This is a genomic window from Streptomyces sp. NPDC101237, assembly GCF_044767465.1.
GTDB lineage: Bacteria > Actinomycetota > Actinomycetes > Streptomycetales > Streptomycetaceae > Streptomyces > Streptomyces gramineus.
This window is the reverse complement of sequence record NZ_JBIWNY010000011.1, coordinates 168,767-225,521: the sequence shown is the minus strand read 5'-3', so window position 1 is coordinate 225,521 and position 56,755 is coordinate 168,767. Positions and strand designations below refer to the sequence as shown.

The following is a 56,755-nucleotide window of genomic DNA, read 5'->3' as shown; positions in this document are numbered from 1 at the left end:
TGCGCACCTGCTCGGGCTCGGGGATGCCGTCGCTGCTGAGGATCGCGCCGTTCTGGTCGGCCACGGCGATGGACCGGAACTGGCCGAGGCTGATGCCGGGGAACGTCAGGTTGCTGGAGGCCACCAGCAGCAACTGTGGCTTGCCCGGCCAGGACAGCAGGGCCAGGGACAGCAGGCGCGTCTCGCCGTTCTTCAGCCGGACCATGCGGGGGGCGAGGCCGCCCTCGTCGCCGAGGGCGGCGCTGTTCACCGAGGTCAGCGGTACGGTCTCGCCCCGGGCCGCGACCAGCTTGCCGGAGCGGATCTCGACGACGGCGGTGCCGGTCCACTTCTGGTAGGTGCTGCCGAGCTTGTCGAGGGCGGCGTCACCGGAGACCGGCTCGCCGGCGCTGAACAGCGCGGCGGACCGGGTGAGGTCGGTGACGGACTCGTCGATGGAGGCGCGCAGCGCGATGGCGCCGTCCTCCGCGAAGTGCTGCTGAGAGGTCAGTACCGCCTTGGGTACCCCGGCGTTGTCGACCCGGCCCAGTACGAGCGCGGTGATACCGGCGAGGGACAGCAGGAGCACCGACAGCACCGCGATCGGCGGGCGGATGCCTCCGATCAGCGACATGTCGGCTCGACGGCGGGATCGGTGCTGCCGCGCCGGGGGCGGTGACGCCAAGGGAGGGTCCTCTCAGGCTGTACAGGTGATCAGTCCCCGCGGAGCAAGCGGGGACGGTGTTTCCGTTCGGTGTGCGCTGCGGGCACACCTGTTACGCGCGTGTGTCCGCAGCACTCCGACCACCGGGAAACACATGAAGTTGCCCCCGAATGGCTGTGATCTGCGCAACATCATCGTTTAGGCGGTCAGATTCGGGCAGCCGGAGGGGTTGCCTGCCCGCCGGCACCGCTGGGCGGGCGGCCCACGGCCCACCGCTGGGAGGGCCGCCCATGGGCCCGCGCGACGCGACCGCCACCCCCTGTCTTCCCCCGGGACCCCCTGAGCCCCGACGTCGGACGGCCGTCATGGCATCTCGGTCAGCGGCTTCAGGCCGTCCTCGGCCGCGCCCCGGTTGTAGAGGGTTCCCTCGGTGCGCTCGAAGGCGAGCCGCAGCCGGGCCCGCTGGCGGTCGGTGAGGTCCTTGTCGTCACGGAGCGCGGCGGGCACGTCCAGCAGGCGGTAGTCCCGCGCGTCGTCCTCCGTGTACGTGGCCTTGCCGCCGTCCGTGGCGTTCTCGGCGTCCGGCGGGATCTCCAGCAGGGTCGGCTCGAACCGCGGCTGGACGTCCCAGTGGCCCTTGCCGTGCTCGGTGAACGTGAACCAGGCGATCACGCCCTCCTCGGTCAGCCCGGTCGGCACCTCGTGCCGGGCGATCTGGTTGCCCATGCCGTACGCGACCCAGGTGCCGTCGACCTTCTCCATCGGCTGCACCACGTGCGCGTGACAGCCGATGACCAGGTTGATGCCTGTCTGGTGAGCGATCTCCCGGGCGAAGGAGAGCTGCTGGCCCGAGGGCTCCGGGTGGTGCTCCAGGCCCCAGTGGATGGAGAGGATCACCACTTCGGCGCCGGCCTCGCGGGCCCGCTGCTCGGCCGCCTTGATCGCCTTCAGGCTCATCTCGTTGGCGACCCACGGCTTGCCCTTGGGGTATGTGTGCGGCTCGTTGAAGCCGTAGGCGAACGAGATCTGCGCGACCTTGACGCCCTTCACGTCCATGATCAGCGGAGTGAGTGCCTCCTTCCGGGTCCGGAAGGAGCCGGTGTGCTTCAGGCCCGCGTCGTCCAGCGCGTCCAGGGTGCGCCGGACACCCTCGTAGCCGTGGTCGAGCGTGTGGTTCGAGGCGGTGGAGCAGGTGTCGTAGCCGAGGTCCTTGATCGTCTTGGCGGTCTGCGGGGGCACCTGGAAGTCCGGGAAGCCCTCGAAGGGGCCGTTCACCGGGCCCACCACCGGCTCGAAGTGGCAGATGCCCAGGTCCGCCTTGCTGATCACCGGCTTGATGCCGGCCATCATCGGCCCGAAGTCCAGTCCCGCGACGCCCTTGCCGGTGCGCTTGGCGTCCTTGCGGGCCTGGTCCACCAGCGCGGGGTGCATCAGGATGTCACCGGCCGCCGCCACGGTGAAGGTACGACCCGCGGGCCGGCCGTCTCCGTCGTCCGAGACGAGCCCGCAACCGGTGACGGCTGCGACGAGGGAGAGCGGGGCCAGCAGGCTGAGCGGGGTGCGGCTACGGCGTATGTTCACCGGGATATCTTGATACGACCATGAGTGCCAATCGCTCGCCCATCATAACGATCACGACAATTCTCCTGGTCATAGCCGGTCTCGCCGGTGGCCTGACCGCCGTGATCCACGCCACTCGGGGTGGCGGACCGGCTTCCGGTGACGGCCGTCCCGGCCAGGACGCCCAGCCGGTGAACCTGGCCCAGGAGGTCGCGGACTACACCGGCCGCTTCGGACCGGACGGCGGCTACCGGCGGCCCGGCCGGGCGGACCGTACCGCCGTCGCGCGGGCGGTCGGCCTGCTCGTCGACGGTCATCGCGCGGACGCGGCACGGCTGCTCTCCGAACGGGACTTCACCGTACGCACGATCCTCGACCGGGTCTCCGGACACCACTACGCCGAGGTCGCCGACCGCACCGACGAGGCCGTGACCCCGCGGGGCTGGGGGCGCGTCTACGTCGACCTGGACCGCACACCGCGATTCTCAATCCAGATACCCCACCCGGTCTCCGACGAGAGCACCGAGCAGCTGGGCGTACGGGTCCTGCGCGACTCTCCCGGCGGCGTCCTGGTGATCGCGGGAGCACACCGCAGAGCCGGAGTCGGCAACTCCGCGGACGTGGCACACCGCCGGGACACCGTCTTCTACGCCGTCTGCGCCGAGCTGGTCCGCCGCGGGATGCCCGGCCTCCAACTGCACGGCTTCGCGGCCTCCACCGCCCCCGGCTACGACGCGGTCGCCTCCAGCGGCGCCGGATCGGCCGGCCGCTCGGACGCCCGCCGGCTGGCCGACGCCCTCGGCGCCCACGGTTTCCATGTGTGCCGGGCCTGGGCGCGGAAGTGCCCGGTGGAGGGCAGCACGAACATGGAGGGCCGGGCCGCCGACACCGCCGACGTCCCCTTCCTGCACGTCGAGCTGGCCCCCGGCGTCCGCCTGGAGTCACCGGCCGCGGACCGCGCCGCCACCGCGCTGAGCGAGATCACCCACCGATGGGCGACCGCCCCTGCCGCGACTCCCTCCACCCGCACGAGCTGACACGGCTCGCCCGCTGAGTCCGCCGGACCGGCAACGGGGCTCTCCTCGCTACGGCGCACCATGTCCCGGAATGCCTTCGGGCCCAGGATGCGCCGATGTAGGGCGAACGACGCCCTTGACCTGCAGAAAGCAGGCAGGGAGCCGTCTCGTGGGAGTCAGACATGCTGCGCACCATGTTCAATTCCAAGGTCTAACGCTTGGTCATTTCCGCAGGACCATGCGGGAGCGCGAGATCGTCGGGATGACGCGCGGGAAGTCGCGGTCGCTGACGAAGCAGGACCGCACGGCGCCGCCTGCGCCGGATCTCGTCCGGAATCCGGGTGTCGTGGGCACTGGCCTCGTCGGGGCGTGGTGAGCAATTCGGTCACTGGTGGTCGGCGAGGGCGGTTACTTTCCGTTGTGCCGCCTGGTTTCGTCGGGGGAACTTCAACGGCTGGGGTTATGACGCCGGGGCGGTGGTGTGTCCCAGGAACTCTGCACTGGTCGCCACGAACTGGCTGGCGTCGTCGAGCCACGGGTAGTGTCCGGCGCCGGGCTGGACGACGAGTTCGGCGTTCGGGAAGAGGTCCGCGAACTCGGCCATGGTACGAGGAGGAGCTCCCAGGTCGGCTTCCCCGGCGAGGAGGAGGACCGGCGGGGTGAACCGGGCGAGTGCGGTCCGGGTGGCGTCCGGGTCGAAAGCGCCTTCGGAGCCGAAGGCGGCGGCGATCTCCGGGTTCATCCGTTCGTCCCCGGCGACCTGATGCGCCTGAGCCGCTTCGTCCCAGCGGCCGTAGGAAAACGGTGCGATGGCATTCCAGCTGTCGGCGGTGGCCTTGCCCGCCACGATAGCCTCCAGGGCCGTGAACGCCTCCGGGAACCACGGTTCGTTCCGGCGGAGCTGTGCAGTCTCCATCCGGAGGTCTCCTGCGATGTCGAGGCCGACGGCCCGGACGCTCGGCGTGATCAGCGCGAGCTTGTTGACGTTTTTCGGGTGACGGCTCACATAGAGCGCGGCCAGGTTGGCGCCGGCGCAGTGCGCGAGCAGGTCCATCCGGTCGAGGCCGAGGTGCTCGCGCAGGGCTTCGACGTCGTCGACGAGTCGGTCGCAGCGGTAGGAGGCGGTGTCCTCGGGAGTCGCGGACTCGCCGGTGCCGCGGAGATCCAGCCTGATCAACTGCCGGTGCGCGGAGAGGCCGCCGAGGTCGCCGAGGTATGCGGAGTCCGTCGGGCCTCCGGGCAGGCAGACCACTGGGGGGCCGTCTCCGCACACGTGGTAGGCGAGCTGGGTTCCGTCGTGCGCGGAGAAGGTAGCCATGGTCGAGACCCTGTCAGCGGTGTTCCGACGGGAGCAACTGGGTATTCCCGCGCGGTGGTTGTCGTGGTCGTCGAGGAGGGAGAGGAGACGAGTGGCTTACCCGACGGAGATCGCCACTGACCGTAGCCATTGCCAACCAGATCGCGGATTTCATAATCCACTGCTAACGAACCGCCTTCATTGCTAACGAAGTCGCGGATCCTGGAACCCGGTAAATCCCAGCTTGGTGCACCCGGCATGGCGTACGTTGGGCACACATCGACGCGCGGTGGAGCAGCTCGGTAGCTCGCTGGGCTCATAACCCAGAGGTCGCTGGTTCAAATCCGGCCCGCGCCACGAGGTCCGGCCCCTCAACAACATGTTGAGGGGCCGGAGTTGTGAGACAGCGAGCACCAACCCGACGTCCTGGCCCTGTTCGCCCCGGACGTCACGCTGTCCACCCCCGCCGATCTGCCCGCCGACCCCGCTCGCGCCAACAGCGTCGGCATCCCGCTCCTGCCGCCCTCCGAACTCGAGGTATTCATCACGAAGTGGACCGAGCATGTGAAGGACACCATCGCCCAGGGCATCAGTGGCGGATAGGCCAGCGCGGAGGTCTCCTCCATGGCAGCACCCCGGGCGCATCAGATCCTGGCGGTGAACAAGGCGATGCGGCGCCACAGCCGGTCGTCCCCAGGGCTACGCGTTCAACCCGAGTAGCTCCGCGGCGCTCCTTTCATTCGCCTCGAATCAGGCGAATCGCGACGGCTATCACGGTTCCCGAGACGGCTCCTGAGAGCGCCCAGGGAATGCTTGGGTGACCGCCGTTGCGCTGGTAGCCGATGGACGCGGCGAGAAGAGTGACAGCAAGTGCGACGATGAATCCGAACTGCCTGGTTCTCAATTTTCACCCGTTGATTGTCTGGATCTTGTGGTGGTGTCGGGCCGTTCGGGGCGCTGCCGTGACAGCAACACCCCGAACGGCCCCTGACGGGTCAAACTTCCCGCCCGCCCAGCGGAAGTGGAAGCGACAGTGGGAGTTGGTGCAGGACGCACGCCGGATGGGACTGTAGCGTGCGGGTACCGGGCCGTAAGTCGCGCCGTAGTAATCCATGGTCATCTGGTACCGCTCTTGGTAACCACAGACGGGCACGACCACCAGCAGCGTCACCAGCACGTTCGCCTACACCGAATTCGGCGCCCCGGAAGCAGGCGCAAACCCCGTCTACGGCTGGCTGGGCGGCCTGCAGCGATCCGCGTCAGCTCTCGGTGGTCAGATCCAGATGGGCGCACGTATGCACAACCCGTCGACGGGGCGCTTCAGTCAAACGGACCCGGTCGCAGGAGGCAGCGCAAACGCCTACGACTACGCGAACCGGGACCCGGTGAACGAGGTTGATCCGTCCGGTGCAGTGACGGCGGGATGCCATACGTACACGAAGTCCTGCAAGGTCTACCTCCTCGGCCTGCGCTGGGAAGACCTCGGCCTCGACGCCGGCACGGCCAGCATCCACCGCTCTCTCCAGCGCACCAGCACCAGCGGCCTGACCACCCTGCACACCAAGACCCGCGCTTCCGAACGCCGCATCGCCCTCCCCGCAGAGTGCATCCGCCCGCTCAAGGACCACCAGGAACACCAGCAGGAAGAGCGTCAGGCCGCAGGATCGGGCCGGACGGACAGCGGACTCGTCTTCATCGGATACGCCCTGGCCGGTGAACATCTCCGGCAAGAGCTCACAGACTCACTCGCCCTTCGAAGCGCCACCAAGCAACCTCGCCGCGACAAAACGCTCTTTTACACCGCTCGCTTTACAGGCCTGCGTGCGGTGGCTTCGGTGTCCGGTTGCGCTGAAGCTGCCATGCCTCGGGTGTGACTGGTGTGTAGAGGTTGACGAGGGATCCGTCGGGGTCGCGGACAAGAGCCGACAGATTACCCCACGGCATCATGGTCGGAGGCTGAACGACATCAAGATCGTCGCCGAATTCGGTCGCAAGTCTCTCGTATACGGCGTTGGTGTCGTCGACGAGGAACTCGACGATCGCACTGTTGTTTGCGCCCCCACGGGGCGTGTTGGTGGTGATGAAAGCGACGCGGGCGGAGCCGCTGACAGCGGCGGTGGCTGAGGGGGTCACCAGTTCGACGAAATCCTCGGTGAGGTACTGCGGGGTCGCACCGGTGAGAGTCCTGTAGAAGCGGACGAGCCGCGGAATGTCATCGGTGATGAGACGGACGGAGGCGAGCTGCACTGCTGCTGAGGCGGTCATGTGGTCACCTTAGAATTAATACAGGTCATATTCCGCCCGGAAATGCCGCATCATCGCAGGTATGACCCGACCAACCGCACGCGTTCTTGCCTTGCTGGAGTTGTTGCAGACGGGAGGAACCCGCACTGTCGGGGACCTCGCCGAGCGCCTCGAAGTCGATCAGCGCACCGTGCGTCGCTATGTCGAGCAGCTACGTGAGATGGACATTCCAGTGGACGGGGTTCGCGGTCGGTACGGCGGCTACCGTCTGGCCCGTCACTACCGCATGCCGCCGCTGATGCTCAACGACGAGGAAGGCCTTGCCGTGGTGTGGGCGTTGCTCGTCAACCAACATGCGCCCAGCGGTCCGGTAACCCCGCTGGTGATGGAGACGGCCACGGCGAAGGTGCGCCGAGTGCTGCCTGCCGCGCTCGCCCACCGCATCGACGCGGTATTCCGGGCAGTCGACTTCACCGGTGAGCGACACCCGGGCGCGGAAGACCACGACGACGCCGAAGCTCGTCCTGGTGCTGACGTAGGTGCTCAGACGCTGCTCGGTCTGGCTGAGGCAGCACGGGACCAGCGCCCGGTTGCGTTCGCCTACCGGCCGCGTCAGGGGCATGCGGCTACGCGGCACGTACAGCCGCACGGCATCGTGGCGTACCGAAACCTGCTCTACCTCACCGGCTTCGACACCGACCGCCAGGCGCAGCGTACCTACCGCCTGAACAGGATGGCCGATCTGCGGCTTCTGCCGGGCACCTTCGAAGCGCCCGCGAACATCGACCCAGTGGCCCAGGTGCTGGGACCACTGTCGGCGGCACCTTCGCGATACGACGTCTCCGTGCTCATCCGCGCTGATCCGGCCTATGTACGGCGTTGGATTCCGGAAACACTCGGGTCAGTTGCGCCGGCGTCTCCTCCCGATGCTGCGGACGGTCATGACTGGCTACAGGTGTTTCTGCGGGCTGAAAGGCTCGAGTGGGTCGCCGGCACACTCGCCATGCTGGACCGGCCCTTCATCATCCAACAGCCGGAAGCTCTCAAAACGGTGGTTCTCGCACTCGGACGGCGACTGGCTGAACGCTCCACCCAGTAACGCGAAGTCATCGACCGTGAGGTACGACTCGATGCCGCCCGCAGCCAGGACGACCTGATCGCGGGCGGCCTGCCCCAGACGCCGCCAGTGGTCGAGGCCTTTCGGCCCACGCCGTGACGGCGCCCGGCGTCCTGGCGGTCGTCGTCGACGGCGATGCGGTGCGCGGCCGCCAGCAGCCCGTTCGGCTCAAGACACACGACTTCCCTGGCCAGGCACAGAAGGCGAACCCGTACGGGATCTCTTACACGACAGCGCACTCCGGCTGGGTCTCGATCGGCACCGATCAGGACACCACGGCGTTCGCCGTCGCCTCGATCCGCCACTGGGTACGGACCGCCGTGAGCTGCAGGTCTGGCATCCGTCACCACAACGGCGCGCTCCAGAACCGGAACCGACGTGTTGTTCTTCTGCAGGCCCCAAGAAGGTCCGCCAGCTGATCGAGTGGGTCAATGACACCCTCAAAGGGCAGCTCGACCTGGAACGACACGGCGGACGGACCTTCGAGGGCGTGGCCGTCCGAGTGGCCCAGCGGGTCTTCGCGATGGCCGTCGGCATCTGGCACAACAACCGGATCGGCGCACCGGTCACCCGCTCACTGATCGCCTACGACCACTCATCGCATCGGACGTGCTCCTTTTAGAAGGCCGCAGTGCGGTCTTCGCTGCGCGGGTCGATCACCTGGTGCCCTGCGTACACGCCCGCGCGCGACTTGCGACGCCAGGGACGCGCGTAAGCCATTGCTTCGGCGGCGACCTCGGAGCCGTCGTCGAGATCCACGACCGCCACCGACGGCGAACCATCCGCGGGGCACCGCTCAAGCCAATCTCCGCCCGGGGCGACGACTCCGGACGGTGCGGTGGCGCTGTGTTGCGTCGGCACCGAGAAGCTGACCCAGTAGCTGTTGGCTGCGGCGTGGCCTTGGGCCTGGGCGGCGGCGTTGCCCGGGGAGACGCCGGTCGTCGAGAACAGAACACAGTCGACGTCCAGGCCCTCGTACTCGGCGAACAACTCCGGGTAGTGGATCTCCATGCCGAGCAGGCAGCCGAAACGCACCCCGTCGACGTCGAAGGTCACCGGCGAGATGCCTGGCGAGTACATGTACGAGACCTTCGTGTTCGACAGGAGCCGCTCGTCGTAACGCGTGACGACCTCGCCGCGATCGGAGATGACGTAGAGGCTGTTGTGCGGGCGGTTCGGCTCGGTCAAGCGGTGCACGGAGGCAACCACCGTCCACAGCCGCAACTCGCCTGCCAGCTGGGTGATCGCAGCCAGCTCTGCTCGCAGAACCGGCCACTGGCACCGATTCCAGTCCGCCGGGCCGACCGCGTCCGGGCCGTCGACGGACATGACGAGCTTGTGGGGAAGGCAGATCGCACCTTCGGGGAAGTGCGCGATCCTCGCGCCTTGAGCACCCGCCTCGCGCATCAGAGCACGGACCTGACGGCCGCTTTCACGCAACGCGTCCACATCTCGGGGGTCCTCGCGGACGGGGGTCTGCGCGACGGCAAGCCGCATGCTCTTGGGGTTCCTTGCTTCCGACATGACGTCTCCTGATGGAGTCGGACGGAAGTGCCGGAGGGCAGACGTGTAGGACTCGCCGGTCTTGGCGGCGCGGGCGCGTACCTGGCGCTTGAAGTTTTTGTGGGCTGTCACGGCGGCCTTCCACGCCTTGAGCGACCGTTCCCCAGCAACCTCGCCCTAGGCGATCGGGCTGCGACAGCGACCTGAGACGCTAGTCCCTTTGCCTCCGATGGGAGACCGTGCTGGGGACGGTCGCGGGAGGTTCGGCGTAGGCCACGCAGTTCGGCATCATGCCGTCACCCACAGACTCCGTCAACCACTGCCACCCGCTCACTGATCATCTACAACCACTGGCCGACATCGGAACTCCTCGTCTAGTGCTCTGACCGGAAAGGTTCACCGGGGTCGAGAGCGGATGAGCCTCAGGAGGGAGCGGACGGCCCATGGGCCGGGCGTGAGAGGATCGCGGCCGTGACCATCAAGCTTCATGACTTCGACGGCGAACACTCGCTGACGTTGGATGTCGGTGGCCTGGCTGCTGATGCCGCAGTGGTCGATGCAGAACACGAGCCGAACGGATATTTCTGGGAAGGTCTCGTGCGCTTTGCCTGGCCGGACATCGCCGAGCGCCTCGACTTCGACAGCGAGGCCGGCATGTTCTGCGCGGTCGGGAGTCCGAGCGACCGCGCGCTTCTCAAGACGGCCGTTGAATCAGTCATCACGAACCCCGAGGCAGTCCGCGACATCATCACCCGGGCGGAAACTTCGGGCTTCGAGTTCGACGATTAGAGATCCAACCCGATAGCAACACCAGGTGGGTCAGGATGCTGTGCTGAGCGGGCGTCCGCCTCAGCGGATGCCCTTCTCGCTGCGGATCCGGGCACGCTCCTTGCGCTGGGCGGCCAGCACGTCGGGGTGTCGGGCGTTCTTGTTGCGCCAGCGCAGGTAGGCGTGCAAAGCCCGGGTCTGGGTGGGGTGGCTGCGGTGATTGGAGTTGGCGACGGTGAACTGCCGCAGAGGTCCGAAGTGGGCCTCGATCGGGTTGGCCCAGGACGCGTAGGTGGGCGTGAAGCACAGCTCGACCCGGTTCCTCCTGGCCCAGCGCCGGATCGTCTCGCCCTTGTGGGCGGACAGGTTGTCCAAGATGACGTAGATCGGCGCGCCGTCCGGGCGGGCCGCGCGGATCGACCTCAGCGCGGCCAGGGCGTTCGCGGCGCCCTTCTTGCAGCGGTTGACGCCCCACAGGGTGTCGTCGCCTATCGAGTAGCAGCCGTGGAAGTAGCGGACGCCGTGGGTGCGGTGGTAGGTCGCGGGGTGCCGCTCGGGATGACCGGCAGGGCCCCAGCCGGAACCGCCGGTGGGGCGGATGCCGAGCGGGCCGAACTCGTCGAACGCGAACACCCGGTCCGGGAAACGCTCCAGGACGTGCTCGATCCGGTCGAGCTTGGTGTCACGCTCGGGGTCGGGTGATTCCTTCCATGTCTTGGTGCGCTGGAAGGTGATGCCACGGCGGGCGAGCAGGCACCGTAGGGCCTCGCGGCCGATCCTGATCACGCGACCGTGCACGCGCCGCAGGTGGGCGGCAAGTTTGCGGACGGACCAGCGGGTGAAGGGCTGGCCGAGCTTGGTCGGGCGAGTGGTGGCCGTCGCGACGACGAAGTCCTCGTCGTCAGGACTGAGCAGGCGGGGACGGCCTCCCGCCCACTGAGGGTCCAGGCAGGCCAGGCCGATCTCGTTGAACCGGTGGATCACGTCACGGACGGTGTCCTCGTCGGCCTGCACCAGCTGGGCAATCACCGGGACCCGGTTCCCGCCGGCCGAGGCCAGCAGCATCATCGCGCGCCGGTAGCGCACGGAACTGGTGCTGCCACGGCGCACGATCTGCTGCAGCTTCTGCCCTTCCTGGTCGGTCAACCTGCGCACACGGACAGGCTCAGCCACCACACCCCCAGCGATCGGACGAACGGACGTCACCGGACATCCAACCGCTGCGACCACCAACCCGGCGAACTTTCCCGGTCAGAGCACTAGGGCAATCGCCTGAGCCACAACACTGCAAGGCCGTAGGCGACAGCCGACACAGCAAGCCCCGCGAGGGACGTAGAGGTGTACGCCCATCGGGGCAGCGTCTGTCTGAAGAACTCAAACGTGAGGTCGCGAGTGATGAGGAATGCGGCGACGGCGGCGAACGTCGCACCCGCTGACTGCCGAGTCCACCGTCCCGGCTTCGACGCGACGCGGACATCCGGGCGAGGAGCAAGAGGTTCTGTCACTCGTCACTTGTACCGGTCCCGATACGACTCATCAACGGCAGCCGGCCCAAGCCCACACGCGGCAGGGCTTCGACGTCGTCGCACGATCACGAACCAGGCACCCTGTGACTACGCCGAAGTCCTGGGGCCAGACCCGCGCCGAGTGCGCTGACGCCAGGCAGGACTCCCGTCTGCAGGGAGAAAATGAGAATCGGCAGAAAATTGGAGAGTGCGGACAGGGTGCGGCTCCTGCGTGAAAGTCTCACGGACCACGCGAAAAGCATCGCTACAAAGGAAGTCAGCTGCACGGCAATTACGACACCGCTGAAATCGCTCGCACTGCCGTATCCGAGCTCCGCTCGTGAAGTGAAGACGCCGGCCAGGACGAGCGCTGAGGCCGCGAGGGAGGACGCGTCACCGTGGCCGAGTCTGCTGACGCATACTGAGGCCTTTCCAACCTGTCCCTGATGTCGGGCAGTTGGGTTGGCAACGTGGTGGAGCCCTCTGGTAGACGGGTTCACGACCGAGATTCCCTCGCCCTGCCAGAGGCCTCGCGTGCTTGTCCTCCCGTCCGGGCTGGACGTGTCCGGCTCTGCCCTGGGCCTGCTCTCCGCCGAGCTGCGCCGACGCCGTGAAGACGAGACCGTCATCGGCGCCGGCAGCACTCTGCAGCAGAGCGTTGAGCGCATCATGCCCAACACTGGCCTGGCCCCACCTGCCCGCCGTGGACCGCTGACCGGGACCCTGTCGCGGCAGTTGCTGCGGCTCCATGCCGCCTGCTCGGACGCGCGGCAGCTCGTTTTCACCGGACACGCGCCCGCCTGCCGCACGGCGCCCCGTTATCGGCAGCCACCCCGACACCACCACGTATTCCCCGGCTGTGCGTACCGGCAGCCGTCCTGTGAGCCGGGTGCCTGGATGCCCGGGGATTCGGAGGCCGGGAGACTGCGAGCCCGGCAATCGGCGATGCAAACGGTGCCCTACTACGACGAGGCGGCTTCGCACTACGCTGTGCAGCGCCGGGAATGGGGCAGGTCGGGGGCGGTCTCGTTGCCGGGGTGCCATGATCGAAGGAGCTTTGCGTGGGAGCCGTGACGGAGAGCATCACGAAGAACCGGCAGTCGGCGCGCACGCTGCGCGCAATGATCGAGCGCGCCTACGGCAGCGGGCAGGTGCCCCAGGGCGACGGCTTTGCGGAGGAGATCACCCACGGCTGGTTCAACGTCGCCTACCGGATCCGGCTGCGCGATGGGCGGCAGGTGGTGCTGAAGATCGCTCCCCCCTCGGATGTCGCGGTGCTGACCCGCGAGCGGGGGATGATGCGTACGGAGCTGGCCGCGATGGCGCTGGTGCGCGAGCGCACGACGGTCCCGGTGCCGCGGGTCGACCACGCCGACCTGACCGGGGAACTGGTCGCGGCCGACTACTTCTTCATGGAGTACGTGGACGCGGACAACTTCGGCATCGCCGTCGAGGAAGGGCGGCTGCCAGCCGAGGTGGTCGTCGCGGGCGGGCGGCAGCTGGGCGCGCTCAACCGGGAACTGAACTCGATCACCGGCCCGCACTTCGGACCGCTGGTGGGCACGGGCTCGGCGACATGGCGCGAGGCGTTCACCCTGCTGATGGAGGACACCCTCGCCGACGGGCGGCGGGCGGGCGTCGACATCGGCCGGGACTACGACGAGATCCGCGCGGTCCTCGCGGAGAACGCGAGTGCTCTGGACGAGGTGGGCGAGCCGCGGTTCGTCGAGGTCGACCTGTGGACGAAGAACTCGATGATCAGGAATGGGCGGATCGTCTCCATCCTCGACCACGAACGCGCGATGTGGGGCGACCCGCTGATGGAGGCGGGTTTCACCGGCATCGACCTCCCCGCGTTCGGCGACCCAGCCGACTTCGTCAGCGGATACGGCCTGGGCGAACTGTCCCCCTCGCAGCGCAAGCGCCGGTTTCTGTACTCGCTGCATCTGGCCGTCGTCATGATCGTCGAGACGGTGTTCCGGGGCCACACGGACCCGACCACCTACGACTTCGCCCGCACCCAGCTCGATCTGCTGATGGCCCGCTGAACCCGCTCCCAGGCAGGTACGCCGAACATCCGGGCATCACCGGCGGACACCCCGCTCGGCCGTCCCCGGCATCGGCACTGCCGGTGCCCTGCTCATCAGCATCCGGCAGGTGCCGCTTCCCGTACGGCCGCCGGGGAACGCCCGCACTCCTGCGAGGCGTCGGGCGTGATGATGTGCACGCACCCGATCCACGAGGCGCACGCGGGCGATCGGGGCCTGTTCGGCGTTGAGGAGTACCGGAGTCCACGACGTATCCCGGCACCACCGAGGAACTGCTGCTGCCGATCCTGGAGCAGGCCGCGGGACTCAAGGCCGGGGACTTCCAGGCCGCGTTTCGCACGGACACGACGAAGGGCGGCATGGCCGAGGTCATGTCGCGTCTTGCAGAGTGTGAGGCCGATGTGCAGGGTTTCGTCGAGGCGCACATGGAGACGCTGCTGGGGGTGCGGTTCCTGGCGAGTGAGTACGGCACCGGGCCGGTGCACGGGGGCCGAATCGATTCGCTTGGACTGGACGAGAACGGCTCGCCGGTGATCGTCGAGTACAAGCGTGGCACGGACGCCGACATCATCAACCAGGGCCTGTTCTACCTGGCCTGGCTGATGGACCACCGTGCCGAGGTCGAGCACCCGGTCCGCGTGGTGACGTAGGAGCCTCCACTGCGGCGGGCGGCCGGCTCGGCCTGGCCGTACCCGTCCCATCCGTGCCCCGGCCCGTCCGGCCGGACGGACCCGTACGTCCGTCCGCTGCGGCTGCCGCTCGAATTTCGTCATGCCTGTGCGAGGCGTCTCCGCTTGACTCGGTCCCGCGGCTGACGCACATTGGAATCCGTATAGCGGAAATGAATTACCGCTATACGGCAAGAAACCGTCAAGTAAAGAGTAAGGGCAGGGACGATCTCCGCCGCGCGGCGCGGGCCCCACATGACCGGGCGCAGAACGCTGACGCCTCTCCCCTGTCCCCAGCAGGTCGCGTCTCGAGCAGCCTGAGCCGGTGACCGGCGAATCACCCGCGTACGGGACGGCGGCACGCCGAATCGTAGGCGCTCACGAGATCGACCGCAGGATCACCCATGACAATCTTTGCTCGCGAGGTCTCAGTGCCCGGCCCTGACAGCCTTCTGCCCACAGGGGGCACACGAGCGAAGTTGCTCTACACCGACGGCCTCGTCGAGGCCCGCGACGCCACCGGGACCTTCTACCCGTCCTCGAGCGTGCCGGCACGTGGACCTGGTGCTGCCCGCACAGCCTGCTGCAACACATCAGCCGTGATCTCGACAGCTACGCGGGTCAACGCCTGGACGACGACCTCGCCGTGGTGGCCGTCCACTGCCCTGCCCACCTGCCCCGTTCCCCGCAGGCCGCCACATGAGCCGGGTCAGAGGCATCCACGTCGATGGGTTGTCCGGCGCCGACCACAGGGCCCTGCGCCTTGCACCAGAGGCCGACCATGAAGGGACAATGACAAAAATGGCTGCTGTACGACGTCTGCTGTGCCAGCCGAGCTCGCTGCTCGTCATCTATCTGAGCGCCATGTGTGCGGTCCAACTGGCCGTCTCCACCAGTGGCTCGGTCCGCTGGTCCGATTACTCGGTACTGGTCCCCGTCGTGGCCGCCGCCCTGCTCCCCGTTCGCCGGGCCCTCTTCATCGGAGGCGCAACCCTGGTGGCCAGTGTGGCCGTCTACGGCTTGACGATCCACGGTGTCTCCGAAGGAGGCCGTGCAGTCGTGATTTCCGCCGCGGCGCTGTCCTTCGGCCTGAGCCTTGTGATCTGCCGGACCCGCCTGCGGCGGCAACGCCTCTGCGCCCTGGCGGAACATTCCCTGGTGAGCGACAGTCCGGCAATCGCCGCGGGGGCGAGGGACACGGCAGACGGCGCACCCGGCGACGCACCTTCGTTCTCGGTGCCGCAGAACCAACCGTCCCCGCTGCCGCGGCCCGCGGCGGTGGAGCTTGCCGTTTCCGGGACGGTGGACACCAGCGCAGCCGTGCCCAAAGACCATTGGCTCGACGCCATACCACTGCCAGGCGCCCGGGTCGCGCTGGTCGCAGGGTCCGTCACGGACCACGGGAGTCACACGTCCGGAATGGCCGCCGAACTCCGCGTGGCGACACGCACCCTGGCCGACATCGACCTGCAACCGGATGAACTCCTCACCCGCCTGGAGGGCGTACTGACCCGGCTGTGGCCCCAGCACGACGTGGGCGGGCACGACGAGAGCGCAGCCGGGACCACCGCCCATTGCCTGTATGCCGTCTACGACCCCGTCTCCGCACGCTGCACCGTCGCCAGCGCCGGCTATCCCGCGCCGACCGTGATCGGGCCCGACGGCCTGGCCACCACCGTGGAGATTCCTGTCGGCCTGCCGCTCGGGCTTGCCCGATCGCCCGCGGAGGCCACCGAGATCGAACTCCCCGAAGGCAGTGTGCTCCTGCTGTACGCGCACACCCCCGCGACACCCGTACTGGCAGCCTGGACCAGTGGGACTGCGCTGCCCGAGGCCGTTGCCGGATCTCGGTGCGGCCTGGACGCCCTGTGCCGCCGGGCCCTCGACGCCCTCGTATCCGGTAGGCGGCATGTCCGCGCCGACGTCCTGGCGGCCCGCACCCATACCTTCGACGGCAGCCACGTCGGTGCCTGGGATCTCTCAGCCGATCTCGCGGCCGTCTCACAGGCTCGTAGGCACATCTCAGGGAAGCTCGCCACATGGGGACTTGAGGAGGCCGCACCCGCCATGGAACTCGTCGCGAGCGAGCTCGTCACCAACGCGATCCGCCATGCTCGCCCTCCTGTCCGACTGCGCCTGATCCGCCACGGCACCGGATTGACCTGCGAGGTCTCCGACGGCAGCAGTACGTCCCCGCATCTGCGGCGAGCCCGCACCTTCGACGAGAGCGGCCGGGGGCTGTTCATCGTCGCTCAGCTCGCCGGGCGCTGGGGCACACGCCACCATTCCCACGGCAAGACCATCTGGGCGGAAGAAGAACTTCCGGCACCGGGAACCTCGACGCGTTCGGAGACCGAGGATGGAGCTTCTGCAGGAGCTGCGCACGCTGATCCTTGAACATGTGGGGGACGGCGGCCGCAGAGCCACGGTTGTCGACGGCGTGGCCGTTGCGGTCGTGAACGAGCCAGCCTCCCCGGTCGCCGCTCCCGTGTCCGGGCCCACCCTGGCACTCGTGGCTCAAGGCACCATGCGCACGGTGTTCAACGGCCAACCGTACGAGTACGGTGCCGGCAAGTACGTGATCGCCTCGCTCGACCTGTCGTCGACCAGCCAGGTGATCCAGGCAGACCGTGACAAACCGCTCGCGATCTTCATCATGGACCTACGGCCGCAGGCCATCGCGTCCTTGCTGCTCGAGACGGACGAGGCGGGGCCGCCCCACGCCGAGAGGGAATTCTTCGTCGCGGACGCCACGCCAAAGCTGGTCGAGCCCGTCGCACGACTGCTGCGAGCCGCCCGCTGCCCCGACGACCTGCGAGTTCTCGGCCCGGCATACCAACGCGAGATCCTCTGGCGGCTGATCACCGGAAGCCAAGGCGGCGTCATACGGCAGATCGGCCTGGCCGACAGCAGCATCGCACACATCGCCCGGGCCATCGGCTGGATCCGCCAGCATTATCACGAACCCCTGAGCGTCAGTGACCTTGCACGCGTATCCGGTATGAGTACGTCCTCGTTCCACCGGCACTTCCGCGCGGCGACGGCGGCCACACCGATCCAGTTTCAGAAGACGATACGTCTACAAACCGCTCGTACACTTCTGCGGGCCCGCACGGGCAGCGTCATAGCGATCGCTCACCGCGTCGGCTACGAAAGTCCGTCCCAGTTCCACCGGGACTACCGCAGAATGTTCGGGAGTTCCCCAGGGCGCGATACACAATGATCTGGCTTTTATTTTCCTTCCGCCGGGCCGCTGCCGCGGCCCGGCAGTGACGGGAGACTCGGTCAGCGTTCCTCCGCCAACGACCGGCAGCGGTGGTCGCAAAGACGCGGCGCCGGGGGGTACGCGGGTGGATGGTGAGCCGGGCCCGCGCCGCCGGTCGGAGACGCGCCATGAGGAAACAGTTGGTGGAAGCGCAGCACTTTGACGACCATCGGGTGATCGGCTAGCAGCGTCAGCCGGCCCCCCGCCTCACGGATGAGGCGGGCGGCGGCGGTCAGGGGACGTGCTCCTGCGCAGTCCAGGAAAGTGACCTGCCTCAGGTCGATGACAACCTCGGGGCGGGAGCCGCCGCTCACGGCGGTGAAGATCGCTTCCGTGTGGGCAGCGGTGGCGACGTCCAATTCACCGGCGGCAGTCACCACAAGGGGCCGATTTCCGACGAACACGGTACAGACGGCTGGCACGTACTTTCTCCTCTGCGAGTGGGAATTGACGAACACGTCAAAGCTATGGAAAAAGCCAAGCCGCGTCATGACGGTCAGCATCCATCCACTCCTTCCTGTCAGCATTACCAGACAGGAAGCCGCGACTATCGTGCACGCACGTAGCAGGATCGTGCTTCCCTCTCCCGTGTCCCATGTGATGGAATTGAGGGACGGATAGCCGGAAGCGCGGCTGCTCACCCGAGAGTTCACTTCCAGGCATCTCCCGGCGGATGGATGTTGCCCGTGGCTCATTCGCCGACTGCTCGAAGAGCGGACACCTAGGGGAGTTTGGATACCTGATGCGTTGCCTAATCGTCGACGACTGTCCCCACTTCCTCCGAGCCGCTCACTGTCTGCTCACGAGCCAGGGCATAGAAGTCGTGGGTATGGCGTCCGACAGCGCTCAGGCATTGCGACAGGCCAAGCAACTCAAGCCGGACGTGGCGTTGGTCGACATCGATCTGGGTGGCGAATGCGGACTGGAGCTGGTCGGCCGACTGCGGCTCGACACAGGCCCGTCTCCGCCGCTGGTCATTTTGGTTTCCGTCCACGCCGAGGAAGAATACACAGGCATGATCGAGGAGAGTGCCGCAGTCGGTTTCCTGGCGAAAACTGCCCTGTCGGGAAATGCAATTCGCGCCCTGCTCGCCGAAGCGAACGAGGATCACCGTGAGAGTTCGATCATCTGGCCTCCAGAAAGGTGATGACCGCCCGCACGCGACGGTGGTCGTCCTCGGTCGCCGGAAGGTTCAGCTTTGCCAGGATATTGCGTACATGCTTCTCCACCGTTCCTTCGGTGACCCACAACCGGCGGGCGATGCCGGTATTGGAGCGGCCCTCGGCCATCAACGCGAGCACCTCGCGTTCCCTCGTGCTGAGTGCGGCCAGCGGATCCTCCCTACGGCGGGCGGACACCAGTTCCTGCACCAGGGCGGGATCCAGCGCCGACCCGCCCCTCGCGATCCGCTGCATCGCTTCCAGGAAATCCTGGACGTCACTTACACGGCTCTTGAGCAGGTAACCGATGCTGTGCCCGCGGTCCAGGAGTTCCAACGCGCTCTCCACCTCGACATACGCCGAGAGGACCAAAATGCCCATGCCAGGGAATTCCTGCCGGATGGTGCGCGCCGCGTCCAGACCCTCGGTCGCCTGTCCGGGCGGCATCCGGATGTCGAGTATCACCAGATCCGGCGTGACTCTCCGTACCAGGTCGAGCAACTGGACGGCGTCGGCGGCCTTCCCCAGCACCGTGCAGCCCGCACGCTGCAGCAGGCTGGCCAGACCCTCGCGAAGGAGGACGTCGTCCTCGGCGAGGACGACGCGCAGGTGCGTCATGGCCGGTCCGCCCTCGCTCGGCCGGCCGCCGACGCCGGACGCCGAGCTTCCTGACCTCATGTCCAACATTGTCCTTGAGCCTCGTCCAGCGAGCACGCTGTAGAAGGTTCGTGCAGAACTGTCTCACCGACAGGGAGGTACCCGTGCATCTGCTCGCCTCTCGAACCCGGAGAACTGGCGGGGTCAGAGGCGTCGTACGCCGTTTGATCGTCGCGAGCAGCCTCCTCGTGCTCCCCATCGGCATAGCCTTCGCCATCCTGTTGCACTCGGCTGTCGACCTGCGCGCCGTCCACCAGCTTGCACAGAACTCAGAAGAGGTGCGCATAGCGGCGAACCAGGAAGAGCAACGGGTGCTCGCCTTCGATACGGACTTGCACGGCTATGCCCTCACCGGACAGCCGCAGTACGTCAAGCGCTGGCAGAATTCCGTGGCCGCCTTCCCCAAGGAGGCCGACAAGCTGAAGCGTCTCACCGCACACATCCCTGGAGAGCTGGCCCGAGCGGAGTGGATCCAGAACATGTGCACCGCATATATCAAGGATTCCTCCACGTCTTTGGCGAACGCCACGGGGCACGGGCTTTCCGTGAGAGAGCGGTCCGTCCTGAACGGAGAGGACAACAGCCGTTTCCAGGTGATTCTGGACGGGTTTCATGACCTCGTGGCCAGCGAGCAGGCCATGGCCAAGGAAAGGGAGGTACATGCCGCGACGCCCACCGACCAGGCTGTCGCCGCCGCCATCGCCGGTCTGACGGGATTTGTGGTGACCACCATCGGAGTCGCAGGCTACGTCATCAGGGCAATCGTGCGTCCAGTACGCCGGACTGCCGCCATGGCCGACCATCTCGCCAACGGGGACCTGACCGCCCGCACTCCGGAGACTGCGATCGGCGAGATCGGGCTCCTGGAGCGCAGCTTCAATCGCATGGCCGACTCGCTGGAACAGGGTCATGCAGAACTGTCCACCTCTCGGGCCAGGATCCTCGCGGCCACCGACCGGGCGCGGCGCAGCATCGAACGTGATCTGCACGACGGCACCCAGCAGCGACTGGTGGCCCTTCTGCTGGAAATGCAGGTGGCCCAGAGCACGGTCCCTGCGGACCAACAGGAACTGCGGGCCAGGATCTCCCGGGCCGCCGAATCCCTGAAAGGGGTACTGGACGACCTGCACGAGCTCTCCCGCGGCATTCATCCGGCAGTTCTCACCCGGGGAGGTCTGCCTGCCGCACTCAGGGCTCTGGCCCGTCGCTCACCGGTTCCGGTGGAACTCGACGTGGACGTTCCACGGCGGCTGCCCGAGCCCGTCGAGGTGGCGGCGTACTACGTCGTCTCCGAAGCGCTGACCAACACCTCGAAGCATGCCCACGCCTCCTGCGTCCACGTCTGTGCGAGGACCGGCCAAGGCGTCCTGCGCCTGTCCGTTCGCGACGACGGTGTCGGAGGCGCCGACGCGGGGACCGGCTCGGGGCTGGTCGGCCTTACCGACCGGGTAAGGGCCCTCGGCGGGATATTCGACCTGCACAGCCCCAAGGGGAGAGGTACCACTCTGCGAGCGCATCTTCCCCTGGTGGCGCCGGCCACCGATGCGAGGGAACGCAACCGGGCCCCGCTGTCATAGACCGGAACCCACCGCGCCGCCACCTCGGCGGGCGCCGGATGCACCGCGGCGAGCATCTTGATCGCGAGGTCGCCGCCACCGCGGCGGCGACCCGGGACCGTCGACGATGTCCTTGCGGAGGGGCGGGGGAAAGCCGCACCGTGGGCTGTCACGGCTTCACCCCTTCGTTGATGGCAGGCCCCCCTCAGGTACGGGTCCAGCGTTGGTTGTTGCCGTTCGAGCAGGAGCAGAGCTGGATCATGGTGCGGTTGGCCGTGACGCCTGCGACGGCGTCGAGGCAGAGCCCGGACTGCACGCCGACGCTGGATCCGTCGGAGTACCGGCCGGGTGTGTTGAAGTTGACGAGGACGTCGTCGGAGGCGAGCGGCCGCCAGTTCCAGACGATGTCCTCGACGAACATGCCGGTCGGCACCAGGCTCAGACGCGGGGAACCGGTCGTACCTCCGCTTCCGTACACGTACGCGCCGTGCGGCCGGCGAGATCGTATGCGTACGGATGGAGGGCGGCCTTGGCCCCGCCGGGGCGGCGGAGGGCGGACCGGAGGCGGCAGATGGCCTCGGGAGTTCCCTCTCAAAAGGGTCAGAAGCTATCAGAAGGGCGTTGCGGGACTCGAAAGGCTCGCAGGGGACGCGGATGTGATCAGGAGTGTGCCGGGAGGACGGACGGTCGGTGCGTCAGGCGACGGACGGCCGGACCGCGGCTTGTTCGACCGCTTGCCGCTCCCCGGGCCCGCCGTGTGTGCGCACCTCGTACTAGCCGCCGCGCACGGGATCCTCGACGAGAAGACAGACGGGCGACGCGGTGGGGACCGCGGCGCGCAGGGTCGCCTCGATGGCGCGCAGGTCGGCCCGTCGGCCGTTGATGTTCACGGTCTTCCCACCCGGCCCGACCAGCCGGTAGGTACGGGAGTCGACCGTCTCCACCACGTCGTCCAGGACGTGTTCCGTCGGGAAGCCGCCGCCGGTGGGCCGCGCCAGCCGAGGGCTGCGTACCGCCAGTAGGGCCTGCCGGCCCGGTACGGTGGGCCCGGCCAGCGACACGTCAGGGGCGAGCGTCCAGTCGCCGTTCTCGTCCGTGCGTTGCCCGATCATCCCGGTCTCGGTCGAGCCGTCCACCTCGAACAGCCCGACGCCGGGCTGACGTTGCCGGGCCCGGCCGGCCGCCGCCGGCAGCCTGCCGGTGCTGTGCGCGATCACCACGCGCTCGTACCGTGCCAGTTCAGCCGCCGCCCGGTCGAACCTCCACCACGACGACGGCACGGCGACGACGAGCAACCGCCCGGCCTGGCGGGGGAGGGGGTCGACGGTGCGCGTGTAGTACGCGGGGCGACCCAGAAGCGCGGGCAGCAGAGTGCCGAAGAGCATGCCGTACAAGTGGTGCAGCGGTGCATGCACCACGAGTGCGTCCGGCTCGGCACCGGCCAGCGCGCGGGCCAGCTCCACGGCACCTCGGTCACGAGTTGGCCGCGCCCGCGCAGCCACACGGCCGGCGGCCCGGTCGATCCGGAGGTGGCGAAAGGTACCTCGGGCGGGAGCAGGGCGAGCAGATCGCCGGGATCGAGGACGCGCAGCCGCGCCCAGTCGACGACCGCGCCGACGGGAGTCTCCTGACCGGACAGCACTCCGTCGAGGCACTCCTGTGGGTCCTGCCGGGCGGGTTCGCCCTCTGCTCCGGCAGCGGCACGGGCGGCCATCAGAACCCGCTCTGCAGGACAGAGGCCGCCGCCCGCTTGCGGTGCGGACGGCCGTTGAGCCGCGGTGGCACCCGGCGGCAGCTCGCGCGCGGTGGAAGGAGAATCCGCTGACCTCGCCGTCCGCCGCGGACGCCGGCTTCGGTGTCCTTGAGGGGCAGGCGCCGCCCGTGTTCCGCTCACCGACGGCGAACAGCAGCTCTGGTCTGCCCTCGGCCTGAAGACCTGGCCACTTCTCCACGCGGTCCACGGACTTCGCCGTCGGCTTCCTCGACACGAACGAGGAGAGGACGCCGGTGCCGGCCATTTGAGAGCGAAACGGGGTGCCACCCGGCCCGATCAAGCCCCGCGACCGAGAAGGCGCACACCCTGGGGAGCCGTGGCCCGCAGTTCCCTCACCAAAGCGCGCACCACGGAGGACTCCGCCAGTTCGGACGTGGTGACATAGCCGACCTGGCGTGTCGGGCGTGCGGGGCCCAGATCGGTGATTCCCACCGAGTCCGGCGCTCCGGCCAGGGAGAGCGCGGGCATGATCGCCATCCCGTGTCCTGCGCTCACCAAGGTGAGAACCGCCCCGTCGTCCTCGGCCTCGACGGTCGCCTCCGGGATCCAGTCCTGTGCGGCCCACCAGTCGCGGGTGTAGGAGCCGCAGTTCTCGGCCCAGTCGACCAGCGGCAGCGAACGCGGGGTGACGTGACCCGCCGCGTGCACCAGGGCATACGGCTCGTCGAAGAGCCCCCTCGCGACGAGACCCGGTGCCAGCGGCACGGGGCCGCCGAGCGTGGCGATGGCCACATCGGCCTTTCCGCCGGCCACTTCGCCCGTGGTGCCGCGCCCCACCTCGCGGACGATCCGCACCCGCGGCTCGATCCCGGGATGCCGGGCACGCAGCCGCTGGAGGACGGGCGGCAGCAGGTGGAGAGCCGCGCTGCGAAAGGCCGCGATTCGCAGTGGCCCCTGGGCCGTGTCGGACCGACCCGCACCGCGCGCCTCAGCGGTCAGGACGTCCAGCAGGCGCAGGACGCGGCGGGCGTGCGCCACCGCTTTCTCCCCGGCAGGGGTGGGGCGGGCGCCGGCGCGGTCGCGTTCGAAGAGGACGGCGCCGATCTTGCGCTCGCTGCCGCGCACCGAGTGGGAGACCGCGGACTGCGTCAGATCCAGCGCCTGGGCCGCGGCCGAGAAGCCCCCGCTGTCCGCGACTGCCACCAGGACGCGCAGTTCGTGCGGGGCGAGATCGGAGTCGGTCGTGCGGGCCACGGGGCGCTCACCTCGTCGTATGAGAACGGCTCATGGAAACCGGCGTCGCATGAGCCCAACCGGCTGCCGGCCAGGCGCATTCCCGTCCTACGGTCCGGTCATGAACCAGACCGCGCTCACCGTGCACCAGACCGCCCGCCCGCACGGCTTTCCCACAGCCGAGCACTTCGCCTTCGCCGAGTCCACGCTTCCCGAACCCGCGGTCGGCAGCGCACTGGTGGAGAACCTCTACTGGTCCGTCGACCCCTACCACCGCGAGATGATGGACGGCGTGCCCGGCGGCTTCGCGCTCGGCGCACCGCTGGAAGGCCGTGCCATCGGGCGGGTCGTCGCCTCGCGCACGCCCCGGCTGGCCGAGGGGGAGATCGTCTTCCACCGGCGGGGCTGGCGCACGCACGCGGTGGTCGCACCCGAGGAGATCCGGCGGCTGCCCCGTTTCGACGGGGTGCCCCTGACCGCTTACCTGAGCATCCTCGGCGGCACCGGCCTGACCGCCTACGTGGGCCTGACCCGTATAGCCCGGCTCCACGAGGGAGAGGACCTGCTGGTGTCGGCCGCCGCGGGCGGGGTCGGCACGGCTACCGCGCGGTTCGCCCGACTGCTCGGCGCCGGGCGGCTCGTGGGCAGCACGGGCTCGGCGGCGAAGGCCGCCCACCTCAGGCACGAGGTGGGTTATGACGCCGTCTTCGACTACCACGACGGGTCCGCCGCCGACCTGCTCGGCCAGGCCGCACCGGACGGCGTCGACGTGTTCGTCGACAACGTCGGTGGCGAGCAACTGGCCGCGGCGGTAGGGGTGCTGCGTGAGTTCGGGCGCGTCGTGCGCATCGGCACGATCAGCCAGTACAACACCCCGGACACGGCACCGTCACGCATCAATCACGCGGATCTCGTGGAGAAGAGCATTCGCATGGAGGGCTTTCTGGTCAGAAACTACCTCGACGTGCAGGAGGAGTTGTACGAGTTCGCGGTGCCGCACCTGCAGAGCGGCCGACTCGTTGCGGACGAGACGGTCATCGACGGGTTCGAGAACATAGTGGAGGCGTTCCTGGGAATGCTGCGCGGACAGAACACCGGCAAGACCATCCTGCGCGACCGCACGCAACGGAAGTAGCCGGCACGCAGGCCTGTGGGGTGGCAGGGGTGGCGTCGAGACGGGCTGACCGGCGTGTCGAAGTGGGCTGCCGCTCGTCCTGAGTGTCGGCGAGCGGGCCGCGAGGACGGCGGTCAGCTGTCCGGGCCACAGGACGGACTCGGCCTCACCGCCCCGCTCGCGGCTGAGGTCCCCCTTCCCGGAGCGGTCAGGATGGGCGACTCCTCGGTTCTGGCGTGGCGACTTCCCGGGAGCGGAGGGGAACAGACGCGCGAGGGCGGTCAGAGGGCTCTGCCCGGGTTGAGGATGTGATGTGGATCGAAGGCCGCCTTGATGCGTTGCTGCAGCGGGTGCTGCGCGGGGCCGAGTTCCTGGGCGAGCCATTTCCGCTTGAGGGTGCCAACTCCGTGCTCTCCTGTGAGGGTGCCGCCCAGGCGGAGCGCGGTGGTGAAGATGTCGCCCGCCGCGTGCCGGGCCGCGTCCGGGATGCCGGGGGCGTCGGGTTCGAGGACGAGGACGGGGTGGAGATTCCCGTCGGCGGCGTGCGCGAAGGTGAAGATCCGTACTCCGTGGCGCTCGGCGATGACCCTGATCTCCGCGACGACTGCGGCCAGTTGGGCACGGGGCACTGCGATGTCCTCGATCAGCACGCGGCCCAGCCGCTCCAGCGACGGCAGGGCGAGTCGGCGGGCTGTCAGGAGCCGGTCCGCTTCCGCGGGGTCGGTGGTCGTCTCGACCGACACCGCCCGCTGTCGCAACAGCCCTACCGCCCCTTGCGCCTCGGCTTCCGCGGACCGTCCCTCGAACTGCAGCAGCAACAGCGCCGCGCCGCGCGAGCGCAGGTCGGTTCCCTGCGCCTCGTCCACGGCGGCCAGCACCGGCCCGTCCAGCAACTCGGCCATGGACGGGTCGAGCCGGGCCGCGGTGAGCGCCGACATCGCCTCCGTGCTCTCGGTGAAGGTGGCGAAGGACGCCGCGACGGTGGCCGTCGTCTCCGGCAGTCGGCGCAGCCGCACCGTCGCGGCGGTGATCACGCCCAGGGTGCCTTCGGAGCCGACGAGCAGGGCTGTCAGGTCGTAGCCGGTGATGCCTTTGACGGTACGGCGGCCGGTCCGTATCGCGGTGCCGTCCGCGAGAACGACGTCCAGGCCCAGCACGGCGTCCCGTGTCACGCCGTATTCGGCGCAGCGCAGCCCGCCCGCGCGGGTCGCGATGCCGCCGCCGACGGTGGAGACGGACGCGCTCACCGGGCCGGGTGCGTAGCGCAGTCCGAACTCGCCTGCCGCTCGGTCGAGTGCGGCGGTGATGACACCCGGTTCGACAACGGCGAGCTGTTCGTGCGGGTCCAGGTCGAGGATCCGGTTCATCCGGGACAGGTCGAGTACGACGCTGTCCGCACCGGCGTTCGCGCCGCCGGACAGCCCCCTCCCGGCGCCGCGCGGCACCACCGGGACCCGCAGGGCGTGCGCGCGTCGCAGCGTCGTCCGCACGTGGTCGGCGTTCGCGGCGTGGACGACGGCGAGGGGGGCGCCGTCAGGGCGGCTGCCGGAGCGGTCCGCGGAGTACGGGACGGTTGCCTCGGGGCCGGTGCTGAGGGCCGTACCGGGCAGGTCACGACGTAGATCGGCCAACAGCGCGTCGGTGGCGCGCGGCGGCGTGGGCGGGTACGTCATGTGTCGGTCCTCCTGCTGTCTCAGGGGGCAGGCACGTACTTGTAGCCCACGCGTCGCACTGTGACGATCCGCTGCCGATGGGCCACGCCCAACTTCCGGCGCAGGCGTGCGATGTGCACGTCGACGGTGCGTCCGTCCCCCACGTGGGTGTGTCCCCACACGTGCTCGACCAACTGTTCCCTGGTGTGGACCCGGTGGGGATGAACCACGAGTCGGGCCAGCAGGGCGAACTCCAGATAAGTGAGGTCCAGTTCCTCTCCGTCCAGCTCGGCGACATGGCGCTCGGTGTCGATACGGATCGGGTCACCGGCCGGGACCGCCTGGTCCGGTGTCCGTGTCGGAAGCGGTATGTCGTCGGATGCGACCGGGTGGATCTGTGGCCGCAGTCCTGCGTCGGCGAAGAGCGCGGCCGGGTCGACCCCCTCGGGAAGCAGCACCAGATAGCCGACGAGCGGGGATCCGTCGTCGGGCGGTGTGCGCTCCTCTCCTTCCTCTTGCGGGTCCTCGTCCACAAGACGCAGGCGACGAGGGGCGGTCGGCGAGGTGGGGAGCAGAGTCACGCGCGGTGGGGATGCCGAAGTCATGGCTGTAGTCGCTTCCCTGGATAGGGGGAGTTGCACGGGTGGCAGATCGACGCGCCGGCCGGGGCGGAAACCCTGACGAACCGGAGCGACCGTTCGCTGCGAGGTCGCGTGGAGACCCGTTGCGGCGATGGCCCAGCCGTCTGTCGGACCTCCGAGTGACCGCAGCGAGAAGAGGCGGGGGACCAGATACGCCCTGGAGCGCCGGTCGCCTTGCTAGCCGCGTCGGCAGACGGCGCTGGCCACTCGACGGAAGTCGACGTGCCGGCGGCGTACGAGGGGCTGCTGCGCGCGGGACATGGCCCCATGGTGAGTCAGCGCGACGACGGCGTCAACGCTTCTCTACTAAAACAGTAGGGATAGGGAGGTCCTCCACCGGGCCGGACGCCTTGAAGTGGCGGTGGACGCCCGAGGAGGGCTCTTCCAGGGGGTGGTTGTATCGATGAGCACCGGCGAGCGCCGACCGCCACTGCGGACGGCATGCAGCCTTGGACCGCGGCCGCATCGGACGACGAGAGCGTCGGCCGCATGGTCCGAGGGCGACATCGGGTGGCGCCCGCTGTGACAAGGAAGGCTTCGCCCTCCCCTTGGTGATGAGGACCTCGCCCGGTTCCCCGCCATCGCGATTCAGGGGCAGTGACGTCCTTCACGCAGGGCTGCGAAGACACCGGCCGCGCAGGTGCGGTGCGGAGGTGTGCGGGTGTGTGCGGCCCCGGCGGATCGAATCCGGCCGGGATGCAGTCCGGGGTTGTCTCACGTGCCGGGACGGATGGTGAACGCACCTTGTTCCGTGTGCTGTGGTGCGGCCATGGAGAACGCAGGTCAGGCCCGCGCTGTGCTGCTCGACCCGTTCTGGACGGGCCGCCGCGCCGACCAGTTCGCCCAGAACTGTCGCTGAACTCCGCTCCCTGACGTCGGCTCCGGGGAACTCGGCCTCATGAACACGGCGCCGGCCGTCGGTACGGTCGCCGCCACTCGCGGAATCTCACCGCGGGTACGGACGGTCGTCGTGGGCGCACCTGCTGGATCTCCCCGTACGCGGGTGTGGGCTGCGGCCTGGCGGTGGGCCCCGCCACCACCGCCCTGACCGCGCTCGGCTTGGCGCTGTGGCTGTCCCGTACGGCACACCCGGCGCCCGCCACGGCCGTGACGCCCACTCCGGCCGCGGCGGCCACGACCGGTCGCCGGAGGAGTCCGGCTCGCTCGGTGGGTGTCGCCGCGAGCTCGGCCGGCACAAGGGCACGGCGCTGGGCGCCCGTACGGCGGTCGGACCCCGGTACCCCGACCGGGAACCGGCACCGGACCGCCGGCCATGACGTGCCGTCACTGCTGACCGAAGGTGCGCACGGCCAGTTCCTCGCGCAGTCGGGTCAGCCGGTCGATCTCGGCGTCGAGGGCCGCGAGCCTGCGTGTGATCACCCCGGCGCCGGAAGTGTCGCCGTCCTGGTTCCGGCATCGCCCCGGCGGGAGCCCGCCGAGCAGGCCGAGCCGGTCGGAGAGGCTGCGCAGATCCTCGACGGTGAGGCCGAGCGCCAGCAGGTCACGGATGACCCTGACTCTGGCCACCGCCTCCGGCCCGTAGTCACGTTGCCCGGCGGGCGTGCGCAGCGGTGGTGGCAGCAGACCCCGTTCCTCGTAGAACCGCAGTGCCCGCGGGGTCGTCCCCGCCGCTGCCGCCGCGTCCCCGATCCGCATGTCCGCCCCCGAACCTCGGCCTCCGTCGCCGCGACCGCGCACCGGTGCGTCACCGTGGCGGCAATTCCACGACGACGGTTCCGAAGTGCCGTCCCTCGAACAGTCCCTGCAACGCCTGAGGGGCCCGATCCATGCCGGGGATCCGGGTGTGCGGGAAGGTGATCTCGCCGGAGCGCAGCCAGTCCCCGAAGCGCCCGGTCCATTCCGCCCCGACGTCGGGATGGTCCTGTCCGCTGTAGCCGTGCAGCGAGATGCCCCGGCCGACGAGGCGGAAGGTGTCTATCTCCGCGGGAGAACTGCCACCGCCCCGGTTCGGCGAGAGCTGTCCTGACAGCGCGCCCACCAGGGCGAAGCGTGCGCCTCGGCGCGCGGCGCGCACGGCCGCGGTGAGCTGCTCACCGCCGACGTTGTCCACGAGCACGTCGACGCCGTCCGGTGCCGCCTCCGCCAGTTGTCCGTCGAGGGGTCCGTGCCCGGCCGCGGGCACCACGACCGCGTCGTAGCCCAGTTCGGCCCGCAGTCGCTCGGCCTTGGCCGGTGACCGGGTGCTCCCGACGACCCTCCCGGCGCCCAGCAACCGGGCGATCCGACCCGCCAGCGTCCCTACGGCCCCGGCCGCTCCGGTGACGAACACAGTGTCGCCCGGACGCACGCCTGTGAGCCGGGTCAACGCCCCGTAGGCGGCCGACCCGGACGACAGATGGGCCACCGGGTCAGGCAGGAGGTCGCCGAGCGGAGCGCAGTCCGTGACCGCGACGAGGGCGTACTCCCGCCACCCGAGCAGATGCGTGACCGCGTCCCCCGGATGCAGCGGAACGCCAGGACCGGCCGCGACGACCTCGCCCACCGCGGGGCCGAACAGTGTGTCGCCGGAGCGGATGCGGGGGAGCGGCATGCCGTCGGCCTCGTCGCCGATCAGTGTGCGCAGCCCGGGAAAGACGAGGAAGTACCGGTTGCGGACGAGAACCTGTCCAGGCCCGGGGCGTGGCACCGGCCGCGACGTGATCGTGAAGTCCTCGGGCCCGGGCAGTCCGCCGGGCGTGTCGGCCAGCAGGATCTCGCGGGACGTTGCGGGCAGGTCGGCGGCCATGTCGAGGCTCCTGAACGGGTTCGAGGGCGAGCGAGGGCTGCCGGCAGCCGGAACGGCCGGGCTGCCGGAGCGCAGAACCTAACCCCTTACGCGTACGTCAGAGGCAAGGGCAACCGTCGCCACCTGCCCCACGACCGGCCCTCTGATCGGGCGGCGCCTTGGGAGCGCGACGTTCAGAGCACCTCGGAGAGCCTGCCCGTCGCCACGTCGAAGACGAACCCGCGGACGCGGTCCTTGTGCACGATGAACGGGTCCGCCTTGATGCGCGCGATCGACTGCCGCACGTCCGTGTCCAGATCGGTGAAGGCCTCGGCCGCCCAGGACGGACGGATTCCGGTGTCCTCCTGGATCGCGTCCTTGAACCCGTCGTCGGTGAAGGTCAGCATGCCGCAGTCGGTGTGGTGGATGAGGACGATCTCCTCGGTGCCCAGCAGCCGCTGGCTGATGGCGAGCGAGCGGAGCTCGTCCTGGGTGACCACGCCGCCCGCGTTGCGGATGACGTGGGCCTCGCCGTCGTTCAGGCCGAGGACGGCGTAGACGTTCAGGCGGGCGTCCATGCAGGCCACGACGGCGAGCTGCCGGGAGGGCGGCAGCGGGAGCGGACCGGAGAAGGACTCCGCGTAGCGGGCGTTGTTGGCCAGCAGGTCATCGGTCACGGACATGGGGAACCTCGGTTCTCTGGTGCGACGGGCGACGGGCGACGGGTGGCACGGGATGGGTGATGGCCGAGTGCGGCCGAGGACGACCCGGGCCGCGGAGCACTGTCACGCGGCCCGGCTACAGAACCCGTCGAAGAGATGGACGCGACGCGAGGGCCAGAAGCCCGTCAGCGCGGCGGCGAAGGTCACCATCTCCCCAGTGAAACCGCCCGTGACCCCGGCCCGCAAGAGAATGGGTGTTCGGCCGCCCCCGGGCAGACCGCAACCGCCGCTGGAGGGCGCGGGGCCTCAGGGGGCGCAGCCGGCCTCCGAGGGCCGGCGAAGATTGCGGCTCCGTGAAATGAGGTCCGTGGGCGGCGGGATCGCCCGATCTGCTGCATACAGTTGCATGCACTTGTTCCCACCGGCCCGGTCCGAGAGCTACGGAGACCCCCCGCCATGGAAGAAATCACCTGGGAGAGCCCCGGGATCGCCGACGGCATCGCCGCCATCCGGTCCGCCTCGCCCTTCGTCTACGGACTGACCAACTACGTCGCCGCGAACCTGAGCGCCAACGTGCTCCTGGCCGTCGGCGCCGGACCGGCCATCGGCGCCGCGGCCGACTTCCCCACCGTCTTCCCGGCCGGTGCCGGCGGAGTGTGGATCAACACCGCGGCGCTGATCAGCAACCCGGCCGAACCTCTCGTCGACGCGGCCCGCACCGCGCACGCGGCCGGAACCCCCTGGGTCCTGGACCCGGTCGCGGCCGGCGCGGGCGCCATCGAGTACGACGCCTTCGTGAAGGCCCTGCTCGACCACCGGCCGACCGTGATCCGTGGCAACGCCAGCGAACTCGTCGCGCTCGCCGGCGGCGACAGCACCGGCAAGGGCGTGGAGACCACCCTCTCCTCCGCGGACGCGATAGGCGCGGTCGAGGAACTCGCCCGGCGGACCGGTGCGGTGGTCGCGGTCAGCGGACCCACGGACTACCTGACCGACGGTGCGCGTACGGTCGCCGTCCCCGGCGGCGACGTCCGGCTGACGCAGGTCACCGGCGCCGGGTGCAGCCTCGGCGCGCTGATCGCCGGCGCCCTGGCCGTCGTACCCGACCCGCTCACCGCCACCGCGGTCGCCCACGTCGCCTTCGCCACGGCGGCCGAACGCGCGGGCGCCCGTACCACCGGCACCGGGTCGTTCGCGGTCGCGCTCCTGGACGAGCTGTCCCTGCTGGGCACATGACGGCGACGCCCTGCGGGGAAGCAACGCACCACACCTGGAGCACCCCATGAGCACCACTCACGGTCCGGCCGCCCCGCGCATGCACCTGGCCGCGTTCCTCAACGCCGGCCCGCAGGGCACCGTCGGCTGGCGCCATCCCGACGCGGGTGACGGGTTCCTCACCGCCGCCCACTACACACACGTCGCCCGGGTCCTGGAGGACGCCGGATTCGACCTCGCCTTCGTGCCGGACTCCCTCACGGTGCCCAGGAGTCTCGGCGACTCCTATGCCCCGGCGGTCACCTGGGGCACCGGCACCCCGCGCCTGGACCCGGTCCCCGTCATCACCCTGATGGCCGCCGCCACCCGCCACCTCGGCGTTGCCGCCACCGTCTCGACCGGCTACCAGGAGCCCTTCCATGTCGCCCGCGGCATGGCCACCCTCGACCACCTCCTCGACGGCCGCGCCGGCTGGAACGTGGTCACCAGCTTCCAGGACGCCGAGGCGCAGAACTTCGGCCAGGACCGGCTGCCCGGACGGCAGGCGCGCTACGCCCGCGCCGAGGAGTTCCTCGAGGTCACCGCCCGGCTCTGGGACAGCTGGGCCGATGACGCGATCGTCGCCGACAAGGCGAGCGGGGTCTTCGGCCGCCCGGAGGCCGTGGAGCCGTTGGACCACCGGGGCGAACACTTCGCCGTGCGAGGTCCGTTGAGCGTGCCGCGCCCGCCCCAGGGCTATCCGGTGATCATCCAGGCCGGTGCCTCCCCGGCCGGCCGGGACTTCGCCGCCCGCTGGGCCGACGTCGTCTTCTGCAGCCATGAGTCGCTGGAGTCGGCCGTCGACTTCTACGCCGACGTCAAGGCCCGCGCCGCCGCCCGGGGCCGCGACCCGGAACAGCTCAAGATCCTTCCCGCCGCGACCACCGTGGTGGGTACGGACCTGCGGGACGCCCGCGCCAAGCACGAGGCGTTCACCGAACTCGTCCACCCCGAGGCTGGGCTGTCCCGGCTCGCCTACCACGTCAACGTCGACCTCACCCGCTACGACCTCGACGGCCCGCTGCCCTCCCTCGACGAGGTCGGCGTCGAGGGCCACTACCGGGAGGTCGTCGAGTTCGCCGAGCGGGAGAAGCTGACCGTCCGCGAGATCGGCCGTTGGTACGGGGCCCGCACCGAGGGCAACATGATCGGCTCCGCGTCTGACATCGCCGACACCATGGAACTGTGGCTGGACAGCGGCGCCGCCGACGGCTTCATGATCCAGGCCACCCATGTGCCCTCCGCCTTCGAGGAGTTCGCCGCCCAGGTCGTACCCGAACTGCGCCGCCGCGGACTCGTGCGCACCGGCTACACGGGCGCCACCCTCCGCGAGAATCTGGGCCTGGCCCGGCCGGGACGCGGCGAGTGGCGCAACCGCGCCAAGTCAACGGCGACGACGGGGGAGCGATCATGACCTCCGGATCGCCGTTCGGCGAGACATCCGGGACGGCAGGGACGACATCCGGCAGGACATCCGGGACGGTGTCCGGCACGAGCACCCTCGTCGATGTCGCCTGGCTGCGCGACCGGCTCGGCGACGTGACCGTCCTCGACGCCACCGTGGACCGGCGCACCGGCCCCGACGGCGCCAAGGTCTTCGTCAGCGGACTCGGTCTTCATACCGAACGCCGCGTCCTCGGCGCCCACTTCGCCGACCTGATGGCGGGATTCTCCGATCCCGCTGCTCCTTTTCCCTTCACCTGCCCGCCCCCCTCCCACATCGCCGCCCACGCCCGAGACCTCGGCATCCGCGAGGACTCGACCGTTGTCGTCTACGACCGGCTCACCGGCGCCTGGGCAGCCCGCCTGTGGTGGGTGCTGCGCACCGCCGGCATCACAGGCGTCCGCGTGCTCAACGGCGGCCTCACCGCCTGGGAGGCCGCCGGACTTCCCGTCACCGACGGCCGCGAACCGGCCCCCGCGGCCGGGAACGTCGTCGCCCGCCCGGCCGAGGACGGCTTCGTGGACCTGGAACGCATGAAACGCATCGCCGACGGCAGCGACCCCACGCCTGCGGTGTGCGCCCTGCGCCGCCCGGAGTACCTCGGCACGCCCGGAAACCCTCGTTCCGGGCACATTCCGCGCACCACCAGTCTGCCGTACGCCGACCTCCTCGGTGCCGACAACACCTTGTCGCCCGAGCGGACCGCACGCCTCGCCAGGGCCCACGGCATACGCGCCGGCGACGGCACCGTCCTCTACTGCGGCGGCGCGATCAACGCGGCAGGGCTCGCCCTGGCACTGCACGAGACCGGTGTCGACGACGTGCTCCTCTACGACGGCTCGCTAGCGGAGTGGCGCGCCGACCCGGCGCTGCCGCTGGTGGTGGGACCGGAGCCGGACGCCGGCGCAGAGGGCCGGGACTGACCGCGGCCCTTGGCATCAGGCATGATCCGGGGGCGGCCCCCGAACCGTTTCGCGGGCCGCCCCGCGAAGAGGAACGGGCCGCCCCGCGACGAGGAAACGGATGAAGAGCACAAGGGACACGATCTACGACGAGCTGCGACACCGGCTCGCCTCCGGCCACTACCCGCAGGATGCCTCCCTGGTCCCGCTGGCCCTGAGCGAGGAGTTCGAGGTGTCGCGCACGCCGGTGCGCGAGGCCCTGGCGCTGCTGGAGCGCGACGGGCTCCTGGTGAGCACCCGGCGCGGCTTCGCCGTACGGCACCGCTCCGACGAGGAGATGCTCGAACTCTTCGAGCTGCGTGCCGTGCTGGACGCCCTGCTCGCCTCGTCGGCGGCCGTCCGGCGCAGCCCGGTCGACCTGGCCCGGCTGGACGCTCTGCTGGAGCACGCCGGGACCCTGGACGACCCCGGGCAGGTCCGGCGCAGCCTCAACGAGTGGCACGACACGGTACGCGCCGCCGCCCACAACACCACCGTCTCGTCGCTGCTGCACACCGTCGACGCCCAGGTGAAGACCAGCGCCCCCTGGCGGACGCGCACGGTCGAGGACACCTTCGACGAGACCCTCGCCGAACACCGGGCGATCACCGAGGCGATCCGGACGGGGGACGCCGAGACGGCCCGGCTGCGCATGCTGTCGCACCACGAACACGACCGGGACACGCGCATCCGGCAGAAGGTGCGCCGGGACACCGACGGCGAGCCGCCGGCCGGCTGACCGCGGGCCGGAACCGTCCGGGCAGACGGACGGCGGAGCGGGTGCGGCAGTAGTCGACATGCCGACGCGTGATCAGCCACACGCCAGAGCGCCCACTTCGCGGTGCCACGCCAGATACGCGCATCAAGGGCCTCCACCCGCCTGAAACCGATCGTTTCACCGTACGTCGCCCGCCCCTGAGGGTGTCAGGGACATGCGACGTGGTCCACAGCCGCCGAGGCACGCGACGGCCGGGACCAGCCGGAGCACCGCCGGAGCCGTCCCGTCTCGCCCGCTGGGACGCGTGGTGGACGCGCCGATCCCGGGTGTGCTTTCATCCGGCCATGACGACCACTGGCCCGGCACACACGGTGCTGCTCGACCCGTTCTGGGTGAGCCGCCGCGCGGACCAGTTCGACCAGGTCTGTTGCTGACCGCCGTCCCACGGCTCGCGCCTCTGTTCCGCTCTTCCCTTCTGCTCGTTCCCGCCGCCCCGTCCGGCCCGCATCACGGGCCTGTCGAGGTGCGGTCGGCCGCCGTTGCCGCGAAGGAACCTCCATGGCCCAGCCCACAGCCCTGCCCCTGATCGACATCTCCCGCTTCCGTGCCGCGCACACGGACCGTGCCGCCTTTCTCGCCGAACTCCGTTACGCGGCAGACAAGTTCAACATCGCCGAGATGCTGGAGATGGCCACCCAGGGCTACCTGAAGGCCACTCAGCACCGGGTCGTCAGTCCGCGGCCGGGCATCGACCGCTACTCGATCCCGTTCTTCCTCGGCCCCCGCCTCGACGCCGTCGTCAAGCCGCTGCGCCTGCCCGCCGAACTCGCGGCGCTGAGCCGGGGCGTCACCGACGATCCGGACCCAGCAGGCCGCGGCCGGGGCCGTCCCCGGTCCGGTTCGGCTGGCGGTCGGCATCGAAGGCGTCGACGACCTGATCGCCGACCTCGACGCGGGACTGCGAGCAGCCGCCGTATGACGTCCACCGCACGCGCCCGAGGAGCCCTGTCCACCATGCCCCGCAGCACCGCACTCCGTCTCGCCGCCACCGCGCTCCTCGCCGGCCTGGCCGCGACCGCCTGCGGCACCGGCGCCGCCGACGATCCCGCGAACGCCGGACAGACCAGCCAGGCGCCCCAGCCCACCGACATCGACACCGGCGCCACCGTCGACGTACGCCTCGTACTGGAGCCGACGAGCCTCGACATCGCCGACACGGCAGGCGCCGCCCTCGACCAGATCCTGCTCGACAACGTCTACCAGGGCCTGCTCACCCGCGACGAGAACAACAAGGTCGAGCCGAGCCTGGCGACCTCCTACCACCAGTCGACGGACGGACTCACCTACACCTTCCACCTCGCGAAGAACGCCACCTTCCACGACGGGAGCAAGGTCACCGCCGCGGACGCCGTCTGGTCGCTGCGGCAGGTCACCGCGGCCGGCTCGAAGAACCCCGACGCGGCCGCGCTCGCCTCCGTCAAGAGCGTCTCCGCCACCGATGACCACACCGTCGTCGTCACGCTCAAGCACCGTGACACCGGCTTCACCTGGGGCCTGACCGGACGGGCCGGCATCGTCTTCAGGAAGGGCACCGACTTCGCCTCCCTGAGCGGTAAGGAGAACGGCACCGGGCCGTTCAGACTGAGCACTTGGAAGCGCGGCTCGTCCATCACCTTCGTCCGCGACGACGCCTACTGGGGAAAGAAGGCCAAGGTCGCCAAGGTCGTCCTCCACTACATCAAGGACGGCAACGCGGCCAACAACGCCCAGCAGACCGGCCAGACCGACATCGAGACCGCCGCCGACGCCACCCTGCTCCAGCCGTTCTCCGACACGGGCAAGTACACGGTGCTGCGCGGCGACACCACCGACAAGTTCACGCTCGCGTTCAACAACGCCTCGGGACCCACCAAGGACGTCCGGGTGCGCCGCGCCATCCGCCGAGCCATCGACAACGCCGGCCTCGTCAAGACCCTCGGCGGCGCGGCCAAACTCGTCGGCGGCCCCGTCCCGGCAACCGACCCCGGCTACGAGAACCTCACGGCCGTCGACGCCTACGACCCCGCGAGCGCCAAGAAGCTGCTGAAGGAGGCCGGTTACGGCAGCGGCCTCAAGCTCACCGCGCAGATCCCCAACATCTACCCGACGGAGATCGGCGACTACCTGGCCTCCGAGTTGAAGCAGGTCGGCATCCGACTCACAGTGCGCCAGGTGGAGTTCCAGACCTGGCTCGACACCGTCTACACCAAGCACCACTACCAGCTCAGCCTCGTCGACCACGCCGAGGCCCGCGACCTGAACAACTTCGCCAACTCCGCCTACTACTACGGCTATGACAACGCCGACGTCCAGAAGTGGTACGCCGCAGCGCAGACGGCCACGGGCGACGCCGACCGCGACGCCCTGCTCAGGAAGGCGGCCCGGCAGGTCTCCGAGGACGCCGCCGCCGACTGGCTGTACGTCAGCCAGACCCTCACCGTCGTACGCGCCGGAGTCACCGGCGTGCCGCGCAACTTCACCAGCAACCGCTACGACCTCGCGAACCTCGCCGTGGCGAAGAAGTGAGGCCCGCGTGATCCTGTACGTGGTACGCCGGGCCGCACTCCTCGTGGTGTCCCTGTTCGCCGCCAGCGTGCTGATCTTCCTGGTGCTGAGACTGCTGCCCGGCGACATCGCCCAGACCATCGGCGGAATCAAGGCCACCCCGGCCCAGGTCGCGGCCGTCCGCCACGACCTGGACCTGGACCGGCCGCTCGCCGCCCGGTACGGCAGCTGGATCGGCGGAGTCGTCACCGGTGACTTCGGGCGGTCGGCCCTGGACGGCACGTCCGTCTCCGGGCAGCTCGCTGAGAAGTTCGCCGTGACCGGGCCGCTCGCCGCGGGCGCCGTCGTCCTCGCGCTGGCCTTCGCCGTCCCCCTCGGCATCTTCGCCGCCGTACGCCGTGACGCACGGCTCGGCAGCGTGGTCAACGCCCTCGGGCAGCTCGGCATCGCGCTGCCCACGCTGTGGGTCGGGCTGCTGCTCGTCGTGGTCCTCGCGGTGCAGGTGCGGTGGCTGCCCGCCCAGGGCTTCCCCATCGACGGGTGGCACGAGCCGGGGCAGGCGGTGCGCAGCCTGGTCCTGCCCTGGCTGACCCTCGCCCTGTCCGAGGGCGCCGTCCTGCTGCGGTTCGTACGCTCCGCCGTCCTGGACGTCCTGCACCAGGACTGGCTGCGCACCGCCCGTGCCAAGGGCCGCACCCGCACCGGAGCACTGGTACGGCACGGGCTGCGCAACGCGGCCGTCCCCGTGGTGTCGGTGCTCGGTCTGCAGATCGCCGGGCTGATCGCGGGCGCCGTCGTCGTGGAGCAGGTCTTCGTGCTGCCCGGCGTCGGTCAGATGCTGATCACGGACGTCGGCAACCGTGACCTGGACAAGGTGCAGGGCGAGGTCCTGCTGCTCACCGGCGCCGTACTCGCCGTCGGATTCCTGGTGGACCTCGCCCACCGGCTGATCGACCCGAGACTGCGGAGTTCGGTGTGAGGCCCGCCCCCGTGCTCCGTGCGCTGCTGCACAGCCGCAGCGGTTCCGCCGGCATCTTCCTCGTCGGTCTCCTCGTGCTGTCCGCCCTGGTCTCCCTGGTGTGGACACCGTACGACCCCACCCTCGCGCGTCCCCAGGACGGCTGGCTGCTGCCCTTCTCCGGCGGGCACGTCCTCGGCACCGACAGGCTGGGCCGCGACGAACTGAGCCAGCTGCTGGCTGGTGCCCGCGCCACCCTGCTCACCGCCGCCCTCTCAGCCGCCGTCGCCGCCGTCGTGGGACTCGCCCTGGCGCTGACGGCGGTCCTGGTGCCGCGCTGGATCGGCGCCGCCGTCGTCCAGCTCACAGACGTGCTGATCGCCTTCCCCGTCCTGCTGATCGCGATGATCCTCACCGCGGTGTACGGCGGCTCCACCTGGACCGTGGTCGGTGCCGTCGGGATCGGAGCGGGTGTCAACCTCGCCCGGGTGGCACGCGCCGAGGCCGGGCGCGTGCTGAACACCGACTACGTGCTCGCCGCCCACGCGGCAGGGTCCGGGACCTGGCGGACCGTCCGCAAGCACCTGCTGCCGAACATCGCACCCACCCTCGTGGTGCAGCTCTCCCTGGTGCTGTCCGTGGCGGTGCTCGCCGAGGCGGCCCTGTCCTTCCTCGGGTTCGGGGCACCGGCCCCCTCGGTCTCCTGGGGGCGCATGCTGCACGAGCAGCAGCAGTACATCGCCGCCCGCCCGCTGCTTGTCATCTGGCCAGGGCTCGCCGTCGCCGCCTCCGTGCTCGGGTTCAACCTGCTCGGCGACGGGCTTCGCGAGGCCGCCGACGCGCGCCTGCGGGTGCGAGTGGTCGCCGACACGGCCGCCGGGGTCCGCGTCGCCTCCGACGCCGCCGACGCGCGCCACCAGGTCCGGGAGGCGTCATGAGCCTGCTGACGGTCAGCGGTCTGAGCGTGCGGATCGGCGGCGCCACCGTCGTCGACGAGGTCGGCTTCGAACTCGCCCCCGGCGAACGGCTCGCGCTGATCGGCGAGTCCGGCTCCGGCAAGTCGCTCACCGCCCTCGCCGTGCTGGGACTGCTGCCCGACGGCGCCCGGGCCACCGGCAGCGTCCGACTCGGCGAACAGGAACTGCTCGGCCTCGACGACCGCGCCCTGTCCCGGCTGCGCGGCGACCGTATGACGATGGTCTTCCAGGAGCCCATGAGCGCGCTCAACCCCCTCATGCGCATCGGCGGACAGCTCTCCGAGCCGTTGCGCCTGCACCGCGGTCTGAACCGGCGCCGGGCCGCGGCCGCCGCCGTCGAACTCGCCGCACAGGTGGGCCTGCCCGACCCGGAACTCGCCGTCCGTTCCTGGCCCCACCAGCTCTCCGGCGGCCAGCGTCAGCGCGTCGGCCTGGCCATGGCCCTCGCCACCCGCCCGGCGCTCCTGATCGCCGACGAACCCACCACCGCCCTCGACGTCACCGTGCAGGCCGACATGCTCGCCCTCCTGGACGAACTCGTCCGCGAACAGGGCACCGCACTGCTGTTCATCAGCCACGACCTCGCCGTCGTCGCCCAGTTGTGCGCACGGGCCGCCGTGCTCAGGGACGGAAGGATCGTCGAGGAGGGCCCCACCGACAGCCTGGTACGGCGTCCCCGACAGCCCTACACCCGGCGGCTGGTAGCGGCCGCCCGCGCCACCGGAGCCGAGGAGGAGACCCGATGACCGAACTGCTGAAGGGCACCGGACTCAGCCGTGGCTTCCGGCTGCCGCGCACCTCACTGCTCGCCCCGGCCGGCCACCGCCGAGCCGTCCAGGACGTGTCGCTCCAGCTGCGCGAAGGACACAGCCTCGGCATCGTAGGGGAGTCCGGCTCCGGCAAGTCGACGCTGGCCCGGCTGCTCCTCGCCCTCGACCGGCCCGACTCCGGGACCGTGCAGTACCGGGGGCGCGAGGTGAGACCCGGCCGGCTGCTCTGGTTCCGGCGCGAGGTGCAGGTCGTGCTCCAGGACCCGATGGGCTCGCTCGACCCGCGTGCCACCGTCCGCGACATCGTCGCCGAGCCGCTCGAATGCCTTCGGCTGCCCGGCGACCACGACGACCGGGTGGACGCACTCCTGCGCGCGGTCGGCCTGGACCCGTCGGTGCGCGGCCGGTACCCGCACGAGTTCTCCGGCGGCCAGCGGCAACGCATCGCCCTGGCGCGGGCGTTGGCACCAGGTCCGAAGGTCCTGGTCGGCGACGAACCGCTCAGCGCCCTCGACGTGTCGGTGCGCGCGCAGATCCTCGCCCTCCTCGACGACCTCGCCGAGGCCTACGGACTGACCCTGCTGCTCGTCTCCCACGACATCGGCGTCGTACGGCGGCTCTGTACCGACGTGCTGGTGATGAAGGACGGCCGAGCCGTCGAACAGGGACCGGCCGCCACCGTGCTGGCCGAGCCCCGCCACCCGTACACACGCCGCCTGCTGGCCGCCGTGCCCCGGCTGCCCGCATGACCGGGAGGACCGCATGACCTCGCACCCCGCACGCCGCCTCACCCTGGGAGCCCTCGTCAACGGCTCCGGCGCCCACGTCGCCGGCTGGCGGCACCCCGACGCCCGACCCGACGGCCAGCTCGACTTCGCCTTCCACGCCGACCTCGCCCGCGCTCTCGAACGCGGCCGCTTCGACGCCCTGTTCGTCGCCGACACCGTCGCCCCCCTCCAGGGACATCAGCTGGACTCGCTGTCCCGCACCGGCCGCGCCGAGCACTTCGAACCGCTGACCCTGCTGGCCGCGCTGTCTCTGGTGACCGAGCACATCGGACTGGCCGCGACGGCGACCACGACGTACAACCACCCCTTCCACATCGCCCGCAAGGTCGCCTCCCTGGACCACATCTCGGGCGGCCGCGCGGCCTGGAACGTCGTGACCTCCGTGGTACCGCTGGAGGCCGCGAACCTCGGCTACGACAGCCATCTCGAACACGAGCTGCGCTATCGGCGCGCCGACGAGTTCGTCCAGGTCGTCAAGGCACTCTGGGACAGCTACGACGACGAAGCGGTCATCCGCGACAAAGAGGCCGGCCGCTACTACGATCCGGCCGGACTGCACACCCCCCACCATCGCGGCGAGCACTTCGCCGTCCGGGGCCCGCTGAACATCTCCCGGCCGCCTCAGGGCTATCCGGTGGTCTTCCAGGCCGCATCATCCGAGACGGGAAAGGAGTTCGCCGCCCGGCACGGGGAGGTCCTCTTCACCGCCCAGCACGAACTGGGCGCGGCACAGGCCTTCTACGCCGACATCAAGGCGCGCGCGGCAGCCCACGGCCGTGCCCCCGCCCACGTCCTGGTCTGGCCGGGCCTCACCCCGCTCGTCGCGCCCACCGAGACCGAGGCCCGGCGCAGCCTCGCCGAACTCCAGGACCTCATCCACGACGACGTCGCCCGCCGCCTGGTCGAGGACAACATCGGCGACCTCGACCTGACCGGCCACCCGGTGGACGGCCCGCTGCCCGACGTCCCCGCGACCAATCGTGGCAAGTCCCGCCGCGACCCGCTCCTCAAACGCGCACACGACGAAAAGCTGACCATACGTCAGCTCGCGCACCGGTTCGCCGCCGGGGCGGCGGTGGCCGGCACGCCTGAGCAGATCGCCGACCACATCGAGACCTGGTTCCACGCCTACGCCGCCGACGGTTTCAGCATCTCCTTCCCCTATCTGCCCGGCCCGGCGGAGGACTTCGTCGACCAGGTGGTGCCCTTGCTCCAGCGGCGCGGTCTGCTGCGCACCGAGTACGAGGGCGGCACCCTGCGTGAGAACCTCGGGCTGCCGCGGCCCGTCGCCCGCGCACGTCACCTTCAGGAGACCGGACGATGAGCCGCCGTGGCGACCATGGCCGCACCGACCGGCGCCGTGGCGATCAGCTCCACCTCAACGCCTTCCTCAAGCCGCCGGGGGAGTACCTGGCCGCCTGGCGGCATCCGGACACCGCCGCCGACGCGGGCGTGAACATCCGGGAGGTCCTCTCCTTCGCCCGGACCGCCGAACGGGCCGCGTTCGACGCGGTGTTCCTCGCCGACCTCGTCGGCGTGCCGCTCGCGAGCGAGGACGTGCTCAGCCGGGTCAGCGTGGTCAACGACTCCTTCGAACCGACCACCCTGCTCGCCGCGCTCGCCGCCGGCACCTCCCGGATCGGCCTCATCGCCACCGCCTCGACCAGCTACAACGAGCCGTACCACGTGGCCCGTACCTTCGCCTCCCTCGACCACATCTCCGGCGGTCGCGCCGGCTGGAACGTGGTGACCTCCCTCAACGACGGAGAGGCGCGGAACTTCGGCCTCGACGCCCACCTCGACCACGCCACCCGCTACGAACGCGCCGAGGAGTTCCACGACGTCGTCACCGGCCTCTGGGACTCCTTCGAGGACGACGCCTTCCGCCACGACCAGGCCGACGGGGTCTACTTCGACCCGGCCAAGCTGCACGCGCTGAACCACGAGGGCAAGCACCTCAGGGTCGCCGGGCCCCTCAACATCGCCAGGCCCCCGCAGGGCCATCCGGTCATCGTCCAGGCCGGCGCATCCGAGGCAGGCAAGAACCTCGCCGCACGCGTCGCCGACGTGATCTTCTCCGGCATCAAGGATCTCGGCCGGGCCCAGGAGTTCTATGCGGAGATCAAGGAGCGCGCCGCCGCCCACGGCCGCGACCCGGACTTCCTCAAGGTCCTCCCGGCTCTGTCCGTCATCACCGCACCGACCGAATCCGAGGCACGCGACAAACACGCCCGCCTCATCGGACTCCTGCCTCCACAGGTGGCGTTGGCCGACCTCTCCTACTGGCTCGGCGGCTTCGACCTCAGCCCCTACCCCCTGGACGGACCGCTCCCCGAACTCCCGGCCTCCAACCAGTCGCAGACCGCGCAGCAGCAGATCTACGAGGACGCCCGCCGCGACAACCTCACCATCCGCGACCTCGTCCGGCGCGTCGCCGACGACCATCGGACGATCACCGGCACGCCGGAGCGGATCGCCGACCACATCGAGGAGTGGTTCCAGGGACGTGCCGCCGACGGCTTCAACGTGGTCTTTCCCTACCTGCCCGGCACGCTCGACGACTTCGCCGACCTGGTCGTCCCCGAACTGCGCCGCCGCGGCCTGTTCCGCACCGCGTACACGGGCACCACGCTCCGCGACCACCTCGGGCTGCCCCGGCCACCCAGGACCTCCTGACCACGTACCGGCGCAGCACACCAGCCCACCACCACACCCGCACTCCCACCCGCCGCACAAGAAGGAGATTGTCATGACCACCGTCGACCGTCTCGAGATTCTCCGGGCCGGCCCCCGCTTCGGCGCCGAAGTCGTCGGCGTCGACCTGACGGCGCCCGTCGACGACACCACCGCCGAGGAACTGCGCCGTGCCTTCCGCGAGCACAAGGTGCTCGTCTTCCGCGGCCAGCACCTGACGCCCGACCAGCAGGTCGCGGCTGTCGGCATCTTCGCGCGGCCCTTCGACCACCCGACCGCCGTGAAGCACCCGGCCAACCCTCTGGTCTACCCGTACAACGTCAAGCAGACCGGCAAGGCCGCCACCTGGCACATCGGTGGACTGTGGCGCGACCCCGTCTTCGCGATCGAGTCCCTGACCTACGAGGTGGTGCCCGAGTTGGGCGGCCACACCCTGTGGGCGGACCTCCAGGCCGCCTACGACGACCTGTCCGAACCCTTCAAGGTGCTGCTGGAATCGGTCGGCGCCCTCTACGACGGCAACGCGGAGAACTACGCGCAGGGCAGCAGGAAGAACGCTCCCGGCGAACCCGTCGAGCACCCTGTCGTCCTCACCCATCCGACCACCGGGCGCAAAGGCCTCTTCATCAGCAGCTCGGCCAGGCAGCTCACCGGAGTGACCCCGGCAGAGAGCAAGGTGCTGCTCGACCACCTGCTCCGGCACGCCTCCTCGCCGGACTACACGATCCGTTTCGGCTGGAAGCCCGGTGACTTCGTCCTCTGGGACAACAGGGCCACCTGGCACTATGCGGTCGACGACTACGGCGACGGCGAGCGCGTCTACCGCAAGGTCCTCGGTGTGGAACCGGACGCGGTTGTCACCCAGCGGTCCGCCTGAATGCTCCCGGGAGAAGACCGCGCCGCCCGGCGAGTACTGCTGGTGTGCCTGGCGGCGGGAGCGACCACCCTGCTGGACCAGGCGGTGCTGAACATCGCCGTCCCGAGCATGCGGCACTCGCTCGGGGCCGGTGCGGCGGACGTCCAGTGGATCGTGGCCGGCTACTCACTCGCCTTCGGGCTGGCCCTGGTCCCCGGGGGCAGCCTCGGTGACCTGCACGGACGCAAGTGGCTCTTCCTCGTCGGCGTGGCCGTCTTCCTCCTCGCGGGGGTGGCGGCCGCGACCGGTCGGGGGCCGGGGACCCTCATCGCCGCGCGGCTGGTGCAGGGTGCCGCCGCGGGGGTCGTCAACGCCCAGGTGATCGGCACCATCCAGGACGTGTTCCATGGGTCCGACCGTGGCCGGGCGCTCGGTCTGTACGCGCTGACGGGCGGCGTCGCCGCGGCTCTCGGCCCACCGCTCGGCGGCGCACTGGTCGCCGGGCTCGGACCCGAGGCCGGCTGGCGGTACTGTCTTCTGCTCAGCTCACCGTGCGCGATACTCACCCTGGTCCTCGCGGCCCGCTGGCTGCCAGCGCCTCGGCGCACCGCCCGCGACTCCCGACTGGACCTGCTCGGCCTCGCCCTGGCCTGCGGATGCACCCTGACGCTGATGGTGCCGTTCATCCGCACACCGGACAGCGGGGTAGCGACACTCCTGTGGGCTGCCGGAGTAGCCGTCCTGGCCTGCACGTTCGTCCTGCACCAGCGACTGCGCGTACGCGGGGACCGGCTGCCGCTGATCCATCCGGCACTTGTGTCGTCGCGGCCGTACATGCTGGGCACGGCCGTCGCCATGGCCCAGTTCGGCTCCTCGATCGCCGCGTCCCTCCTGCTGACCGTCTTCCTCCAGGACGGGCTGGGTCTGTCCGCCCTTCTCACAGCAGCCATCTCGCTCCCCGCGGCGATCGCGATGGGTGTCTCCTCGGCACTCGCCTGGCGGCTGGTGCGCAGGATCGGACCCCGCACGGTGACTGTCGGCCTGGCGCTGGGCGTCTGCGCCACCCTGGGCGGGGCGGTGGCCGCGCTCCTGGCACCGCCCGGCGCCCTGCCGGTCCTGCTCGCCGTGACTCAGCTGCTGTCGGGTGCCGCCGGCGGCCTCTCCGTCTCGCCCAACCAGACCCAAGTCCTCCAGCATGCCCCGGCCGAGGCCGCCGGCGTGGGCGGCGGCATCCTGCAGATGGCTCAGCGCATTGCGGCGGCGGTCTGTCTCAGCGCCGTGTCCGCGGTCTACCTGCACTCCGCCTCCGGCTCGTCCGGGGACAGCGGCCCACGAGCCGCGTACGCGCTCGCCTCCTGTGTCTGCGCCGGGCTGCTCGCCGCCGCGTTGGTGCTGGCGCGACTGCGCGGGGCTGCCGCCGCGCCCCGTTCACCCAGACCTGAGTTCCCCACCCCGAGGAGTTCCCGACATGACCGGCACCGCGACGAACGCAGCCCGCAAGAACGGTAGGAGCCCGGATGAACCGGAGCTGCTGCTCGGCACCGCACCCGACCCCCGGCCCGGACTGCGCGCCTACCTGGAGGTGAAACGGGCCGCCCTGCTCGCCAAGCGGCAGGCCCAGCAGACCGCTCCCGTCACCGAGCCGAACCGGTTGCGGGCCCGCACCAAGGCCGAGGAACGCAGCGGCGTACGGCGCATCCGCATCCGCCACCACCAGATCCTCAGTGACTCCCCACCGGACTTCGCGGGCTACGACCTCGGGCCGGCCTCCCCGGAGATCCAGCTCGGCGCCCTGTCCAGCTGCCTCACCCACATCTTCCTCATCCAGGCAGCCGACCTGCGCATCCCGCTGGACTCCCTGGAGGTCGAGGTCCAGGCGGACCAGGACCCGCGCGCCGGGGAACCCGGCTTCGAGCACGTGCCGATCTACCCGCACAACATCTCCTACACCGTGCACATCACCTCACCCGCGAGCAGGGACCGCGTCCGCGAACTCCACGAGACGGTCGAACGCAAGTGCCCGATCTACAACCTGCTGATCAACCCGCAGCACATCGCCGGACGGGTCGTGCTGACCGGAAGTCCGCAGGAGATCTGACGGCGGTCGAGGCCGACCAGCGGCGCGCCATGTCACCGGACAACCGCTCCAGAGCCTCGGCCACCGGGGCGGACGGATCCTCCCCCCAGGGCGTGCTCGGCCAGGCGTCGACCGCGGCCGGGTCGAGGATGTCGTGGTGGGGGTCTTGGACGCCCTGGGGACGGCCCTGCGGACACCGGCTTCCAGCTGTCGGCGCTGACAGGAGCGGCGCCCCGGATCGCGAATGGTGCACCAAGTACGTGGTCGCGTCCGTGACGTCCGCCGACCGTCCCGGCGGCGCGCCGGACCAGGTCACCGCCTACGACTACCTCCCCGCCGCCTGGCACTTCGACGAGGACGGTCTGACCGGGGAGACGTCCAGGACGTGGTCCCAGTGGTGGCGCTGCGGCCGTCAATCCGGTGGGACGGACGGCGAGTGGGAGGTGACCAAGGACATCGTGGAGCCGTGCTTGCAAGACGTCCTGGAGCCGCCGAGGACGAGCGGAGGCATGTGCCCGGGGTAACCGAATCGTCTCTTCTTCTCGCCCTCCCGCAGACGGTGCGGCCCTAACCCGCGCGAAGTTGTCCGTCTGCGCGGTGAAGTCGACGCGACCCGTGGAGACCTCCAGCTACGTGCCCCTGACCAGCCAGGGGACGGATGCGGCGAAGAAGATCGTCGGAAGGAAGCGGGGCATTCGCACCGACACCCTCGGACTCATCCTCGCCGTGACCGTCACCGCCGCCGGCCTGTCGGGGAACGCCCCGGGGATCCGCCTCCTCGACCAGGTGAAGGAGAAGTACCCGACCATCTCGGAGAGTTGGGTCGACACCTGGTTCAAGAACGCCGTCGTCGAGCACGGCACCCGCCTCGGAACCGACGTCGAAGTCGTCAGCAGAGACCCGGAGATCCGCGGTTTCCACGTCATGGAAAGGCGCTGGGTCGTCGAGCGGAGTATCGGTTGGATCATGATGCACCCCCGTCTCGCCCACGACTACGAGACCCTCACCGCCAGCTCCGAGGCCGTGATCCACATCACCTCGGTCGACCACCTCGCCAGGCGCATAACGGACGAGACGACACTCACCTGGCGAGGAACTTACTGCGGCGTCAAGGGTAATCTGCCCACTTCAAATGCCTTTTCATGACATGGGCGGGCCCGCGAGGCCATCAGTGTGCCGAGCCGCTGCCCCGAGCTGCGGTGACGGTGTAGCTGCCCGACCGGCTGACCGTCAGATATACGTAGCCTGTTGCGGCATGTCCGGCGGTGATGCCGGAGGTCGACGAGAATCTACCGTTGCGCCAGACCGTCCTGCCATCGACGGTGACGACCGTGCCGCCCGACCCCTGCGCCGGGACTGCGATCGTGCCGTGGGTGCCGTGGGGGACGGTGACGCTGAGGGTGAAGCGGCCGGCCGGCCCCCGGCGGGTCCAGTGGACGTCGACGTCACCATGCGGGGTGGGTACGCGTCCCTGTGACCACGAGAGGTCGCCCGGGTGGGGCTGGACAGTCCAGGTCGCGTATCCGGCGGTCGTGGGCCGGACCCCCAGGACGTACGCGGACAAAGCCGACGTGGGCGCGGTGGACCAGCCGTGTGACAGGCTCGCACCCGATCCGAGACCCGGCGTGCCGTCGGTGCTGGAGATGTTCTCCCACATGGTCCCGGTCTGATCCGGTCCCGGAGCGATCATGTGGCCCCATTCCGTGTCCAGCAGCTCCTCGGCATTCGCGGTGTCGTCGTTCTCCAACCGCGCCTGTAGTTCGAACCCACTGACGAAGGGGCTGATCAGTTCACGGTATCCGGTGTCCTTGGAGTAGGGCAGCGGGCCGTAGGGCGTGGTCCAGAGGTTGGTCTTGAGCTTGGCCAGGATCGTCTTGGACTGCGCGGGCGATGCGACCCCGTACAGGACGGCCGTGGCATTGGCGTCCTGAGCTGTTCCGGTGGTCTGGGTGTCGCTGATCTTGTACAGGCCCGTGTCGGGGTCGTAGAGGCGGGCATTGATGCGCTCCTTGAGCGCCGCGGCATCGGTGGAGTACTGCGCGGCCACCAACGGCCGGTCCGCTGCCGTGGCGAGGTCCGCGGCATCCAGAAGCGTCTTGTAGTACAGAACGTTGTAGGCGGAGACTTCCCCGCCCTTGTCACCGTCGTAGAAGTCCCAGTCGGCGCCGTCGACTCCTGCCTGGGTGGCGAACAGGCCGTTGGAGTCGATCTGGGTGGCGTTCCAGGCCAGCTCGCGCTGGACGACCGGCCACTCCTTGTCGACGAACGCCTTGTCGCCGGTGTAGAGGTAGTAGCTCGCCAGTGCGGTGACGAAGTACATGGAGTACGAGGCCGAGTACACGGTGGTGGTCCCGGGAATGGGCGGCCCGAGGTGCACCACGGCCGCGGGCGTGAGGGCTCCGGGCACGAAGCCACTGGAGAGCTGACGGCTGCCCAGGACGTTGAGGGACTGCTTGATGTACTCGGGTTTGTTCACTGAGTAGAAGTCGGTCAGACCCTCGGTGTTGATGTCTCCGGACCAGATCGCGCGGTCGCGCCTGGCGCCGTCGAGCACGGACGGCAGCGCGTTGGAGCCGGGCGGGGTGAAGCGTCCGATGGCCGAGCCCGCATTCAGGTCGTCCTCGAAGAGGGTCGCGCCCGAGCCGCTGGTGACCTTCAGGTCCTGGAACGAGGCTTCCTCGCCGTCGAACTCGCGAAAACCCACGGTCCCGTTGCGATGTGCGACGGCGTCCGAAGGCAGTGCCGAGGTGTCGACGGCCGCGATCTTCACGCTGTCGAGTGAGACGGTGATGCCGGTGCCGGAGACGGTGGTTGACACTGTGTGCCAGGTACCCGCGTCCAGGGCGGCCGGAAGCGGTACGGAGCCGAGGCTGGTGTAGGCGCCGGCGTGCACGTCGAACTCCTGCAGAGTGTTCGGTGTGCCGGTCGCGTCGACGCTGTCATTGAGGATGAACAGGTATCCGTCCTGGGCGCTTTGACCGCGGACGAACCATCCGGCTTGGTTGCGAAGGATCTTCGTTCGGAAGGTGCTCGTGTAGTCGGTCCACGTGGACCCCCGGTTCAGGATCCCCGCACCGTCGTTGATCTTCGATCCGACAGCGTCGAGCGCTCCGTCCCTTACCGACCAGCTTCCGGGTAGGGAGTGAGCTGGCGTCAGGTTGGTCTGGAGGGTGTAGGCGCCGGCGTACCAGAGCTTGTTGAGTTCGTCCGAGCTGGACGCGAAGCGTCCCTGGTATCCGGCGGCTTGAGTACGATCGGCGATGTAGTGGATGCTGGCGGCACTCAGTTTCAGGGTGCCGGGACTGCTCAGCGTGATCTGCTCGTACCGTTCGCCGCCTTGCACGAACCGGTTGGTGATTGGGCCGGCGGCCGAGACCTGGTAGGAGTCGGTGCGGGAGCTGTCGCCGTCGCCCCAGGGGGGTGAACCGTCACCGGAGGGGCTCATGTACTGGAGGCCCTCGCTGAAGGCCGCCTTGAGTGTTGGCGTGCCGGTCTCGGCGGAGACCGTGAAATACGGGATGCCGCCAACCTCCTTCCCGTAGTCGAGCAGGATGGTGGGGGTGTCGCCGCCGTCTGTAAACGTCAGCGTCGCGGATCCGGAACCGCCGCACACCAGGTTGCGAGCGCCCGTGACGTCGCCGGATGTGCTCACTGCGGCCACCGGACAGACGTCGGACCGCAACGGGGTTTCCACGTAGTGGCGCCAGTCGGCGCTGGGGGCCGCCGCGGCAGACACTGCCGATGGCTGCGCCAGCAACGCCATGACGAATGCAAGACCCAGTGTGACCGCTGCACCTGATGTCGTGCGCCCGCGGAGCCGTCGGCTCGGGGGATGAGTGCTCATGTGTGCTCCGAGGGTGTGAAGGGCCCCGGTTCAGTGCCCCCGCGCCGGAACGAAGCGTGAGGCAGCGTCAACCGGACAAGTCCCAGCGGACGCTCGCCCACCGGAATTGAAACGTTTCAGTGCGCTCTTGCGACAGGGAACTTATGTGGCAGAGCACGAGGAGGTCAACCCCTGTGCATGCCCGCTAGTGCTCTGACCGGGAAGGTTCGCCGGGCCGGCGGTCGTGACGGTTGGATGTGCGGTGACATCCGTCCGATCGTTGGGGGTGTGGTGGCTGAGCCTGTTCCTGTGCGGAGGTTGACCGACCAGGAGGGGCAGAAGCTGCACCAGATCGTGCGCCGCGGCAGCACCGGTTCGGTGCGCTACCGGCGGGCGATGATGCTGCTGGCGTCGGTCGGCGGGAACCGGGTCCCGGTGATCGCGCAGTTGGTGCAGGCCGACGAGGACACCGTCCGCGACGTGATTCATCGGTTCAACGAGATCGGCCTGGCCGCTCTGGACCCTCGGTGGGCGGGAGGCCGTCCCCGCCTTCTCAGTCCTGACGACGAGGCCTTCGTCATTCAGACGGCCACCACCCGCCCGACCAGGCTCGGCCAGCCCTTCACCCGCTGGTCCATCCGCAAGCTCGCCGCCTACCTGCGGAAAGTTCACGGACGTGTGATCCGGATCGGCCGCGAGGCGTTACGGTGCCTGCTCGCCCGTCGCGGTGTCACCTTCCAACGCACCAAGACGTGGAAGGAGTCGCCCGACCCCGAGCGGGACGCCAAGCTGTGTCGACGACTGCTGGGTGTCTGTGAGTCCCGGACGAACAAGGAACATGCCCGCTTCTAATGGATCTTCTGCTGCTCCAGCCACTTGAAGACCTCGGCCTTCTTGTACAGGACCTTGGCGTTCCTGCCTCGGCCGAGCTTGTAGCCCTTCAAGCCCAGTTTCGATGCCTCTCTATAGACCCAGCTCGTGAACATATTGAGCATCGCAGCGACCTCATAGGTGTCCATAAGGACGAGCTCGACGCTACGGCGCCTGCGTGACGAAGTCGATATCAGTGCGGGTCTCGTCGGGGTGCGACTGCGGTCCCACGGGCAAGATGGCTCCTTGAGGCCGGCCTGAGCCTGATCGCGGCAGCGGTTCGCGCTCTGCTCTGGTCGAATTCCAGACGTCCTTGACGCCCGCCGGCGCCACCGCCGAGAGTCACCGGGCGAGCCACAGTCATGGTCGTGAGAATCGCCGGTTTGGCGAGCCGGCGATCCACCGCTGTGTTGCCGCGCTGCTTCGGCCACTCAGATTCATGGAGCTGTGGGCGCCTCCTCCTTGAGGCGGGATACGAGGGGCCTGGGCCAGCTGACGCTTGGCGGCGCGTGGTCCGACTTCCGGTCGAGCGCCTTCGCTCCTGACTGCCGTCCTGACCGTCCGCGTGACGGTGATCACGGACGTCCTCCGGGGGGTGCTGCGTAGGCTTGGGCCGTCGCCACGGTCGGTCCGCGAGAGTGGGCGAAGCCCTCCTCCAGGCACCTGACGAGGCGTCAGGAAAGTCAGCAAGTGGTCAGCATGAGTCCTGGAAAACCTGGGAGCAGCTGCCCGAACATGCGACTCGTTGTAGGGTGTCAAACAGCCCTTGACCTGCAAAAACGCAGGCAGGGAGCCTATTTTGGGAGTACCCCGATGTTGCGTACAATGTTCAAGTCCAAGATCCACCGGGCCACCGTCACCCAGGCCGACCTGCACTACGTGGGATCGGTGACCATCGACGCCGACCTGCTCGACGCCGCCGACCTGCTTCCGGGGGAGCTGGTCCACATCGTCGACATCAGCAACGGCGCCCGGCTGGAGACGTACGTCATCGAGGGCGAACGGGGTTCCGGGGTCGTCGGGATCAACGGGGCGGCCGCCCATCTCGTCCACCCCGGCGACCTGGTGATCATCATCAGCTACGCTCAGGTCACCGACGCCGAGGCACGTACGCTTCGGCCGCGGGTCGTGCACGTGGACCACGACAACCGCGTCGTGGCGCTCGGCGCCGACCCGGCCGAGCCGGTACCCGGCTCGGACCAGGAGCGCAGCCCGCAGGCCGTGTCGGCCTGACCGGCGGACCAGGAGGGCGACATGAGCGACATCGAGATCCGCGACGACCGCGCGGCGGGCCGTCTGGAGGCGGTCGCCGACGGCGAAGTCGTCGGCCACGTCGAGTACTTCGTGCTGGAGTCGCCCTCCCGGGCCCTGGTGCCCGTGCACACCATCGTGGAACCGGAGCACGAGGGAAAGGGCATCGCCGGCTCCCTCGCCCGCGAGCTGTACGCCATCGCCGAGCGCGAGGGCACCCCGGTAGCCCCGCTCTGCCCCTACGTCGTCAGGTGGGCCGAACGCCACCCCGAGGTGGCGCCGAAGGCCGACCCCGAGCTGCTGCGCGCGGCGAAGGAGTGGCTGGTCGCCCATCCCGGACGCTTCTGAGGGACCAGTGACCCTCGCCCTCCTGCACACCTCCCCGCTGCACGTCCCCGTCTTCGACGCCCTGCGCGACGAGGATCACCCGGGCCTGGAACTGCGCCACCTGGTGGCGCCCGACCTCCTCGCCCGGGCCCGCGCGGAGGACCCCGAGGCGGTGGCACCGCAGGTCACGGCCGCTCTGGAGCGGGCGGCGGCGGACGGCGTACGGGCCGTGCTCTGCACCTGCTCTACGATCGGCGAGGTGGTAGAACGCGCCGCCGCCCGGGTCAGCGTCCCGGTGGTGCGGGGCGACCGTCCGATGGCGGCGGCCGCGGTGACGGCCGGGCCCCGCGTCGTGGTCCTCGCGACGGTCGAGAGCACCCTGGCTCCGACCCTGGCCCTGATCGAGGACGAGGCCCGGCGCGCGAACCGCCCGGTCCGCGTCCGCGCCCAGGTCGTGGCGGACGCCTGGACCCGTTTCGAGGCCGGGGACGTCGAGGGCTGCGCCCGCCTGGTGGCGGCCGCCGCGGACACCGTGACCGATGCCGACGTGATCGTCCTCGCCCAGGCCTCGATGACCTCGGCCCAACGGCTGACGACGACGTCCGTGCCGATCCTCTCCAGCCCGCGCCCCGGCCTCGCCGCCGCCGCGCGGGCGGCCGGGTGAGTGCACCGGTCCCGTCCGGGTACGCGAGGGGTGCACCCCAGTGGTGCAGTCGAACCACCGGCCGGAGGACGCCATGACGAACCCGCAGCCCACCCCCGTACCCCCCGAGCCCCAGCCTCCGGACCCCTACCCCAGCCCGGTCCCCACCCCCGAGCCACCCCCGGCCCCGGCCCCGGGCCCTGTCCCCACCCCGCCCGCACCGACCCCCACACCACCCCCGGACCCCACCCCCACCCCCCAACCGGGCCCACCCCTCACCTGACCCCCCGCCCGCCCAAGGGACCCGGGGAACTGCGCACCCCCCGACGAGCCCCCACCGGCAAACGCAGCCCGGCGGCCCCTCACCTGGGGCCGCGGGGAACTGCGCAGTCCCACCACCGGCCGGCACCCGCAATCGGACGTCGGTGGCGACTCACCTGGGGCCGCGGGGAACTGCGCGGTCCCACCACCGCCCGGCACCCGCAATCGGACGTCGGTGGCGACTCACCTGGGGGCGCGGGGAACTGCGCGGTCCCACCACCGGCCGGCACCCGCAATCGGACGTCGGTGGCGACTCACCTGGGGGCGCGGGGAACTGCGCGGTCCCACCACCGTCCCGCACCCGCAATCGCACGCCGGCGGCCACACACCAAGGGGCGCGGGGAACTGTGCAAACCCGCAGCTCACCCGCGCCCGAAGCGCAACCTCGGCCGAGACCGACCGCCTACGCCTACGCAGTGACCTCGCTACGGTCCCCGCCCCACAGCGTGTGGAACGCCCCCTCCCGGTCCACCCTCCGGTACGTGTGCGCCCCGAAGAAGTCCCGCTGCCCCTGCGTGAGCGCCGCCGGCAGCCGTTCCGCCCGCAGCGCGTCGTAGTACGCCAGCGCCGCCGAGAAGCCCGGCACCGCGACCCCCTCGCGCGTGGCGGCGATGACCACCTCGCGCCAGTCGTCCTGCGCCCCGGCGATCTCCCGCGCGAACGTCTCGTCGGACAGCAGGCTCGGCAGGTCCGCCCGCGCGTCGTACGCCGCCCGGATCCGGTCCAGGAACGCCGCCCGGATGATGCAGCCGCCCCGCCAGATCGAGGAGACCGCGCCGAGGTCGACGTTCCAGCCGTACTCGTCGCTGCCCGCCTGGATCTCGTGGAAGCCCTGGGTGTACGACACGATCTTCGACGCGTACAGCGCCTGCTCCACCCGGTCGGCGAACGCGGCCGCCTCCGCCTCGGGCAGCGGCGTCGGCTTCGGTCCCGCCAGCCCCTGGGAGGCCTCTCGCAGACCGGCGTGACCGGACAGCGAACGCGCGAAGACCGCCTCGGCGATCCCGGACACCGGTACACCCAGGTCCAGCGCGATCTGGACGGTCCAGCGGCCGGTGCCCTTCTGCTCGGCCTGGTCGACCACCACGTCCACGAACGGCTTGCCGGTGGCGGAGTCCACGTGCGCCAGCACCTCCGCCGTGATCTCGATCAGGTACGAGTCGAGCCGGCCCGTGTTCCAGGTCCTGAAGACGTCCGCGATCTGCGCGGGGGAGTACCCGGCGACGTCCCGCAGCAGCTGGTACGCCTCGCCGATGAGCTGCATGTCGGCGTACTCGATGCCGTTGTGGACCATCTTCACGAAGTGCCCGGCGCCGTCGGGACCGATGTGCGTCACACACGGCGCGCCGTCGGACGCCTTCGCCGAGATCTTCTCCAGCATCGGGCCCAGCGAGTCGTACGACTCCTTCGGGCCGCCCGGCATGATGCTCGGCCCGTGCAGCGCGCCCTCCTCACCGCCGGAGACGCCCATGCCGACGAAGTGGATGCCCTGTTCACGCAGCGCCTTCTCCCGGCGCCTGGTGTCCGCGAAGTGCGCGTTGCCACCGTCGATGATCATGTCGCCGGGCTCCAGGAGCGGGGCGAACTCCTCGATCACCGCGTCCGTCGGATCACCTGCCTTGACCATGATGACCAGCCGGCGGGGCCGCTCCAGGGCCGCCACGAACTCCTTGGCGGTCTCGGCCGCGATGAAGTCGCCCTCGTCCCCGAAGTTCTCCACCAGCTCGCGTGTCTTGGACACCGTGCGGTTGTGCAACGCCACCGTGTAGCCGTTGCGCGCGAAGTTCCGGGCGAGGTTGCGGCCCATGACCGCGAGACCCGTGACGCCGATCTGCGCCGAAGTGCTCATACCGCCTGCTCCTCAAAGATCAAGTCGATCCCGTAGAACGTGCAAGGGATGCTGCCGCCGCTCCTGCCCGCCAGTATCGCCCAAAGGCCATCCTGACTCGGCGTTCGACCGGCCGCACTTGCACATACGGATCACAGCCGCCGACGCCTCAGTCCTCTCGCGGCGCACTTCACCCGGGGGGCGTACGGTCCGCGGACTGACGGTGGATCAACTCGGGCGTGCCGTGCGCCGCTTCGCGCCGGGGCCGGTGCGCCGTCAGGTGTCGGAGGCGGCTGATTGCTGCCTTGTCATGGCCTGTTCGGGGCGCTTACTTTTGGCCTTCCTGACGCGCGTGGCGAGGGGGATCTCAGACATGGCCGAACGCGGCCGGCACCGCCGGTACCAGCCGAACAGGATCAACCGGGCCTCGCTCACGGTCACGGCGGGCGGTGCCGGACTGGCGCTTCCGCTGGCCGCGGCCGCGACCGCCGACGCGGCCTCCGTGTCCACCTGGGACAAGGTCGCCGCCTGCGAGTCCAGTGGCGACTGGGGCATCAACACCGGCAACGGCTACTACGGCGGGCTCCAGTTCACCCAGTCCACCTGGGAGGCCTACGGCGGCACCCGGTACGCGCCGCGCGCGGACCTCGCCACCAGGGACCAGCAGATTGCCGTGGCCGAGAAGGTCCTGGGCGGTCAGGGTCCGGGTGCCTGGCCCGTCTGCTCGGCCCAGGCCGGGCTCAGCCGCGGCGGTGCCACGCCCGAGGTGCACACCGAGAGCGCCGCCACCCGCCCCGCCAAGAGTTCGGTACGGGACGTACAGCCCCAGACCACACCGCAGTCCAGGGCCGGCAAGGCCGAGATGTACACCGTCGTGCACGGCGACACGCTCTCCGGGATCGCCGCCGAACAGGACGTCGCCG

48 protein-coding genes, 1 tRNA gene and 7 pseudogenes (2 of these 56 cut by a window edge) are annotated in these 56,755 nt (G+C 69.8%); 37 read left to right on the top strand and 19 right to left on the bottom strand.

Annotated elements, in window-relative coordinates:
* Together ACIRQ9_RS19415 and ACIRQ9_RS19410 are read right to left on the bottom strand one after the other, a co-directional pair.
* Window positions 1-613: the 5' portion of a cache and HAMP domain-containing protein gene (locus ACIRQ9_RS19415; protein ID WP_404174423.1), read on the bottom strand. The gene continues 1,646 nt to the left of window position 1, outside the view; the window shows 613 of its 2,259 coding nt (coding positions 1-613); the start codon lies at window positions 611-613; the stop codon falls past the left edge of the window.
* A 393-nt stretch (window positions 614-1,006) separates the two neighbouring features.
* Window positions 1,007-2,224, bottom strand: coding sequence for a CapA family protein (locus ACIRQ9_RS19410; RefSeq protein WP_404174420.1), 1,218 nt, complete (start codon window positions 2,222-2,224; stop codon window positions 1,007-1,009).
* 20 nt (window positions 2,225-2,244) lie between these two features.
* On the opposite strand from ACIRQ9_RS19410, the gene ACIRQ9_RS19405 reads away from it, so the two are divergent.
* The gene (locus ACIRQ9_RS19405; protein ID WP_404174417.1) at window positions 2,245-3,240 is read left to right on the top strand and encodes a hypothetical protein; all 996 of its coding nucleotides are present in this window, start codon (window positions 2,245-2,247) and stop codon (window positions 3,238-3,240) included.
* A gap of 439 nt (window positions 3,241-3,679) precedes the next feature.
* Here ACIRQ9_RS19405 and ACIRQ9_RS19400 read toward each other — a convergent pair whose 3' ends face one another.
* A complete protein-coding gene (locus ACIRQ9_RS19400) occupies window positions 3,680-4,537 on the bottom strand; it encodes an alpha/beta fold hydrolase (protein ID WP_404174414.1) in 858 nt (285 codons plus the stop codon).
* A 262-nt stretch (window positions 4,538-4,799) separates the two neighbouring features.
* Between ACIRQ9_RS19400 and ACIRQ9_RS19395 the strand changes: the two genes are divergently transcribed.
* The 3 genes and pseudogenes from ACIRQ9_RS19395 to ACIRQ9_RS19385 form a co-directional block, all read left to right on the top strand.
* Window positions 4,800-4,873, top strand: a tRNA-Met gene (locus tag ACIRQ9_RS19395).
* 839 nt (window positions 4,874-5,712) lie between these two features.
* A pseudogene (locus tag ACIRQ9_RS19390) lies at window positions 5,713-5,913 on the top strand (RHS repeat-associated core domain-containing protein); the annotation flags it as partial.
* A gap of 60 nt (window positions 5,914-5,973) precedes the next feature.
* A pseudogene (locus ACIRQ9_RS19385) lies at window positions 5,974-6,210 on the top strand (site-specific integrase); the annotation flags it as partial.
* Window positions 6,211-6,325: 115 nt separating this feature from the next.
* Here the strand turns inward: ACIRQ9_RS19385 and ACIRQ9_RS19380 are convergent.
* Complete coding sequence (locus tag ACIRQ9_RS19380) at window positions 6,326-6,781, bottom strand: VOC family protein (protein WP_404174411.1); 456 nt, start codon at window positions 6,779-6,781, stop codon at window positions 6,326-6,328.
* A 61-nt stretch (window positions 6,782-6,842) separates the two neighbouring features.
* Here ACIRQ9_RS19380 and ACIRQ9_RS19375 point away from each other — a divergent pair, with 61 nt between their 5' ends.
* The 3 genes and pseudogenes from ACIRQ9_RS19375 (at window position 6,843) to ACIRQ9_RS19365 (ending at window position 8,499) form a co-directional block, all read left to right on the top strand.
* Complete coding sequence (locus ACIRQ9_RS19375; protein WP_404174408.1) at window positions 6,843-7,859, top strand: helix-turn-helix transcriptional regulator; 1,017 nt, start codon at window positions 6,843-6,845, stop codon at window positions 7,857-7,859.
* A 155-nt stretch (window positions 7,860-8,014) separates the two neighbouring features.
* A pseudogene (locus ACIRQ9_RS19370) lies at window positions 8,015-8,185 on the top strand (ISAzo13 family transposase); the annotation flags it as partial.
* Between the two features lie 182 nt (window positions 8,186-8,367).
* Window positions 8,368-8,499 (top strand): hypothetical protein, encoded by a 132-nt coding sequence (locus tag ACIRQ9_RS19365; protein ID WP_404174405.1) that lies wholly within the window; start codon window positions 8,368-8,370, stop codon window positions 8,497-8,499.
* Here the strand turns inward: ACIRQ9_RS19365 and ACIRQ9_RS19360 are convergent.
* Window positions 8,496-9,401, bottom strand: a complete 906-nt coding sequence (locus tag ACIRQ9_RS19360) for a carbon-nitrogen hydrolase family protein (protein WP_404174402.1) — start codon at window positions 9,399-9,401, stop codon at window positions 8,496-8,498. The two genes, ACIRQ9_RS19365 and ACIRQ9_RS19360, sit on opposite strands and share 4 nt — an antisense overlap.
* A 450-nt stretch (window positions 9,402-9,851) precedes the next feature.
* Here ACIRQ9_RS19360 and ACIRQ9_RS19355 point away from each other — a divergent pair, with 450 nt between their 5' ends.
* Window positions 9,852-10,169: an Imm51 family immunity protein gene (locus tag ACIRQ9_RS19355; RefSeq protein ID WP_404174399.1), complete on the top strand. Its 318-nt coding sequence runs from the start codon at window positions 9,852-9,854 to the stop codon at window positions 10,167-10,169.
* Window positions 10,170-10,229: 60 nt separating this feature from the next.
* Here ACIRQ9_RS19355 and ACIRQ9_RS19350 read toward each other — a convergent pair whose 3' ends face one another.
* A complete protein-coding gene (locus ACIRQ9_RS19350) occupies window positions 10,230-11,321 on the bottom strand; it encodes an IS630 family transposase (protein ID WP_404174396.1) in 1,092 nt (363 codons plus the stop codon).
* 1,393 nt (window positions 11,322-12,714) lie between these two features.
* Here ACIRQ9_RS19350 and ACIRQ9_RS19345 point away from each other — a divergent pair.
* The 4 genes and pseudogenes from ACIRQ9_RS19345 (at window position 12,715) to ACIRQ9_RS19330 (ending at window position 17,592) form a co-directional block, all read left to right on the top strand.
* Window positions 12,715-13,701: a phosphotransferase family protein gene (locus ACIRQ9_RS19345; RefSeq protein ID WP_404174393.1), complete on the top strand. Its 987-nt coding sequence runs from the start codon at window positions 12,715-12,717 to the stop codon at window positions 13,699-13,701.
* Window positions 13,702-14,060: 359 nt separating this feature from the next.
* Window positions 14,061-14,339 (top strand): annotated as a pseudogene (locus ACIRQ9_RS19340) (endonuclease NucS domain-containing protein); the annotation flags it as partial.
* Between the two features lie 831 nt (window positions 14,340-15,170).
* The gene (locus ACIRQ9_RS19335) at window positions 15,171-16,766 is read left to right on the top strand and encodes a SpoIIE family protein phosphatase (RefSeq protein WP_404174390.1); all 1,596 of its coding nucleotides are present in this window, start codon (window positions 15,171-15,173) and stop codon (window positions 16,764-16,766) included.
* A complete protein-coding gene (locus ACIRQ9_RS19330; protein WP_404174387.1) occupies window positions 16,729-17,592 on the top strand; it encodes an AraC family transcriptional regulator N-terminal domain-containing protein in 864 nt (287 codons plus the stop codon). Before ACIRQ9_RS19335 ends, ACIRQ9_RS19330 begins: the two co-directional genes overlap by 38 nt.
* A gap of 62 nt (window positions 17,593-17,654) precedes the next feature.
* Here ACIRQ9_RS19330 and ACIRQ9_RS19325 read toward each other — a convergent pair whose 3' ends face one another.
* Window positions 17,655-18,137, bottom strand: coding sequence for an STAS domain-containing protein (locus ACIRQ9_RS19325; RefSeq protein ID WP_404174384.1), 483 nt, complete (start codon window positions 18,135-18,137; stop codon window positions 17,655-17,657).
* Between the two features lie 170 nt (window positions 18,138-18,307).
* Here ACIRQ9_RS19325 and ACIRQ9_RS19320 point away from each other — a divergent pair, with 170 nt between their 5' ends.
* Complete coding sequence (locus tag ACIRQ9_RS19320) at window positions 18,308-18,781, top strand: response regulator transcription factor (RefSeq protein WP_404174381.1); 474 nt, start codon at window positions 18,308-18,310, stop codon at window positions 18,779-18,781.
* On the opposite strand, the gene ACIRQ9_RS19315 is transcribed toward ACIRQ9_RS19320, so the two are convergent.
* The gene (locus ACIRQ9_RS19315; RefSeq protein ID WP_404174378.1) at window positions 18,759-19,412 is read right to left on the bottom strand and encodes a response regulator; all 654 of its coding nucleotides are present in this window, start codon (window positions 19,410-19,412) and stop codon (window positions 18,759-18,761) included. The two genes, ACIRQ9_RS19320 and ACIRQ9_RS19315, sit on opposite strands and share 23 nt — an antisense overlap.
* Window positions 19,413-19,555: 143 nt before the next feature.
* Between ACIRQ9_RS19315 and ACIRQ9_RS19310 the strand changes: the two genes are divergently transcribed.
* Window positions 19,556-21,028, top strand: a complete 1,473-nt coding sequence (locus ACIRQ9_RS19310; RefSeq protein ID WP_404174375.1) for a HAMP domain-containing protein — start codon at window positions 19,556-19,558, stop codon at window positions 21,026-21,028.
* Window positions 21,029-21,212: 184 nt separating this feature from the next.
* On the opposite strand, the pseudogene ACIRQ9_RS19305 reads toward ACIRQ9_RS19310, so the two are convergent.
* The 3 genes and pseudogenes from ACIRQ9_RS19305 to ACIRQ9_RS19295 form a co-directional block, all read right to left on the bottom strand.
* Window positions 21,213-21,344: pseudogene (locus ACIRQ9_RS19305) on the bottom strand (RICIN domain-containing protein); the annotation flags it as partial.
* A 436-nt stretch (window positions 21,345-21,780) separates the two neighbouring features.
* Window positions 21,781-22,470 carry a hypothetical protein gene (locus ACIRQ9_RS19300; RefSeq protein WP_404174372.1) on the bottom strand — a complete coding sequence of 230 codons (690 nt, stop codon included), beginning with the start codon at window positions 22,468-22,470 and terminating at the stop codon, window positions 21,781-21,783.
* A 587-nt stretch (window positions 22,471-23,057) separates the two neighbouring features.
* Window positions 23,058-23,975: a LysR family transcriptional regulator gene (locus ACIRQ9_RS19295; protein ID WP_404174369.1), complete on the bottom strand. Its 918-nt coding sequence runs from the start codon at window positions 23,973-23,975 to the stop codon at window positions 23,058-23,060.
* 100 nt (window positions 23,976-24,075) lie between these two features.
* Here ACIRQ9_RS19295 and ACIRQ9_RS19290 point away from each other — a divergent pair, with 100 nt between their 5' ends.
* The gene (locus ACIRQ9_RS19290; RefSeq protein ID WP_404174366.1) at window positions 24,076-25,089 is read left to right on the top strand and encodes an NADP-dependent oxidoreductase; all 1,014 of its coding nucleotides are present in this window, start codon (window positions 24,076-24,078) and stop codon (window positions 25,087-25,089) included.
* A 260-nt stretch (window positions 25,090-25,349) separates the two neighbouring features.
* On the opposite strand, the gene ACIRQ9_RS19285 is transcribed toward ACIRQ9_RS19290, so the two are convergent.
* The 6 genes from ACIRQ9_RS19285 to ACIRQ9_RS19260 all read right to left on the bottom strand — a co-directional run bounded on the left by ACIRQ9_RS19285 (window position 25,350) and on the right by ACIRQ9_RS19260 (window position 30,769).
* Window positions 25,350-26,741, bottom strand: a complete 1,392-nt coding sequence (locus tag ACIRQ9_RS19285) for an FAD-binding oxidoreductase (protein WP_404174363.1) — start codon at window positions 26,739-26,741, stop codon at window positions 25,350-25,352.
* A gap of 20 nt (window positions 26,742-26,761) precedes the next feature.
* Window positions 26,762-27,325, bottom strand: a complete 564-nt coding sequence (locus ACIRQ9_RS19280; RefSeq protein ID WP_404174360.1) for a winged helix-turn-helix domain-containing protein — start codon at window positions 27,323-27,325, stop codon at window positions 26,762-26,764.
* A gap of 213 nt (window positions 27,326-27,538) precedes the next feature.
* Window positions 27,539-27,622, bottom strand: coding sequence for a putative leader peptide (locus ACIRQ9_RS19275; RefSeq protein ID WP_351945955.1), 84 nt, complete (start codon window positions 27,620-27,622; stop codon window positions 27,539-27,541).
* 1,023 nt (window positions 27,623-28,645) lie between these two features.
* Window positions 28,646-29,017 carry a MerR family transcriptional regulator gene (locus tag ACIRQ9_RS19270; RefSeq protein WP_404174357.1) on the bottom strand — a complete coding sequence of 124 codons (372 nt, stop codon included), beginning with the start codon at window positions 29,015-29,017 and terminating at the stop codon, window positions 28,646-28,648.
* Between the two features lie 49 nt (window positions 29,018-29,066).
* A complete protein-coding gene (locus ACIRQ9_RS19265) occupies window positions 29,067-30,107 on the bottom strand; it encodes an MDR family NADP-dependent oxidoreductase (RefSeq protein WP_404174354.1) in 1,041 nt (346 codons plus the stop codon).
* Between the two features lie 173 nt (window positions 30,108-30,280).
* The gene (locus tag ACIRQ9_RS19260) at window positions 30,281-30,769 is read right to left on the bottom strand and encodes a beta-class carbonic anhydrase (RefSeq protein ID WP_401649794.1); all 489 of its coding nucleotides are present in this window, start codon (window positions 30,767-30,769) and stop codon (window positions 30,281-30,283) included.
* Between the two features lie 435 nt (window positions 30,770-31,204).
* Here ACIRQ9_RS19260 and ACIRQ9_RS19255 point away from each other — a divergent pair, with 435 nt between their 5' ends.
* From ACIRQ9_RS19255 to ACIRQ9_RS19175, 17 genes and pseudogenes are all read left to right on the top strand, one after another.
* A complete protein-coding gene (locus ACIRQ9_RS19255) occupies window positions 31,205-31,984 on the top strand; it encodes a hydroxyethylthiazole kinase (protein ID WP_404174351.1) in 780 nt (259 codons plus the stop codon).
* 46 nt (window positions 31,985-32,030) lie between these two features.
* Window positions 32,031-33,416 (top strand): LLM class flavin-dependent oxidoreductase, encoded by a 1,386-nt coding sequence (locus ACIRQ9_RS19250; protein ID WP_404174348.1) that lies wholly within the window; start codon window positions 32,031-32,033, stop codon window positions 33,414-33,416.
* Between the two features lie 68 nt (window positions 33,417-33,484).
* Window positions 33,485-34,369, top strand: a complete 885-nt coding sequence (locus tag ACIRQ9_RS19245; RefSeq protein ID WP_404174345.1) for a sulfurtransferase — start codon at window positions 33,485-33,487, stop codon at window positions 34,367-34,369.
* 100 nt (window positions 34,370-34,469) lie between these two features.
* The gene (locus ACIRQ9_RS19240) at window positions 34,470-35,126 is read left to right on the top strand and encodes a GntR family transcriptional regulator (RefSeq protein ID WP_404174342.1); all 657 of its coding nucleotides are present in this window, start codon (window positions 34,470-34,472) and stop codon (window positions 35,124-35,126) included.
* Between the two features lie 835 nt (window positions 35,127-35,961).
* Window positions 35,962-36,084, top strand: a complete 123-nt coding sequence (locus ACIRQ9_RS19235; protein ID WP_404174532.1) for a PLP-dependent transferase — start codon at window positions 35,962-35,964, stop codon at window positions 36,082-36,084.
* Window positions 36,081-37,670: an ABC transporter substrate-binding protein gene (locus ACIRQ9_RS19230; RefSeq protein ID WP_404174529.1), complete on the top strand. Its 1,590-nt coding sequence runs from the start codon at window positions 36,081-36,083 to the stop codon at window positions 37,668-37,670. Before ACIRQ9_RS19235 ends, ACIRQ9_RS19230 begins: the two co-directional genes overlap by 4 nt.
* A 7-nt stretch (window positions 37,671-37,677) precedes the next feature.
* Window positions 37,678-38,628, top strand: a complete 951-nt coding sequence (locus tag ACIRQ9_RS19225) for an ABC transporter permease (protein ID WP_404174339.1) — start codon at window positions 37,678-37,680, stop codon at window positions 38,626-38,628.
* Complete coding sequence (locus ACIRQ9_RS19220; protein WP_404174336.1) at window positions 38,625-39,545, top strand: ABC transporter permease; 921 nt, start codon at window positions 38,625-38,627, stop codon at window positions 39,543-39,545. Before ACIRQ9_RS19225 ends, ACIRQ9_RS19220 begins: the two co-directional genes overlap by 4 nt.
* Complete coding sequence (locus ACIRQ9_RS19215) at window positions 39,542-40,330, top strand: ATP-binding cassette domain-containing protein (protein ID WP_404174333.1); 789 nt, start codon at window positions 39,542-39,544, stop codon at window positions 40,328-40,330. Before ACIRQ9_RS19220 ends, ACIRQ9_RS19215 begins: the two co-directional genes overlap by 4 nt.
* Window positions 40,327-41,103 carry an ATP-binding cassette domain-containing protein gene (locus ACIRQ9_RS19210; RefSeq protein ID WP_404174330.1) on the top strand — a complete coding sequence of 259 codons (777 nt, stop codon included), beginning with the start codon at window positions 40,327-40,329 and terminating at the stop codon, window positions 41,101-41,103. Before ACIRQ9_RS19215 ends, ACIRQ9_RS19210 begins: the two co-directional genes overlap by 4 nt.
* A gap of 13 nt (window positions 41,104-41,116) precedes the next feature.
* The gene (locus ACIRQ9_RS19205; protein ID WP_404174327.1) at window positions 41,117-42,466 is read left to right on the top strand and encodes an LLM class flavin-dependent oxidoreductase; all 1,350 of its coding nucleotides are present in this window, start codon (window positions 41,117-41,119) and stop codon (window positions 42,464-42,466) included.
* Window positions 42,463-43,818, top strand: a complete 1,356-nt coding sequence (locus ACIRQ9_RS19200) for an LLM class flavin-dependent oxidoreductase (RefSeq protein WP_404174324.1) — start codon at window positions 42,463-42,465, stop codon at window positions 43,816-43,818. The genes ACIRQ9_RS19205 and ACIRQ9_RS19200 overlap by 4 nt, the downstream gene beginning before the upstream one ends.
* A 73-nt stretch (window positions 43,819-43,891) precedes the next feature.
* The gene (locus tag ACIRQ9_RS19195; protein WP_404174321.1) at window positions 43,892-44,713 is read left to right on the top strand and encodes a TauD/TfdA dioxygenase family protein; all 822 of its coding nucleotides are present in this window, start codon (window positions 43,892-43,894) and stop codon (window positions 44,711-44,713) included.
* Window positions 44,714-46,201, top strand: coding sequence for an MFS transporter (locus ACIRQ9_RS19190; RefSeq protein WP_404174318.1), 1,488 nt, complete (start codon window positions 44,714-44,716; stop codon window positions 46,199-46,201). It begins immediately after the preceding gene.
* Window positions 46,161-46,790 (top strand): OsmC family protein, encoded by a 630-nt coding sequence (locus ACIRQ9_RS19185; RefSeq protein WP_404174315.1) that lies wholly within the window; start codon window positions 46,161-46,163, stop codon window positions 46,788-46,790. Before ACIRQ9_RS19190 ends, ACIRQ9_RS19185 begins: the two co-directional genes overlap by 41 nt.
* 239 nt (window positions 46,791-47,029) lie before the next feature.
* On the top strand, window positions 47,030-47,293 hold the full coding sequence (locus ACIRQ9_RS19180; RefSeq protein ID WP_404174311.1) for a hypothetical protein: 264 nt from the start codon (window positions 47,030-47,032) through the stop codon (window positions 47,291-47,293).
* 31 nt (window positions 47,294-47,324) lie between these two features.
* A pseudogene (locus tag ACIRQ9_RS19175) lies at window positions 47,325-47,915 on the top strand (transposase); the annotation flags it as partial.
* A gap of 22 nt (window positions 47,916-47,937) precedes the next feature.
* Here the strand turns inward: ACIRQ9_RS19175 and ACIRQ9_RS19170 are convergent.
* Window positions 47,938-50,421, bottom strand: coding sequence for an alpha-L-rhamnosidase C-terminal domain-containing protein (locus tag ACIRQ9_RS19170; RefSeq protein WP_404174308.1), 2,484 nt, complete (start codon window positions 50,419-50,421; stop codon window positions 47,938-47,940).
* A gap of 462 nt (window positions 50,422-50,883) precedes the next feature.
* On the opposite strand from ACIRQ9_RS19170, the pseudogene ACIRQ9_RS19165 reads away from it, so the two are divergent.
* The 4 genes and pseudogenes from ACIRQ9_RS19165 to ACIRQ9_RS19150 form a co-directional block, all read left to right on the top strand.
* A pseudogene (locus ACIRQ9_RS19165) lies at window positions 50,884-51,390 on the top strand (transposase); the annotation flags it as partial.
* An 885-nt stretch (window positions 51,391-52,275) separates the two neighbouring features.
* Window positions 52,276-52,695: an aspartate 1-decarboxylase gene (panD, locus tag ACIRQ9_RS19160; protein ID WP_351314095.1), complete on the top strand. Its 420-nt coding sequence runs from the start codon at window positions 52,276-52,278 to the stop codon at window positions 52,693-52,695.
* A gap of 21 nt (window positions 52,696-52,716) precedes the next feature.
* Window positions 52,717-53,061, top strand: coding sequence for a GNAT family N-acetyltransferase (locus tag ACIRQ9_RS19155; protein WP_404174304.1), 345 nt, complete (start codon window positions 52,717-52,719; stop codon window positions 53,059-53,061).
* Window positions 53,062-53,068: 7 nt separating this feature from the next.
* Window positions 53,069-53,704, top strand: coding sequence for an aspartate/glutamate racemase family protein (locus ACIRQ9_RS19150; protein WP_404174301.1), 636 nt, complete (start codon window positions 53,069-53,071; stop codon window positions 53,702-53,704).
* A gap of 709 nt (window positions 53,705-54,413) precedes the next feature.
* Here ACIRQ9_RS19150 and gndA read toward each other — a convergent pair.
* Window positions 54,414-55,853 (bottom strand): NADP-dependent phosphogluconate dehydrogenase, encoded by a 1,440-nt coding sequence (gene gndA, locus ACIRQ9_RS19145; protein ID WP_404174298.1) that lies wholly within the window; start codon window positions 55,851-55,853, stop codon window positions 54,414-54,416.
* 352 nt (window positions 55,854-56,205) lie between these two features.
* Between gndA and ACIRQ9_RS19140 the strand changes: the two genes are divergently transcribed.
* On the top strand, window positions 56,206-56,755 hold the 5' portion of the coding sequence (locus tag ACIRQ9_RS19140) for a transglycosylase family protein (RefSeq protein WP_404174295.1). The gene runs 611 nt beyond the window's last position; only the first 550 of its 1,161 coding nucleotides appear in the window; its start codon is at window positions 56,206-56,208; the stop codon falls past the right edge of the window.

Coding starts and splice junctions, on each gene's coding strand:
- ACIRQ9_RS19405 (WP_404174417.1), top strand. CDS start 2,245: ATGAGTGCCAATCGCTCGCCCATCATAACGATCACGACAATTCTCCTG.
- ACIRQ9_RS19400 (WP_404174414.1), bottom strand. CDS start 4,537: ATGGCTACCTTCTCCGCGCACGACGGAACCCAGCTCGCCTACCACGTG.
- ACIRQ9_RS19380 (WP_404174411.1), bottom strand. CDS start 6,781: ATGACCGCCTCAGCAGCAGTGCAGCTCGCCTCCGTCCGTCTCATCACC.
- ACIRQ9_RS19375 (WP_404174408.1), top strand. CDS start 6,843: ATGACCCGACCAACCGCACGCGTTCTTGCCTTGCTGGAGTTGTTGCAG.
- ACIRQ9_RS19360 (WP_404174402.1), bottom strand. CDS start 9,401: ATGTCGGAAGCAAGGAACCCCAAGAGCATGCGGCTTGCCGTCGCGCAG.
- ACIRQ9_RS19335 (WP_404174390.1), top strand. CDS start 15,171: ATGGCTGCTGTACGACGTCTGCTGTGCCAGCCGAGCTCGCTGCTCGTC.
- ACIRQ9_RS19330 (WP_404174387.1), top strand. CDS start 16,729: ATGGAGCTTCTGCAGGAGCTGCGCACGCTGATCCTTGAACATGTGGGG.
- ACIRQ9_RS19325 (WP_404174384.1), bottom strand. CDS start 18,137: ATGCTGACCGTCATGACGCGGCTTGGCTTTTTCCATAGCTTTGACGTG.
- ACIRQ9_RS19320 (WP_404174381.1), top strand. CDS start 18,308: ATGGATGTTGCCCGTGGCTCATTCGCCGACTGCTCGAAGAGCGGACAC.
- ACIRQ9_RS19315 (WP_404174378.1), bottom strand. CDS start 19,412: ATGACGCACCTGCGCGTCGTCCTCGCCGAGGACGACGTCCTCCTTCGC.
- ACIRQ9_RS19290 (WP_404174366.1), top strand. CDS start 24,076: ATGAACCAGACCGCGCTCACCGTGCACCAGACCGCCCGCCCGCACGGC.
- ACIRQ9_RS19285 (WP_404174363.1), bottom strand. CDS start 26,741: ATGACGTACCCGCCCACGCCGCCGCGCGCCACCGACGCGCTGTTGGCC.
- ACIRQ9_RS19280 (WP_404174360.1), bottom strand. CDS start 27,325: ATGACTTCGGCATCCCCACCGCGCGTGACTCTGCTCCCCACCTCGCCG.
- ACIRQ9_RS19275 (WP_351945955.1), bottom strand. CDS start 27,622: ATGTCCCGCGCGCAGCAGCCCCTCGTACGCCGCCGGCACGTCGACTTC.
- ACIRQ9_RS19270 (WP_404174357.1), bottom strand. CDS start 29,017: ATGCGGATCGGGGACGCGGCGGCAGCGGCGGGGACGACCCCGCGGGCA.
- ACIRQ9_RS19265 (WP_404174354.1), bottom strand. CDS start 30,107: ATGGCCGCCGACCTGCCCGCAACGTCCCGCGAGATCCTGCTGGCCGAC.
- ACIRQ9_RS19260 (WP_401649794.1), bottom strand. CDS start 30,769: ATGTCCGTGACCGATGACCTGCTGGCCAACAACGCCCGCTACGCGGAG.
- ACIRQ9_RS19255 (WP_404174351.1), top strand. CDS start 31,205: ATGGAAGAAATCACCTGGGAGAGCCCCGGGATCGCCGACGGCATCGCC.
- ACIRQ9_RS19250 (WP_404174348.1), top strand. CDS start 32,031: ATGAGCACCACTCACGGTCCGGCCGCCCCGCGCATGCACCTGGCCGCG.
- ACIRQ9_RS19240 (WP_404174342.1), top strand. CDS start 34,470: ATGAAGAGCACAAGGGACACGATCTACGACGAGCTGCGACACCGGCTC.
- ACIRQ9_RS19230 (WP_404174529.1), top strand. CDS start 36,081: ATGACGTCCACCGCACGCGCCCGAGGAGCCCTGTCCACCATGCCCCGC.
- ACIRQ9_RS19215 (WP_404174333.1), top strand. CDS start 39,542: ATGAGCCTGCTGACGGTCAGCGGTCTGAGCGTGCGGATCGGCGGCGCC.
- ACIRQ9_RS19210 (WP_404174330.1), top strand. CDS start 40,327: ATGACCGAACTGCTGAAGGGCACCGGACTCAGCCGTGGCTTCCGGCTG.
- ACIRQ9_RS19205 (WP_404174327.1), top strand. CDS start 41,117: ATGACCTCGCACCCCGCACGCCGCCTCACCCTGGGAGCCCTCGTCAAC.
- ACIRQ9_RS19200 (WP_404174324.1), top strand. CDS start 42,463: ATGAGCCGCCGTGGCGACCATGGCCGCACCGACCGGCGCCGTGGCGAT.
- ACIRQ9_RS19195 (WP_404174321.1), top strand. CDS start 43,892: ATGACCACCGTCGACCGTCTCGAGATTCTCCGGGCCGGCCCCCGCTTC.
- ACIRQ9_RS19190 (WP_404174318.1), top strand. CDS start 44,714: ATGCTCCCGGGAGAAGACCGCGCCGCCCGGCGAGTACTGCTGGTGTGC.
- ACIRQ9_RS19185 (WP_404174315.1), top strand. CDS start 46,161: ATGACCGGCACCGCGACGAACGCAGCCCGCAAGAACGGTAGGAGCCCG.
- panD (WP_351314095.1), top strand. CDS start 52,276: ATGTTGCGTACAATGTTCAAGTCCAAGATCCACCGGGCCACCGTCACC.
- ACIRQ9_RS19155 (WP_404174304.1), top strand. CDS start 52,717: ATGAGCGACATCGAGATCCGCGACGACCGCGCGGCGGGCCGTCTGGAG.
- gndA (WP_404174298.1), bottom strand. CDS start 55,853: ATGAGCACTTCGGCGCAGATCGGCGTCACGGGTCTCGCGGTCATGGGC.